At 70.7% G+C, this 57671-nt stretch carries 47 protein-coding genes; 28 read left to right on the forward strand and 19 right to left on the reverse strand.

Annotated features, from left to right (window positions below; genetic code table 11):
• Positions 1 to 287: 287 nt before the first annotated feature.
• Positions 288 to 863 carry a hypothetical protein gene (locus tag ACIBEI_RS42155; protein ID WP_398896163.1) on the forward strand — a complete coding sequence of 192 codons (576 nt, stop codon included), beginning with the start codon at positions 288 to 290 and terminating at the stop codon, positions 861 to 863.
• 55 nt (positions 864 to 918) lie between these two features.
• Here the strand turns inward: ACIBEI_RS42155 and ACIBEI_RS42160 are convergent, their stop codons facing one another.
• Positions 919 to 1218 carry a ferredoxin gene (locus tag ACIBEI_RS42160; protein ID WP_055618382.1) on the reverse strand — a complete coding sequence of 100 codons (300 nt, stop codon included), beginning with the start codon at positions 1216 to 1218 and terminating at the stop codon, positions 919 to 921.
• 259 nt (positions 1219 to 1477) lie between these two features.
• Between ACIBEI_RS42160 and arc the strand changes: the two genes are divergently transcribed.
• The 5 genes from arc (at position 1478) to prcA (ending at position 7169) form a co-directional block, all read left to right on the forward strand.
• Complete coding sequence (arc, locus tag ACIBEI_RS42165; RefSeq protein ID WP_359717384.1) at positions 1478 to 3244, forward strand: proteasome ATPase; 1767 nt, start codon at positions 1478 to 1480, stop codon at positions 3242 to 3244.
• 234 nt (positions 3245 to 3478) lie between these two features.
• Positions 3479 to 4990 (forward strand): depupylase/deamidase Dop, encoded by a 1512-nt coding sequence (gene dop / locus ACIBEI_RS42170; protein WP_369124185.1) that lies wholly within the window; start codon positions 3479 to 3481, stop codon positions 4988 to 4990.
• 165 nt (positions 4991 to 5155) lie between these two features.
• A complete protein-coding gene (locus ACIBEI_RS42175) occupies positions 5156 to 5371 on the forward strand; it encodes a ubiquitin-like protein Pup (RefSeq protein WP_030932625.1) in 216 nt (71 codons plus the stop codon).
• Positions 5372 to 5519: 148 nt separating this feature from the next.
• Positions 5520 to 6365 (forward strand): proteasome subunit beta, encoded by an 846-nt coding sequence (gene prcB / locus ACIBEI_RS42180; RefSeq protein WP_398896166.1) that lies wholly within the window; start codon positions 5520 to 5522, stop codon positions 6363 to 6365.
• 57 nt (positions 6366 to 6422) lie between these two features.
• The gene (prcA, locus tag ACIBEI_RS42185; protein ID WP_143635642.1) at positions 6423 to 7169 is read left to right on the forward strand and encodes a proteasome subunit alpha; all 747 of its coding nucleotides are present in this window, start codon (positions 6423 to 6425) and stop codon (positions 7167 to 7169) included.
• 197 nt (positions 7170 to 7366) lie between these two features.
• Here prcA and ACIBEI_RS42190 read toward each other — a convergent pair whose 3' ends face one another.
• Positions 7367 to 8383: a LacI family DNA-binding transcriptional regulator gene (locus ACIBEI_RS42190; protein WP_398896168.1), complete on the reverse strand. Its 1017-nt coding sequence runs from the start codon at positions 8381 to 8383 to the stop codon at positions 7367 to 7369.
• A 139-nt stretch (positions 8384 to 8522) separates the two neighbouring features.
• Here ACIBEI_RS42190 and ACIBEI_RS42195 point away from each other — a divergent pair, with 139 nt between their 5' ends.
• The 13 genes from ACIBEI_RS42195 to ACIBEI_RS42255 all read left to right on the forward strand — a co-directional run bounded on the left by ACIBEI_RS42195 (position 8523) and on the right by ACIBEI_RS42255 (position 22605).
• Complete coding sequence (locus tag ACIBEI_RS42195) at positions 8523 to 9782, forward strand: MFS transporter (RefSeq protein WP_398896169.1); 1260 nt, start codon at positions 8523 to 8525, stop codon at positions 9780 to 9782.
• Between the two features lie 9 nt (positions 9783 to 9791).
• Entirely contained in the window at positions 9792 to 11153 is a 1362-nt protein-coding gene (gene pafA / locus ACIBEI_RS42200; protein WP_143635636.1) for a Pup--protein ligase, read from the forward strand.
• Between the two features lie 130 nt (positions 11154 to 11283).
• A complete protein-coding gene (locus ACIBEI_RS42205; protein ID WP_398896170.1) occupies positions 11284 to 12291 on the forward strand; it encodes an FKBP-type peptidyl-prolyl cis-trans isomerase in 1008 nt (335 codons plus the stop codon).
• Positions 12292 to 12379: 88 nt separating this feature from the next.
• The gene (locus tag ACIBEI_RS42210) at positions 12380 to 12754 is read left to right on the forward strand and encodes an FKBP-type peptidyl-prolyl cis-trans isomerase (RefSeq protein WP_398896171.1); all 375 of its coding nucleotides are present in this window, start codon (positions 12380 to 12382) and stop codon (positions 12752 to 12754) included.
• 289 nt (positions 12755 to 13043) lie between these two features.
• A complete protein-coding gene (locus ACIBEI_RS42215) occupies positions 13044 to 13997 on the forward strand; it encodes a helix-turn-helix transcriptional regulator (RefSeq protein ID WP_398896173.1) in 954 nt (317 codons plus the stop codon).
• A 16-nt stretch (positions 13998 to 14013) separates the two neighbouring features.
• On the forward strand, positions 14014 to 15162 hold the full coding sequence (locus ACIBEI_RS42220) for a helix-turn-helix transcriptional regulator (protein WP_398896176.1): 1149 nt from the start codon (positions 14014 to 14016) through the stop codon (positions 15160 to 15162).
• 29 nt (positions 15163 to 15191) lie between these two features.
• A complete protein-coding gene (locus tag ACIBEI_RS42225) occupies positions 15192 to 15461 on the forward strand; it encodes a hypothetical protein (RefSeq protein ID WP_323183099.1) in 270 nt (89 codons plus the stop codon).
• Positions 15462 to 15470: 9 nt separating this feature from the next.
• A complete protein-coding gene (locus ACIBEI_RS42230; RefSeq protein WP_398896178.1) occupies positions 15471 to 15665 on the forward strand; it encodes a hypothetical protein in 195 nt (64 codons plus the stop codon).
• A 237-nt stretch (positions 15666 to 15902) separates the two neighbouring features.
• Positions 15903 to 16190 (forward strand): Sec-independent protein translocase subunit TatA, encoded by a 288-nt coding sequence (gene tatA / locus ACIBEI_RS42235; RefSeq protein WP_200399357.1) that lies wholly within the window; start codon positions 15903 to 15905, stop codon positions 16188 to 16190.
• Positions 16191 to 16237: 47 nt separating this feature from the next.
• Positions 16238 to 17194, forward strand: coding sequence for a twin-arginine translocase subunit TatC (gene tatC / locus ACIBEI_RS42240; RefSeq protein ID WP_398896180.1), 957 nt, complete (start codon positions 16238 to 16240; stop codon positions 17192 to 17194).
• Positions 17195 to 17239: 45 nt separating this feature from the next.
• Entirely contained in the window at positions 17240 to 18130 is an 891-nt protein-coding gene (locus ACIBEI_RS42245) for a diacylglycerol kinase (protein WP_398896182.1), read from the forward strand.
• A gap of 70 nt (positions 18131 to 18200) precedes the next feature.
• On the forward strand, positions 18201 to 21062 hold the full coding sequence (locus ACIBEI_RS42250) for a DEAD/DEAH box helicase (protein WP_398896183.1): 2862 nt from the start codon (positions 18201 to 18203) through the stop codon (positions 21060 to 21062).
• A 685-nt stretch (positions 21063 to 21747) separates the two neighbouring features.
• Complete coding sequence (locus ACIBEI_RS42255; RefSeq protein ID WP_398896184.1) at positions 21748 to 22605, forward strand: BTAD domain-containing putative transcriptional regulator; 858 nt, start codon at positions 21748 to 21750, stop codon at positions 22603 to 22605.
• Here the strand turns inward: ACIBEI_RS42255 and ACIBEI_RS42260 are convergent.
• From ACIBEI_RS42260 to ACIBEI_RS42290, 7 genes are all read right to left on the reverse strand, one after another.
• Entirely contained in the window at positions 22490 to 23641 is a 1152-nt protein-coding gene (locus tag ACIBEI_RS42260; RefSeq protein ID WP_398896186.1) for an alpha/beta fold hydrolase, read from the reverse strand. The two genes, ACIBEI_RS42255 and ACIBEI_RS42260, sit on opposite strands and share 116 nt — an antisense overlap.
• A 22-nt stretch (positions 23642 to 23663) precedes the next feature.
• Positions 23664 to 24698 (reverse strand): 3-oxoacyl-ACP synthase III family protein, encoded by a 1035-nt coding sequence (locus tag ACIBEI_RS42265; RefSeq protein ID WP_398896187.1) that lies wholly within the window; start codon positions 24696 to 24698, stop codon positions 23664 to 23666.
• Positions 24695 to 27886 (reverse strand): type I polyketide synthase, encoded by a 3192-nt coding sequence (locus tag ACIBEI_RS42270; RefSeq protein ID WP_398896188.1) that lies wholly within the window; start codon positions 27884 to 27886, stop codon positions 24695 to 24697. The genes ACIBEI_RS42265 and ACIBEI_RS42270 overlap by 4 nt, the downstream gene beginning before the upstream one ends.
• Positions 27883 to 28149 carry an acyl carrier protein gene (locus ACIBEI_RS42275; protein WP_266741536.1) on the reverse strand — a complete coding sequence of 89 codons (267 nt, stop codon included), beginning with the start codon at positions 28147 to 28149 and terminating at the stop codon, positions 27883 to 27885. Before ACIBEI_RS42275 ends, ACIBEI_RS42270 begins: the two co-directional genes overlap by 4 nt.
• Positions 28150 to 28264: 115 nt before the next feature.
• Positions 28265 to 29944, reverse strand: a complete 1680-nt coding sequence (locus tag ACIBEI_RS42280) for an acyl-CoA dehydrogenase (RefSeq protein ID WP_398896190.1) — start codon at positions 29942 to 29944, stop codon at positions 28265 to 28267.
• Positions 29945 to 31690, reverse strand: a complete 1746-nt coding sequence (locus ACIBEI_RS42285) for an acyl-CoA dehydrogenase family protein (RefSeq protein WP_398896192.1) — start codon at positions 31688 to 31690, stop codon at positions 29945 to 29947.
• The gene (locus tag ACIBEI_RS42290; RefSeq protein WP_398896194.1) at positions 31687 to 33594 is read right to left on the reverse strand and encodes a fatty acyl-AMP ligase; all 1908 of its coding nucleotides are present in this window, start codon (positions 33592 to 33594) and stop codon (positions 31687 to 31689) included. The genes ACIBEI_RS42285 and ACIBEI_RS42290 overlap by 4 nt, the downstream gene beginning before the upstream one ends.
• 218 nt (positions 33595 to 33812) lie before the next feature.
• On the opposite strand from ACIBEI_RS42290, the gene ACIBEI_RS42295 reads away from it, so the two are divergent.
• Both ACIBEI_RS42295 and ACIBEI_RS42300 read left to right on the forward strand, forming a co-directional pair.
• The gene (locus ACIBEI_RS42295) at positions 33813 to 35048 is read left to right on the forward strand and encodes an FAD-dependent oxidoreductase (protein ID WP_398896196.1); all 1236 of its coding nucleotides are present in this window, start codon (positions 33813 to 33815) and stop codon (positions 35046 to 35048) included.
• The gene (locus ACIBEI_RS42300; RefSeq protein WP_398896197.1) at positions 35035 to 35724 is read left to right on the forward strand and encodes an MFS transporter; all 690 of its coding nucleotides are present in this window, start codon (positions 35035 to 35037) and stop codon (positions 35722 to 35724) included. The genes ACIBEI_RS42295 and ACIBEI_RS42300 overlap by 14 nt, the downstream gene beginning before the upstream one ends.
• Here the strand turns inward: ACIBEI_RS42300 and ACIBEI_RS42305 are convergent.
• Both ACIBEI_RS42305 and ACIBEI_RS42310 read right to left on the reverse strand, forming a co-directional pair.
• Positions 35706 to 36605, reverse strand: a complete 900-nt coding sequence (locus ACIBEI_RS42305; RefSeq protein ID WP_398896198.1) for a thioesterase II family protein — start codon at positions 36603 to 36605, stop codon at positions 35706 to 35708. The two genes, ACIBEI_RS42300 and ACIBEI_RS42305, sit on opposite strands and share 19 nt — an antisense overlap.
• Positions 36602 to 37483: a BTAD domain-containing putative transcriptional regulator gene (locus ACIBEI_RS42310; RefSeq protein ID WP_398896275.1), complete on the reverse strand. Its 882-nt coding sequence runs from the start codon at positions 37481 to 37483 to the stop codon at positions 36602 to 36604. The genes ACIBEI_RS42305 and ACIBEI_RS42310 overlap by 4 nt, the downstream gene beginning before the upstream one ends.
• A 234-nt stretch (positions 37484 to 37717) precedes the next feature.
• Between ACIBEI_RS42310 and ACIBEI_RS42315 the strand changes: the two genes are divergently transcribed.
• Positions 37718 to 38881, forward strand: a complete 1164-nt coding sequence (locus tag ACIBEI_RS42315; protein WP_398896200.1) for a sensor histidine kinase — start codon at positions 37718 to 37720, stop codon at positions 38879 to 38881.
• A 200-nt stretch (positions 38882 to 39081) separates the two neighbouring features.
• Here the strand turns inward: ACIBEI_RS42315 and ACIBEI_RS42320 are convergent, their stop codons facing one another.
• The 6 genes from ACIBEI_RS42320 to ACIBEI_RS42345 form a co-directional block, all read right to left on the reverse strand.
• The gene (locus ACIBEI_RS42320; protein ID WP_398896202.1) at positions 39082 to 39690 is read right to left on the reverse strand and encodes a DNA-binding response regulator; all 609 of its coding nucleotides are present in this window, start codon (positions 39688 to 39690) and stop codon (positions 39082 to 39084) included.
• Positions 39691 to 39812: 122 nt separating this feature from the next.
• On the reverse strand, positions 39813 to 42095 hold the full coding sequence (locus ACIBEI_RS42325) for an MMPL family transporter (RefSeq protein WP_398896203.1): 2283 nt from the start codon (positions 42093 to 42095) through the stop codon (positions 39813 to 39815).
• Between the two features lie 246 nt (positions 42096 to 42341).
• The gene (gene atzF, locus ACIBEI_RS42330; RefSeq protein ID WP_398896204.1) at positions 42342 to 44003 is read right to left on the reverse strand and encodes an allophanate hydrolase; all 1662 of its coding nucleotides are present in this window, start codon (positions 44001 to 44003) and stop codon (positions 42342 to 42344) included.
• A gap of 256 nt (positions 44004 to 44259) precedes the next feature.
• Positions 44260 to 47862, reverse strand: a complete 3603-nt coding sequence (gene uca / locus ACIBEI_RS42335; RefSeq protein ID WP_398896206.1) for an urea carboxylase — start codon at positions 47860 to 47862, stop codon at positions 44260 to 44262.
• 11 nt (positions 47863 to 47873) lie between these two features.
• Positions 47874 to 48488: an urea amidolyase associated protein UAAP2 gene (locus ACIBEI_RS42340; protein WP_398896207.1), complete on the reverse strand. Its 615-nt coding sequence runs from the start codon at positions 48486 to 48488 to the stop codon at positions 47874 to 47876.
• Positions 48485 to 49309 carry an urea amidolyase associated protein UAAP1 gene (locus ACIBEI_RS42345; protein WP_398896208.1) on the reverse strand — a complete coding sequence of 275 codons (825 nt, stop codon included), beginning with the start codon at positions 49307 to 49309 and terminating at the stop codon, positions 48485 to 48487. The genes ACIBEI_RS42340 and ACIBEI_RS42345 overlap by 4 nt, the downstream gene beginning before the upstream one ends.
• A 179-nt stretch (positions 49310 to 49488) precedes the next feature.
• Between ACIBEI_RS42345 and ACIBEI_RS42350 the strand changes: the two genes are divergently transcribed.
• From ACIBEI_RS42350 to ACIBEI_RS42375, 6 genes are all read left to right on the forward strand, one after another.
• On the forward strand, positions 49489 to 50112 hold the full coding sequence (locus tag ACIBEI_RS42350) for a TetR/AcrR family transcriptional regulator (protein WP_398896210.1): 624 nt from the start codon (positions 49489 to 49491) through the stop codon (positions 50110 to 50112).
• 315 nt (positions 50113 to 50427) lie between these two features.
• Entirely contained in the window at positions 50428 to 52065 is a 1638-nt protein-coding gene (locus ACIBEI_RS42355) for a sensor histidine kinase (RefSeq protein ID WP_398896212.1), read from the forward strand.
• Positions 52062 to 52469: a roadblock/LC7 domain-containing protein gene (locus ACIBEI_RS42360; RefSeq protein ID WP_189839990.1), complete on the forward strand. Its 408-nt coding sequence runs from the start codon at positions 52062 to 52064 to the stop codon at positions 52467 to 52469. The genes ACIBEI_RS42355 and ACIBEI_RS42360 overlap by 4 nt, the downstream gene beginning before the upstream one ends.
• Positions 52466 to 52876: a DUF742 domain-containing protein gene (locus ACIBEI_RS42365; protein WP_398896213.1), complete on the forward strand. Its 411-nt coding sequence runs from the start codon at positions 52466 to 52468 to the stop codon at positions 52874 to 52876. The genes ACIBEI_RS42360 and ACIBEI_RS42365 overlap by 4 nt, the downstream gene beginning before the upstream one ends.
• The gene (locus ACIBEI_RS42370) at positions 52857 to 53477 is read left to right on the forward strand and encodes an ATP/GTP-binding protein (protein WP_307526419.1); all 621 of its coding nucleotides are present in this window, start codon (positions 52857 to 52859) and stop codon (positions 53475 to 53477) included. The genes ACIBEI_RS42365 and ACIBEI_RS42370 overlap by 20 nt, the downstream gene beginning before the upstream one ends.
• A 144-nt stretch (positions 53478 to 53621) precedes the next feature.
• Positions 53622 to 55100, forward strand: a complete 1479-nt coding sequence (locus ACIBEI_RS42375; protein ID WP_398896215.1) for a cytochrome P450 — start codon at positions 53622 to 53624, stop codon at positions 55098 to 55100.
• 18 nt (positions 55101 to 55118) lie between these two features.
• Here ACIBEI_RS42375 and ACIBEI_RS42380 read toward each other — a convergent pair whose 3' ends face one another.
• On the reverse strand, positions 55119 to 56060 hold the full coding sequence (locus ACIBEI_RS42380) for an RluA family pseudouridine synthase (protein ID WP_398896216.1): 942 nt from the start codon (positions 56058 to 56060) through the stop codon (positions 55119 to 55121).
• A 214-nt stretch (positions 56061 to 56274) separates the two neighbouring features.
• Positions 56275 to 57390, reverse strand: a complete 1116-nt coding sequence (locus ACIBEI_RS42385) for a terpene synthase (protein ID WP_398896218.1) — start codon at positions 57388 to 57390, stop codon at positions 56275 to 56277.
• Positions 57391 to 57671: the final 281 nt, after the last annotated feature.

Raw genomic sequence — 57671 nt, forward strand, 5'->3', positions numbered from 1 at the left:
AACCAACGACTTCGCCCCGTCAACCGCATCCGCTGCCCGCCCCAAGGCGTCCCCACCGGCCCGGTACCCGAACAGATCGGCCAACATCCGCACATCCCCCCCCCCCGGGCCCCCCCCCCCGGGGGGGGGCCCCCCCCCCCCCCCCCCCCCCCCCCCCCCCCCCCCCACGACGCTTTTCCCTTGACGTCCCGCCAGTAACTCCGGACCCCGCCGTTCCCTCACGGTGTGACGTGTGGCACCATGCTGGCCACCCCCACCGGCACAGCCCTCACAGGAGACACTTCCTAGTGCAGCAATCCGCCGTTCCGGAACTGGCACACACGCACACCCGTCCGATCCACTGGCTGGCCACGGCGACCGCCCTCGCCGGGGTGGTCGCGGCCTCCGGCTTCCTGCAGCCCGACCGGGCCACCGCCGCCCAGCACGGCCCCGAGTCGAAGACGGCCCCGGCCGCCGTGGCGCCCCCGGACCCGGCCGGCGTCGAATTCCCGATCGAGTGCGGCCCCACCGAGGCCGCTGTCCAGAAACAGGCCTCCGGCGACCTCGACGGCGACGGCCGCCCCGAGACGGTCGCCGTGGTCCGCTGCGAGGCCGGCTCCGGCACACCGCCCAGCGGTGTCTACGTCGTCACGCGGTCCGTGGACGACCCGAAGCCCCGTGTCGTCGCCACGCTGGTCGACCCGAAGGACCGTCTGAGCGTCGAGGAATTCGCCGTCCGCGACGCCACGATCACCGCGACCCTCCTCGGCTACTCGTCGCGCGACGTACCGAGTTGCTGCCCGGACGTGACCGAGCGCGCCAAGTGGCAGTGGAAGAATGGCGCGTTCGTACGCTCGACACCGTCCGGGGCCCACAGCGTGTGAGGGCGGGGCAGGGCGTGAGAAATCAGACAAGCTGTTACGCGGAGTGGATTTCTGGTCACTCCGCGTCGGGGCCGTAGACCTCGACCCTGTCCGAAACCCGACGCACGTGGATGCAGTCGCCCGGGCACTCCTTCGCGGAGTCGGCGACATCGCGCAGAAGCGTCAGTGGTACGGGCGTTGTGGCGCCCGGGGCCTGTAGGAGTTCGTCCTGGGAACTCTTCACGTAGGCCAGGCCGTCGATGTCCAGCTCGAAGACCTCGGGGGCGTACTGGGCGCAGATTCCGTCGCCGGTACAGAGGTCCTGGTCGATCCAGACCTCAAGCCCCTCGCCGTCGACTCCGGCCTCCTGCTGCACGGTCTTTTCTCCTGCCGTTTCCTGCGCCGAGCGGTCCGAAGACTTGGGAATCAGGCCAGCTCTGGCGGGTGTTGAACACTTCGACCCTACCTCCGTCGGCTTCCCAATCATGTTGTGTGGGTATTCCACTGGCGTGAGGGAGAGCGCAAGGGTGAAGATCGGACACACCTCGACCGTCTTTGTGATCTAGGGGTTTCAATCGACACCCACCCAGGTAGGGTCTGGAAGCGTCCAGCTCCCCTTGGAGGAGGTGAGGACCGTGGCAGCCCACGACGACGACATGAACCGCGGCATCCGCCCGGGACGAGGGTCCGACGACCCGTCCGGGCAGATTGCCTACCTTGAGCAGGAGATCGCCGTCCTGCGACGCAAGCTCGCCGACTCTCCGCGACACACGAGGATTCTCGAAGAGCGGATCGTCGAGCTGCAGACAAACCTGGCCGGCGTGTCCGCGCAGAACGAGCGGCTCGCCAACACCCTCCGAGAGGCCCGCGACCAGATCGTGGCACTCAAGGAGGAGGTCGACCGGCTCGCACAGCCGCCGGCCGGCTTCGGTGTCTTCCTCGTGGCGAACGAGGACGGCACGGCCGACATCTTCACCGGGGGCCGCAAGCTCCGGGTGAACGTCAGCCCAAGCGTCGAGCTCGAAGAGCTCCGGCGCGGCCAGGAAGTGATGCTCAACGAAGCTCTCAACGTGGTCGAGGCCATGGTGTACGAGAGCATCGGCGACATCGTCACCCTCAAGGAGATCCTCGAGGACGGCGAGCGCGCCCTCGTGGTGGGGCACACCGACGAGGAGAGGGTGGTGCGGCTCGCGGAGCCGCTGATGGATGTCACCATCCGCCCCGGCGACGCCCTGCTGCTCGAACCCCGCTCCGGCTATGTCTACGAGGTCGTTCCCAAGAGCGAGGTCGAGGAACTCGTCCTCGAAGAGGTCCCGGACATCGGCTACGAGCAGATCGGTGGTCTGGGCGGCCAGATCGAGATGATCCGCGACGCGGTCGAGCTCCCGTACCTCTACCCCGATCTGTTCAAGGAGCACGAACTGCGGCCGCCCAAGGGCGTACTGCTGTACGGGCCCCCCGGATGCGGTAAGACGCTCATCGCCAAGGCCGTCGCCAACTCGTTGGCCAAGAAGGTCGCCGAGGTGACCGGACAGGCCACGGGCAAGAGCTTCTTCCTCAACATCAAGGGTCCCGAGCTCCTCAACAAGTACGTCGGTGAGACCGAGCGGCAGATCCGCCTGGTCTTCCAGCGTGCTCGTGAGAAGGCCAGCGAGGGCACCCCCGTCATCGTCTTCTTCGACGAGATGGAGTCCCTCTTCCGCACCCGTGGATCGGGCGTCAGCTCGGACGTGGAGAACACCATCGTCCCGCAGCTGCTCGCCGAGATCGACGGCGTGGAGGGCCTGCAGAACGTGGTGGTGATCGGCGCCTCGAACCGTGAGGACATGATCGACCCCGCGATCCTGCGTCCCGGCCGTCTCGACGTGAAGATCAAGATCGAGCGTCCGGACGCCGAGGCGGCCAAGGACATCTTCGCCAAGTACCTCACCGAGCGCCTCCCGCTGCACTCCGACGACGTCGGCGAGCACGGCGGCAGCAAGACCACCACGGTCCAGAGCATGATCCAGACCGCCGTCGAGCACATGTACACCGAGTCCGAGGAGAACCGCTTCCTCGAGGTCACGTACGCCAACGGCGACAAGGAAGTCCTGTACTTCAAGGACTTCAACTCCGGCGCCATGATCGAGAACATCGTCGGCCGCGCCAAGAAGATGGCGATCAAGGACTTCCTCGAGCACAACCAGAAGGGTCTGCGGGTCTCCCACCTGCTCCAGGCCTGCGTGGACGAGTTCAAGGAGAACGAGGACCTGCCGAACACCACCAACCCGGACGACTGGGCCCGTATCTCCGGAAAGAAGGGCGAACGGATCGTTTACATCCGGACGCTCATCACCGGAAAGCAGGGCGCGGACACCGGCCGCTCCATCGACACGGTGGCGAACACCGGTCAGTACCTGTAAAAGACAGGGTGGCTGCGGGTGCCCTCACTGGGTACCCGCAGCCGACTGTTTTCCAGGGCACAGCTGGAGCTGAGCAATGACGCAAATGATCTCCCCACCAGCGCAAAGGCGCTCTAGGCTCTTCGGTACCGCCGAGTCGCGCAGTGCGGGGACGGGCACCGCACACGCACCGGAGCGCCAGCGGTACTTGAGCTGCGTCCCCGACCGAGGGCGCAGCCGGGCAAGGAGGGCCGCATGACCGTACGGCGAGTAATGGGCATCGAGACGGAGTACGGGATCTCCGTCCCCGGCCACCCCAACGCCAATGCCATGCTCACCTCGTCCCAGATCGTCAACGCCTACGCGGCGGCGATGCACCGGGCCCGGCGGGCCCGCTGGGACTTCGAGGAGGAGAACCCGCTGCGGGACGCGCGGGGCTTCGACCTCGCCCGCGAGGCCGCCGACTCCAGTCAGCTCACCGACGAGGACATCGGCCTCGCCAATGTGATCCTCACCAACGGGGCGCGGCTGTACGTGGACCACGCACACCCGGAGTACAGCTCTCCGGAGGTGACCAATCCGATGGACGCCGTCCTGTGGGACAAGGCCGGCGAGCGCATCATGGCGGAGGCCGCGGAGCGCGCGGCGCAGCTGCCCGGCGCCCAGCCGATCCACCTCTACAAAAACAACACGGACAACAAGGGCGCCTCGTACGGCACGCACGAGAACTACCTGATGAAGCGGGAGACCCCCTTCTCGGACATCGTGCGCCATCTCACGCCGTTCTTCGTCTCACGCCAGGTCGTCACCGGAGCGGGCCGCGTCGGTATCGGCCAGGACGGGCACGAGCACGGCTTCCAGCTCAGTCAGCGCGCCGACTACTTCGAGGTCGAGGTGGGCCTCGAAACCACTCTGAAGCGCCCGATCATCAACACGCGTGACGAGCCGCACGCGGACGCCGAGAAGTACCGCCGCCTGCATGTGATCATCGGCGACGCGAACCTCTCGGAGATCTCGACCTATCTCAAGCTCGGCACGACCGCCCTCGTCCTGTCGATGATCGAGGACGGCTTCATCGCCGTGGACCTCGCCGTGGACCAGCCGGTGCGCACGCTGCACCAGGTCTCGCACGACCCGACGCTCAAGCGCCTGATCACTCTCCGTAGTGGCCGGACGCTCACCGCGGTCCAGCTGCAGATGGAGTACTTCGAACTGGCACGCAAGTACGTCGAGGAGCGGTTCGGCGCGGACGCGGACGAGCAGACCAAGGACGTGCTCACTCGTTGGGAGGACGTCCTGGGGCGCCTGGAGAGCGATCCCATGAGTCTGGCGGGCGAACTGGACTGGGTGGCCAAGCGGGAGCTCATGGAGGGCTACCGGCGCCGTGACAGCCTCGAATGGGACGCCGCACGGCTGCACCTGGTCGACCTCCAGTACGCCGACGTGCGCTCGGAGAAGGGCCTCTACAACCGTCTCGTGGCGCGCGGCAGGATGAAGCGCCTGCTGGACGAGACGGACGTGGAGCGGGCCGAGACGAAGCCGCCGGAGGACACCCGCGCCTACTTCCGCGGGCGCTGTCTGGAGCAGTACGCGGACGACGTCGCGGCGGCCTCCTGGGACTCGGTGATCTTCGATCTGCCGGGCCGGGACTCGCTCCAGCGGGTCCCAACCCTCGAGCCGCTTCGCGGAACGCGTAATCACGTCAAGGAGCTCCTCGACCGCTGCCGTACGGCGGAAGACCTGGTCAGGGTCCTTTCGGGCGGCTGATCCGGCCGCCGCGGCCCTCGGGCCGATACGGCGGGGCGAGGTGGAAAGAGGCGGCGTCCGGGAATCATCGAGGTGGCCCCCGGACGTTGTAGCAACTGCGGGGCCGATGTCGGACCCTGCTTGTAGGGTCTGATCAAGAACGTCGAACCGAGCGGGGTGAGGGTTATGGCGACCAAGGACACCGGCGGCGGACAGCAGAAGGCGACGCGCAACACCGAAGAGGTCGAGGAGGCGCCCGAGGCGCAGGCATCCGAAGACCTCAAGGAGCGCCAGGAGAAGCTGTCGGACGATGTCGACTCCGTACTGGACGAGATCGACGACGTCCTCGAGGAGAACGCGGAGGACTTCGTGCGTTCCTTCGTTCAAAAGGGCGGAGAGTAACCCCGGTTGTCCGCCCCGGAGTCGGCCCGTTCCATCGGGTCGGCGCCGGGACGGATGACTGGCGTAGGTACGGGTATGGTCCGTGCACAGATTTGATGATCGGCTCGGCCGTCCCCGGCGGGCCGCCGCCTACGTGGAAGGACATCGCGTGGAAGCCAACCCTCGTAGCACCGGGCGTCTGCCGGCTGCCTTCCTGACGCCCGGCTCGTCCTCGTTCATGGACTTCCTGTCCGAACACCAGCCGGCCATTCTCCCGGGCAACCGGCAGTTGCCGCCCATGAAGGGCGTCATCGAGGCACCGCACGGGACCACGATCGTGGCCGCCACGTTCCCCGGCGGTGTCGTGCTCGCGGGTGACCGTCGGGCCACCATGGGCAACATGATCGCCCAGCGCGACATCGAGAAGGTCTTCCCGGCCGACGAGTACTCGGCGGTGGGCATCGCCGGTACGGCCGGTCTGGCCGTGGAGATGGTGAAGCTGTTCCAGCTGGAGCTGGAGCACTTCGAGAAGGTGGAGGGCGCCACGCTCTCCCTGGAGGGCAAGGCGAACCGCCTCTCCACGATGATCCGGTCCAACCTCGGCATGGCCATGCAGGGCCTGGCCGTGGTCCCGCTCTTCGCGGGGTACGACGTGGACCGCGAGAAGGGCCGCATCTTCTCGTACGACGTGACGGGCGGCCGCTCCGAGGAACACGGCTTCGCGGCCACGGGCTCCGGCTCGATCTTCGCCCGCGGCGCCATGAAGAAGCTCTACAGCAAGGACCTGACCGAAGACCAGGCCACGACGCTCGTCGTACAGGCGCTGTACGACGCGGCCGACGACGACTCGGCGACCGGTGGTCCCGATGTCGCCCGCCGGATCTACCCGATCGTCACCGTGATCACCGCAGACGGATTCCGCCGCCTCACCGACGACGAGTCCTCCGAGATCGCCGGCTCGATCCTGGAGCGGCGCCTTGAGCAGCCCGACGGCCCACGGGCCGCGCTGCTCTGACAGCGGACCTCTTGTCAAGGTGATCGAGTGACTTCCACAGAAAGGGACGGATAGCCGGTGTCGACGCCGTTCTATGTATCACCCCAGCAGGCCATGGCCGACCGGGCGGAATACGCCCGCAAGGGCATCGCCCGTGGCCGCAGCCTCGTCGTGCTGCAGTTCGCCGACGGCATCGTGTTCGTCGGCGAGAACCCGTCCCGTGCGCTGCACAAGTTCAGCGAGATCTATGACCGGATCGGTTTCGCTGCCGCAGGCAAATACAACGAATACGAGAACCTCCGGATCGGCGGCGTCCGTTACGCCGACCTCCGGGGCTACACCTACGACCGTGACGACGTGACCGCCCGTGGTCTCGCCAACGTCTACGCCCAGACGCTCGGCACGATCTTCTCCTCCGCGGCGGAGAAGCCGTACGAGGTGGAGCTGGTCGTCGCCGAGGTGGGGGAGACCCCCGAGGGCGACCAGATCTACCGCCTTCCGCACGACGGATCGATCGTGGACGAGCACGGCTCGGTCGCGGTCGGCGGCAACGCCGAGCAGATCAGCACCTACCTGGACCAGCAGCACCAGGAGGGGATGTCGCTCGCCGAGGCGCTCAAGCTGGCCGTTCAGGCGCTGTCGCGCGACACGAACGGCACTGAGCGGGAGATTCCCGCGGAGCGGCTGGAGGTCGCGGTGCTGGACCGGACGCGGCCGCAGCAGCGCAAGTTCAAGCGGATTACCGGCCGGCAGCTCGGTCGGTTGCTGGAGGAGGGTGGGGCTTCCACCGCGGCGGAGGCCGAGGACCCGGAGGACGAGGAGTGACCTCCTCGGCCTAGTTGATCCTTGTGTGCCCCCGGCCTTCGCAGGCCGGGGGCACACGGTGTTTCAGGGCTGCGGGAAGGTGTTCTGTGTGCGGGTCGGTGGGGGCTTGTCGCGCAGTTCCCCGCGCCCCTGGAAAGCGTCCGCCGGTGTTTTGCGTGCGGGTCGTTCTGGGCTGAGCGCGCAGTTCCCCGCGCCCCTCAGGGGGTGGCTGGTGGGGCTGTGGAGGCTCGGATCACCAGGTGTACCGGGATGTCCTCGCCGGTGGGCTCGTGGGCGTTCAGGACGGCCAGGAGGGCTTCCATGCCGCGTTCGCCGAAGAGGTCGGCGTCGAGGCGGACCGTGGTGAGTTCCGGGTCCAGGGCCGTGGCGAGGGCCAGGTCGTCCAGTCCGGTGACGGAGAGGTCGTCGGGGATGCGCAGGCCCAGACGGCGGGCGGCCTTGTAGGCGCCGGCGGCCAGCTTGTCGTCGTCGCAGACCACGGCGGTGGGTCGGGGGCCGGGGGCGGCCAGGGCGGCCTCGGCGGCGGCCAGGGCGCCGTCGATGGAGATCGGGGCGGGTGCCGTGCGGAGTTCAGTGCCAGGAACTGCGGCCAGGCGCTCGGCCAGTTCGCGGGCGCGAATGTCGAAGGTCCAGGATGCGATGTCCGCCGCCAGGTGCAGGAAACGGCGGTGCCCCAGGCCCAGCAGGTGTTCGGCGACCTGCCGTACGCCGTCGCGGATGTCGAGGTTGACCGTTGCCGCCCCCGTGCTGCCCGCCGGATCGCTGTCTAGCATCACAAGCGGCAGTTGGTCGCCGCGGATCGCCGTGAGGGCGTCGGCGGCCATGGAGGAGGCGATGACGCCGTCCAGGGCGGCCTGTGCGGATGCGAAGGGGTCCCGGGCCGGACCGATGCCCTCGGGGGAGGGGTAGAGCACCACTCCGAAGCCGTGCTCGGCCGCCACCCGGGCCGCGCCCGTGTAGACACCGGCGAAGAACTCGGTCGTCAGGGCGGGGACCACCAGCAGGACCGTACGCGTGCTGCCCAGTCGCAGATTGCGGGCCGCCAGGTTCGGCCGGTAGCCGAGTTCCCTCGCGGCCTCCCGTACGCGCTCGGCCGTCCGCTCGGAGACCCGTCCGCGCCACTTGTCGCCGAGCACCAGTGAGACGGCCGCCTGGGACACTCCCGCGGCCTGGGCGACGTCACGGCTCGTGGGGCGGGGGCTGCCTGCTGCCACCGTCGACCTGTCTTTCTGCTGGACTCACGGACAGCGCACATGGTACGTATGACGAGCGAAGTTATACGTAACACTTTCCGTGGCCCCCGGCGGCGCGGTCGGGAGAACTCGGGCATTCTGGAGCCGAAAGGGGCGGGGCATGGCCACCGGTTATCTGGAGATCCTCCGGGCGAAACACGCCATGCGGCTGCTCGTCGGCACCCTGGTGGGCCGGCTGCCGAACGCGACCTCCGCGATCGCCATCGTGCTGTTCATCCGCGCCGAGGGCGGCAGCTACAGCCTCGCCGGAGCGCTCGCCGCGGTCTACGGAGTGGCCAACGCCGTGGGCCAGCCGGTGCTCGGCCGCCTGGTGGACCTCTACGGGCAGCCGCGGATCCAGCTGCCCGCCGCGCTCGTCTCCGCCCTCGCCACCACCGTGTTCGCCCTCACCGGTACGGAGGTGCTGCCGCTCGCGTACGCCCTCATAGTCGTCGCCGGGCTCTTCACGCCGCCCCTGGAGGGCGGGCTGCGGGCGCTGTGGCCGTCCGTCCTCCGTAAGGAGGACCAGGTGCACACGGCGTACGCGATGGACGCGGTGGCGCAGGAAGTCATGTTCACCGTCGGGCCGTTGCTCGTGACGCTGTGCGTGTCCCTGTGGTCCGCGCAGGCCGCGCTGATCATCCTCAACGTCATCGGGGTGCTGGGCGCGCTCTCCGTGGTCGTCTCGCGGCCCTCGCGCGCGTGGCGTTCGGCGCCGCGCGAGGCGCACTGGCTCGGCGCGCTGCGCTCGTCCGGACTCATCGCCCTGCTCGGCGCGTTCCTTTTTGTCGGAATGGCGCTCGGTGCCATCACGGTCGCGAGCGTGTCGTACGCGGACGACCACGGCGGCGACGCGACCTACGGCTGGCTGATGTCCGCCATCGGGCTCGGCGCGCTCGTCGGCGGCACGGTCTACGGGGCGCGGCAGTGGGGCGGCGCGCCGGAGCGGCGACTGCGCGCGCTCGTCGCTCTTCTGGCGGTCTGTTACCTGCCGCTGATGATCATGCCGGGTGCGGTTGCCATGACGGCGCTGATGGCCCTTGCCGGAGTCTTCCTCGCGCCCTGTATCGCCTGCGCGTTCATCCTCGTCGACCGGCACGCGCCGAGGGGCACGGTCACCGAGGCGTTCTCCTGGCTTGTGACGACGTTCACCGTGGGGGCGTCCGTCGGGACGGGCCTCGCGGGACCGGTCATCGAGTGGGGCGGAGCCGTCCGGGGCTTCGCCGTATCGGCCGTCGCCGGAGGCGCCGCGCTGCTCGTTCTGCTGGCCACGGGGCGGGTCCTCGCAGCTACGGGCGGGGGCACGGTGGTCGAGGGTGGTTCGGAAAATGATCGAAACGGTGCCCCCGAACCCCGTTTCAGCACAGGCCATCAGGCGTAATGTTCAGTCATGGACCGCCGCATTTTCGGGCTGGAGAACGAGTACGGCGTCACGTGTACGTTCAGGGGACAGCGACGCCTGTCTCCCGACGAGGTGGCGCGGTACCTCTTCCGCCGTGTCGTGTCATGGGGCCGCAGCAGCAATGTCTTTCTGCGAAACGGCGCCCGCCTCTATCTCGACGTGGGATCACATCCGGAATACGCGACACCCGAATGTGACAACGTGACGGAACTGGTCACCCACGACAAGGCCGGCGAGCGCATTCTGGAAGGACTCCTGGTAGACGCCGAACGACGCCTGCACGAGGAAGGAATCGCGGGCGACGTCTACCTCTTCAAGAACAACACCGACTCGGCGGGCAACTCCTACGGCTGCCACGAGAACTATCTGGTGGCCCGTCACGGGGAGTTCTCCCGGCTCGCGGACATCCTCATTCCGTTCCTCGTCACGAGGCAGCTTCTCTGCGGTGCCGGCAAGGTGCTGCAGACCCCGCGTGGTGCCGTGTACTGCGTCAGCCAGCGGGCCGAGCACATCTGGGAGGGCGTCTCCTCGGCGACGACCCGCTCCCGGCCGATCATCAACACCCGGGACGAACCGCACGCGGACGCCGAGCGCTACCGCCGGCTGCACGTCATCGTCGGCGACTCGAACATGTCCGAGACGACCATGCTCCTCAAGGTCGGTGCCACCGACCTCGTGCTGCGCATGATCGAGGCGGGCACGGTGATGCGTGACCTGACCCTGGAGAACCCGATCCGGGCCATCCGCGAGGTCAGCCACGACATCACGGGCCGGCGCAAGGTGCGCCTGGCCAGCGGCCGCGAGGCCTCGGCCCTCGAGGTGCAGCGCGAGTACTACGAGAAGGCAGTGGACTTCGTCGAGCGCCGCGGTATCCGTACCGGCGTCGTCGACCAGGTCCTGGAGCTGTGGGGCCGCACGCTCGACTCCATCGAGTCCGAGGACCTCGACCGGATCGGTACCGAAATCGACTGGGTGATGAAGTACAAGCTCATCGAGCGGTACCGCGCCAAGCACAACATGACGATGTCGCACCCGCGTGTCGCTCAGATAGACCTCGCCTACCACGACATCCACCGTCGCCGGGGTCTCTACTACCTGCTGGAGAAGCGGGGCCAAGCCGCCCGGATCTGCAACGACTTGAAGATCTTCGAGGGCAAGTCCGTACCGCCGCAGACCACTCGGGCCCGGCTGCGCGGCGACTTCATCCGGCGCGCCCAGGAACAGCGTCGTGATTTCACCGTCGACTGGGTCCATCTGAAGCTCAACGACCAGGCACAGCGCACCGTGTTGTGCAAGGACCCGTTCCGTTCCGTCGACGACCGGGTGGAGAAGCTCATCGCCGGAATGTGAGTCAGGACGCGTCCGGAGAGATTCCGGAACGCAACGCGGGGCGCCGTACGTTTTCCGTACGGCGCCCTTCTCACGTCGTAGAGTTGCGCGCACGCCATCAACCAAGATCGACCGATACGAGGCCCCCACCGTGCGCCGACGCTCACTTCTTCTCGCCGTTCCCGCTGGACTGGTCACTCTCGCCGGATGCGGTGACGACGACAAGTCGGACAAGGCCAAGTCCAGTGACAGCCCGTCCCCATCGGCTTCGCCCTCGGCCTCGGCGCCTCCGCCGCCGAAGATCGTCGACGGACCGCTGCCGGGCATCACCGCCGGTGAGAAGTTCGGTGAGAAGCCCACCGTCGCCAAGGGCAGCGGTGACCCCTCCAAGGACCTCGCGGTCGAGACGGTCATCGTGGGCACCGGCCGGACGGTCGCGGAGAACGACTTCGTCCAGGCCCACTACCTGGGCCAGATCTGGTCCTCGGCGAAGGTCTTCGACAACTCCTTCGACCGCAAGACGCCGCTCGTCATCCAGCTCGCCCAGGGCCAGATCATCGACGGCTGGCGCTACGCCCTCGCGGGCAAGAAGGTCGGCAGCCGCGTCGAGATGGCCGTGCCCCCGACCTGGGGCTACGGCACGTCGGGCAACGCCCAGGCGGGCATCAAGGGCACCGACACGCTGGTCTTCGTGGTCGACATCCAGCAGGCGTTCAACGGCAAGAGCTCCGCCAAGGGGACGGCCGTCGCGCAGGACAACATCGACCTGCCGAAGGTCGGTACCAACACCGACGGCAAGGCCCCCTCCATCGAGGTGCCGAAGAAGGCCGCGCCGAAGAAGCTCGTCGCCAACTACATCCTGGAGGGTGACGGGGACGAGGTCGCCGAGAGCGACAGCCTCCTCGTGCAGTACAAGGGCGTGCTGTGGGCGGACGGCAAGGAGTTCGACTCCTCGTACAGTCGCGGGCAGCTCACGTCGTTCCCGCTCGCACAGGTCGTGAAGGGCTGGGCGCAGGGCCTTACCGGCAAGAAGGTCGGCAGCCGGGTCCTCATCGTGATTCCGCCGGCGCTCGGCTACGGAGACAGCCCGCCGCAGGGCAGCAGCATCAAGAAGGACTCGGTGCTCGTCTTCTCCGTCGACATCCTCGCGAAGATGTAGTCCCTTCGGGAATGCAAGACTGTCCGCGTTGCCTTGTCACACCGAGGCGTCGCAAACACGTGCCGCAAACCAAGCAGGAGCCAGAAACGTGAGCATCGACAAGCCCGAGATCGACTTCCCGGGCGGCGAGCCCCCGGCGGACCTCGAGATCAAGGACATCTGGGAGGGCGACGGCCCGGTTGCCAAGGCGGGCGACACCGTCTCCGTCCACTACGTGGGCGTGGCCTTCTCCACCGGCGAGGAGTTCGACGCGTCCTGGAACCGCGGTACGCCGCTCCAGTTCCAGCTGGGCGTCGGCCAGGTCATCGCGGGCTGGGACCAGGGCGTACAGGGCATGAAGGTCGGCGGCCGCCGTCAGCTGACCATCCCCTCGCACCTCGCCTACGGCGAGCGGGGCGCCGGTGGCGGCCGTATCGCGCCCGGCGAGGCACTGATCTTCGTCTGCGACCTGGTCGCCGTCTGAGCCCTCGCGGAGGACCGGCCGGGGCCAGACCCGAGGCCCGGTCGCCACGAGAGCCCGAACACGACCCGAGCACGACCCGAGCACGGTCCGATCACCACGAGGGCCGGACGACGGCCCGGTGATCACGGAGTTCTGATCATGGTCCGATCTTCGTACGCCGTGTGATCGTGGTCCGACCGGACCTGATCACTTGGGGCCCATGCCAGTCCGGGCATGGGCCCTCGGCTTTTGCCACGACACCCCGGGGCGGTACGGTCATCGGTCGGAAGCACCATAGGGAAGGGCATCGATGGCCATTGCCAAGGCAGAGCGGCTGATGAATCTGGCGCTGTGTCTGCTCGGGACCCGGCGGCCGCTCAGCAAGCGCGAGCTCCGCGAGTCCATCGAGGCCTATCTGGAAGCGAGTTCTGACGACTCCTTCAACCGGATGTTCGAGCGCGACAAGGACGATCTGCGCGAACTCGGCCTGGTCATCGAGACGGTGGAGAACCTCGACGGCGAAGTCGGCTATCTGGCCCGCCGCGACAGCAACCGGCTGCCTCCCATCACCCTCGACGCCGAGGAGGCCGCGGCCCTCGGCCTCGCCGCCAAGGTCTGGCAGCAGGCCCGCCTCGCGGGCGCGGCGAGCGGCGCCCTGCAGAAACTGCGCGCCGCGGGCCTCCCCGAGGACGTAGATCCGTACGAGGCCCATGGCGCCCTCGAACCCCGCATCCCCGTGCACGAGGCCGCCTTCGAGCCCCTGATGCTCGCCTGCCGCGACCGGCGGCCCGTCGCCTTCGACTACCGCAAGGCCACCGCCGCCCGCCCCGAGCCCCGTCTCGTCGAGCCGTGGGCCCTGGAGTGCTGGCGCGGCCACTGGTACCTGGCCGGCTGGGACCGCGACCGGGGCGCCGAGCGGGTCTTCCGGCTGTCCCGGATCACCGGCAAGGTCCGTACGCGCGGCGGAAAGTACACGGCCCAGGTGCCCGACGTCGTCACCGTGCGTGAGACCGTCGCGAGCTGGGCGGGGGACATCGCCGACCGCTCCGCGCTGATCCGGCTGCGGACGGGCTCGGGCTACCCCCTGCGGGCGAAGGCCGCCTCCGTACGGGAACTCGGTGACGGGTGGGACGAGTTGGAGATTCCGTACGGGCACGGCCTGGACGCCTGGCTCGTCGAGTTCGGGCCCGACGTGGTCGTCCTGGAACCGGCCGAGCTGCGGGCCGACGTCGTCGACCGGCTGCGCGCCGTGGCCAAGGGCTGAGGGGGAACGTAGGAAAGTGGCAGGAAAACCGGCCAAGCCCACGAACGCGCTCGACCAGACCCGGCGGATGCTCTCGCTGGTGACGTATCTGCGTGAGCGCCCCGGCGCCCGGGTCGAGGATGTCGCGCGGGCCTTCGGGATCACCGAGGACGAGCTGATCTCCGACCTCGACGTGCTGCCGCTGTGCGGGACCAGTTTCCGCGGGGGCGATCTGCTCGACATCGACACCGACGGCGACCGGATCTGGTGGCACAACCCCGACGACGTCGCCGAGCCGCTGCGGATCGCCGCCGACGAGGCCACCGCGCTGCTGGTGGCCGCACGGGCCGTGTCGACCCTGCCCGGACTGCGCGAGGGCGACCGGCAGGCGCTGCTGCGGGCCACCGCGAAGGTGGAGGCCGCCTCGGGCGAGGCGGCGGGGGCCAGCGCCCGGCTGTCGGTCACCTTCGAGTCCGAGGGCGGGGTCTTCGCCGACGTCGACCGGGCGATCTCCGAGCGGCGCAGGCTGTGGATCCGCTACTACTCGCCCTCGCGGGACGAGCTCACCGAGCGGGAGATCGACCCGATCCGCCTGGTCAGCGTCGGGCACACGTACGTGGAGGCGTGGTGCCGCCGCTCCGAGGCACGGCGCACCTTCCGGCTCGACCGGGTCGCCGAGATCAAGATCCTCGACGAGGCCTCCGCGCCGCCCGAGGTCGAGCTGCGGGACCTCTCCGAGGGTCTCGTGCAGCCGGCCGCGGAGGATCCCGAGGTGGTCGTGGAGGTCGGCCCCGGCGGGCGCTGGGTCGCCGAGTACTACCCGCACGACAGCGCCGAGGAGCTCCCCGACGGCGGCCTGCGCATCACCCTGCGCGCCCCCGACCCGGCTTCGCTGCGCCGTCTCGCGCTGCGGCTCGGCCGGGAGGGCCGGATCGTGTCGCCGGCGGAGGTCGCCGACAGCGCGCGGCAGGCGGCCCGTGAGGCACTCGCGGCGTACGACGGACCGCTGGGCGCCGGTGACACCGAGGGCCGGCCGCAGGACGTTCCCGGTGCGCCTCGCGACGGTGGCCCTGGTGCCCCTCGCGACGGTGCTCCGCTCGACGGCGGCGGGGGAGCGCAGCGCCCGGACGACGGGCCGCACGGAGTTCATGACGGGCTGTACGGCAGGCAGGAGCAAGGGCTTTGAGCGGGTCGGCGATGTCTGGTATCAGTGAAATGTCCGTTGCGTCCGCGTTCTCGGGGATGACAAGGGTGGATCCCGTGGTGTTCAAGGCCGCGTGCCCCGACTGCCGGGGCGGCTTCGAACTCTCCGCGAACGCCCTGCGCCTGGTCATCGGCGCCACACATCGGACCACTTTCTACTCCTTCACCTGCCCGGAGTGCGGCGCCGCCGTACGCAAGCCGGCCGGGGAGCGCATCGTCGAACTCCTCACCGGCGGAGGGGTCCGGGCCCTGCGGCTCCATGCGACGGTTCAGGGGGCTTAGGGTCGAGCCATGTTCTGGCCGATGTTCGCGATCGCTGTGGGTTTCCTGGGAATCTCCGTCCTCGGCGTGCTCGCCGTCCGTGTCTTCCTTGAGGCGGAGCGTCTGGGCAGGCAGGTCGCCGAGTCCGCACGCAGGATCAGTCGCGCGGCCGAGGACCTGGAGCACGCGTCCGCAGGTGCGGCCCGCGCCGCGGACGCCCTCTGAGCCTTGCTGTGCGTGCGCTTTGAGTCACTCCGACCTGTCAGCTTCGCGGGATCGGCAGGTACGCTGCTGGTCGCGGCCCGGAGAGCGAGGCGCGGACCGCGAACTGGGAGTACGCACAGGGATTGCCCCCCGTTTACCCCTGAGCGTTACGATCGCTGCCAGCACGACTGTCGGACAGACGTCCGACCGGTCGGGCAGCAACCCAACCACGCCGCCTCGGTGAGAAGGTAAAAGCTTATGTTCGGAAGGCTCGGCGCTCCCGAGATCATTCTCATCCTCGTCGTCATCATCCTGCTGTTCGGCGCGAAGAAGCTTCCGGACATGGCCCGCTCGCTGGGCAAGTCCGCCCGCATCCTCAAGAGCGAGGCCAAGGCGATGAAGACCGAGGGCAAGGACGACAGCGCCGCCCCGGCAGCCCCGCCGCACGACGACCAGTCCCAGGTCCAGCGCACCATCCAGGCCGCACCCGGCGACGTGACCAGTTCGCGCCCGGTGACCGAGCCGACGGACACGACCAAGCGCTGACGCAGGGCCGGTGACCGCCGGCCCCCTGCACGAGATGGGAACGTGGGTTGCTCAAGTCTGCCCGCAAGACCGAGGAGAAGGATCCGGAGGGGCGGATGCCCCTCGCGGAGCACCTTCGTGAGCTCCGCAACCGGCTCGCGAAGGCGATGCTGGCCATCGTCGTCGTCACGATCGTCGCCGCCTTCTTCTACAACGACATCATCAACTTCTTCACCGAACCGATCCTCGACTCGGTCGGTTGTGCGAAGTCCTTCCAGGAGTTGGCGAGTCAGCCCAAGGACACCACCTGCGCGCAGATCACGATCAACGGTCTGCTCACGCCGTTCACCCTGGCGCTGAAGGTGTCCCTGATGGCGGGCGTCGTCTTCGCCTCGCCGATCTGGCTCTACCAGCTCTGGGCGTTCGTCGCGCCCGGCCTGCACAAGAGCGAGAAGAAGTACGCCTACGCCTTCGTCGCGACGGGCGTTCCGCTCTTCCTCGGCGGCGGGTTCTTCGCGTACAAGGTGCTGCCCACCACCGCGAAGGTGCTGATCGAGTTCACGCCGTTCGGTGTGGACAACCTGCTGCCCCTGGACGACCTGCTCGATCTCGTCACGCGCATGGTGATCGTCTTCGGCCTCTCCTTCGAACTGCCCCTGCTCCTGGTGATGCTCAACATGACCGGGATCATCTCCGGCAGGCGCATGGCCGGCTGGTGGCGCGGCATGATCATGGGCATCACGGTCTTCGCCGCAGTCGCCACGCCCAGCACCGACCCGCTGACGATGATGGCGCTCGCCGGGCCGATCTGGATCCTCTACTTCGCGGCCACCGGCTTCTCGCTGCTGAACGACCGCCGCAGGGTCCGTCGCGAGGCCGAGGGACCGGACGACGACGAGGCCTCCGAACTCGATCTCACGCCCGAGGACATCGGCGAGATCGAGTCCGTGTCGGCGAGCCGCGCGCTCCCTGCGCAGGCGGACTCCGAGCACGACCGGATCAACGGCTACGACGACGTGACCTGACGCCGCCGGACGACCTTACTGGACGACGTTGTAGGGTCCGTGGCCGTGACCAGCGAGATCACCCTCTTCGTCAATCCCACCGCGGGACGCGGCCGGGGCGCCCGAGCGGCGCAGCCGGCCGCTTCCGCGTTGCGGGCGGCAGGCTTCTCCGTACGCACGGTCCTCGGGGAGAACGCCGAGGACGCCCTCACGCGCGCGCGTGCCGCCGTCGAGGCAGGCACGGGCGCCCTGGTGGCCGTCGGCGGTGACGGCATGGCGAACCTCGCACTCCAGGCCGTCGCCGGGACCCGTACACCGCTGGGCCTGGTCGCCGTCGGCACCGGGAACGACTTCGCGCGGGCCCTCGGACTGCCGGTGCGCGACCCCGCCGCCGCAGGACGGGTGGTCGCCGAGGCACTCAAGGGGGCACAGCTGCGCGACATCGACCTGGGGCGCGTCGGCGGCACCTGGTTCGGCACCGTCCTTGCCTCCGGCTTCGACTCGCGGGTCAACGACCGCGGCAACCGCATGAGATGGCCCACCGGCCGCTTCAAGTACGACCTCGCGATGCTCGCCGAACTCGCCGCCTTCAAGCCCTTCCCGTTCCGGATCACCCTGGACGACGGCGGGGTCCACGAGATCGAGGCGACGCTGGTGGCCGTCGGCAACGGGTCCTCGTACGGGGGCGGGATGAAGATCTGCGCGGGCGCCGATCTCACGGACGGGCTCTTCGACGTCACGGTGGTCGGGGACTGCAGCCGCAGGTCGCTGCTCCGGGTCTTTCCGCAGGTCTACAAGGGGACGCATCTCGGCCATCCCAAGATCACCGTGCACCGGGCCGCGAAGATCGAACTGGCTGCCGAAGGGATCACCGGATACGCCGACGGGGAGCCGCTCGGACCGCTGCCGCTGACCGCGGAGTGCGTACGCGGCGCGGTGCGGGTCGCGGGCCCCTGAGCAGCGGAACGCCGCCCTGGGGGACTTCCCGAGCAGGTCGGACGCCGGATCCACAGGCTCCGATCGGATAATGATCGTCCTGTTGTCAGTGGTGGCCGGTAGTCTCGAATGCACGATGACAGAGGATCTCTCACCGGCCGAGCGGTACGCGGCAGCCCGTAAGCGTGCTGTCGAGCAGGCCACCGCGCTCGCGGGCTTCCGCGAGATGTACGACTTCGGCCTCGACCCCTTCCAGATCGAGGCCTGTCAGGCCCTCGAAGCGGGCAAGGGTGTTCTCGTGGCCGCGCCCACCGGCTCGGGCAAGACGATCGTCGGCGAGTTCGCCGTCCATCTCGCCCTCCAGCAGGGCAAGAAATGCTTCTACACCACGCCCATCAAGGCACTGTCGAACCAGAAGTACGCCGACCTGTGCCGTCGTTACGGCGCGGACAAGGTCGGCCTGCTCACCGGCGACAACAGCGTCAACTCCGAGGCACCGGTGGTCGTGATGACCACCGAGGTCCTCCGGAACATGCTGTACGCGGGCTCGCAGACGCTCCTCGGCCTCGGTTACGTGGTCATGGACGAGGTGCACTACCTCTCGGACCGCTTCCGCGGCGCCGTCTGGGAGGAAGTGATCATCCACCTCCCCGAATCGGTGACCCTGGTGTCACTGTCGGCCACGGTGTCGAACGCGGAGGAGTTCGGCGACTGGCTCGACACCGTGCGCGGCGACACCGAGGTGATCGTCTCCGAGCACCGGCCCGTGCCGCTCTTCCAGCACGTGCTCGCCGGGCGCCGGATGTACGACCTCTTCGAGGAGGGCGAGGGGCACAAGAAGGCCGTCAACCCCGACCTCACACGCCTGGCGCGCATGGAGGCCAGCCGTCCGTCGTACCAGGACCGCAAGCGGGGCCGCGCCATGCGCGAGGCCGACCGGGAGCGCGAGCGGCGGCAGCGGTCCCGGGTGTGGACGCCGGGGCGGCCCGAGGTCATCGAGCGGCTCGACTCCGAAGGTCTGCTGCCCGCCATCACGTTCATCTTCAGCCGCGCCGCCTGCGAGGCCGCCGTCCAGCAGTGCATGTACGCGGGGCTGCGGCTGAACGACGAGGAGGCCCGGGAGAAGGTCCGCGCCCTCGTCGAGGAGCGCACGGCCTCCATCCCGAACGAGGACCTCCACGTCCTCGGCTACTACGAGTGGCTGGAAGGCCTGGAGCGCGGCATCGCGGCCCACCACGCGGGCATGCTGCCGACGTTCAAGGAGGTCGTCGAGGAACTCTTCGTGCGCGGCCTGGTGAAGGCCGTGTTCGCCACCGAGACCCTCGCGCTCGGCATCAACATGCCCGCCCGCTCGGTGGTGTTGGAGAAGCTCGTCAAGTGGAACGGCGAGCAGCACGCCGACATCACCCCCGGCGAGTACACCCAGCTCACCGGCCGGGCCGGCCGCCGAGGCATCGATGTCGAGGGCCACGCCGTCGTGTTGTGGCAGCGCGGTATCAACCCCGACCACCTCGCGGGACTCGCCGGCACGCGCACGTACCCGCTGCGCTCCAGCTTCAAGCCGTCGTACAACATGGCGGTGAACCTCGTCGAGCAGTTCGGGCGGCACCGCTCCCGCGAACTGCTGGAGACGTCCTTCGCACAGTTCCAGGCCGACAAGTCGGTCGTCGGGATCTCCCGCCAGGTGCAGCGCAACGAAGAGGGGCTTGAGGGCTACAAGGAGTCCATGACCTGCCACCTCGGGGACTTCGAGGAGTACGCGCGGCTGCGCCGCGACCTCAAGGACCGCGAGACCGAGCTGGCCAAGCAGGGCGCGTCGCAGCGGCGCGCCGAGGCGGCCGTCTCCCTGGAGAAGCTCAAGCCGGGTGACGTCATCCACGTCCCGACCGGCAAGTTCGCGGGACTGGCACTCGTCCTCGACCCGGGGCTGCCCGCCGGGCGGTCCAACGGACACCGGGGCTTCGAGCACCACGACGGGCCGCGCCCCCTCGTCCTCACCGCCGAGCGGCAGGTCAAGCGGCTCAACACAACCGACTTCCCGGTGCCCGTCGAGGCGCTGGAGCGGATGCGCATCCCGAAGTCGTTCAACGCGCGCTCGCCGCAGTCGCGCCGCGACCTCGCCTCGGCGCTGCGCACCAAGGCCGGACACATCGTGCCCGAGCGGCACCGCAAGCGCCGCGCCGAGGCCGCCGACGACCGCGAGATCGCCCAGCTGCGCACGGCGATCCGGGCCCATCCCTGCCACGGCTGCACCGACCGCGAGGACCACGCCCGCTGGGCCGAGCGCTACCACCGGCTGCGGCGCGACACCGCCCAGCTGGAGAACCGCATCGAGGGCCGGACGAACACCATCGCCCGCACCTTCGACCGCATCGTCGCGCTCCTGACCGAGCTGGACTATCTGCGCGGCGACGAGGTCACCGAGCACGGCAAGCGACTCGCCCGGCTGTACGGCGAGATGGACCTGCTCTCCAGCGAGTGCCTGCGCGAAGGCGTCTGGGAGGGCCTCGGCCCTGCCGAACTGGCCGCGTGCGTCTCGGCGTTGGTGTACGAGTCCAGGGTCGGCGACGACGCGATGGCGCCGAAGCTGCCATCGGGCAGGGCGAAGGCCGCGCTCGGCGAGATGGTCCGCATCTGGGGCCGGCTCGACGCCCTGGAGGAGGACTTCCGCATCACGCAGACCGAGGGCGTCGGCCAGCGCGAGCCCGACCTGGGCTTCGCCTGGGCCGCCTACGAGTGGGCGTCCGGCAAGGGCCTCGACGAGGTGCTGCGCGAGGCGGAGATGCCCGCCGGTGACTTCGTCCGCTGGTGCAAGCAGGTCATCGACGTGCTGGGACAGATCTCCGCGGCGGCGCCGGTCTCGTCCGGGGCGAGCTCGACGGTGGCGAAGAACGCACGCAAGGCGGTTGATCAGTTGCTGCGGGGAGTAGTGGCCTACTCGTCGGTGGGGTGAGCCGGGTGGGGGACCCGTCCGCGGGGTTCGTCGGTGGCGGGGTCAGGCGGTGGGGCCGGCCGACGGGGTCAGTTTGGTGGGGCGGGCCTTGGCTGCGGGTTGGATCGGGGTGGCCCCGGGGCGGTTGACGGCGTTGAGGGGTGGGTTTCGGGGTCGGTCTCCGTTTCGGGGAGGGCGCCGGGGGTGTCGGTCCGCCCCGGAGCGGAGCGGAGTGGAGCGGCGCTTGGCGGGGTGACTGCGGGGTCTCAGCGGTGCCTGGGTGGGGTTTTTGGCGGTGCCTCGGTCGGGAGGAAGGCCCCACAGGGCGGGTGAGGCGGCGGGGAGAGCCTTGTGGGTGCCTCTGCAGGTGTGTCGGGCCTGGCCCGGCCATCCGGCCTGGGTAGGGAGGTGCCCTGGGGCGGCGGGCCGGGTGGCTCGGATGGAGCGCAGGGATCCGCCAGGCCCGCGCAACGGCATCGGGTTCTGTGGGAGTGGGCCGGCCTCGGGTTCTGCCGGAGTGGCCCGGCGCCGGGTTCTGCCGGAGTGGACCGGCGCCGGGTCCTGTCGGAGGGGCGGGGCGCCGGGATCTGTCGGCGTGGCCCGGCGCAGGGGCCTCCCGTGCTTCTCCCGCAGGGCTCCAGTGGATCTCCCGGAGGGCTACCCGGTGTCGGTGCAGGCTTGGCTCAGGAACGGCTGAGGAGTTGCCATGCGCTTCCGAGTACTGGGTCCTGTCTGCCTCGAACCCCGCACACCGTCCGCGCCCAAACAGAGGGTGGTGCTCGCGACCCTGCTGGTGCGTGCCGGAGCCGTCGTGCCCGCCGGCGCCCTCTTCGACGAACTGTGGCCGGAGGGGCCGCCCCGCACAGCCGCGACGACGCTGCAGGTGTACGTGTCCCATCTGCGCAAGGCCCTCACCCAAGGGGGCCACGGCCGGGGCCCGTTGGAGACCCGGCCGCCCGGATATCTGCTGCGGGTCGAGCCCGGCGAACTGGATCTACGACGGTTCGAGGAGTTGTTCTCGCGCGGCCGAGCCGCCTTCGGGGACTGCGACTTCGCGGCTGCCTCAGGAGTGTTGGGGGACGCCCTCGCGCTGTGGAGCGGGCCCGCGCTGTCCGGCGTCCCGCAGGGTGAGGTGCTGACGGCGGCGGCCGTACGCCTCGACGAACTGCGGCTCGAAGCACTGGAGTTGCGGATCGAGGCGGACCTGCGGCTGGGCCGCCACCACGAGGTGACAGGCGAGCTGATGGAGCTGGCCCGCGCCCATCCGCTGCGCGAGCAGCTGCACTGCCAGCTGATGGAGGCGCTGCGCCGGGCGGGCCGGACCACGGACGCGCTGCGCGCCTACCGTGCCGTACACCGGTCGCTGCACGACGAGTTGGGCGTCACGCCCGGGCCCGCCCTGGTGCGGCTGCACGCGCGGGTGCTCAGCGCGCACGCGTCCGAGCCGGTCACGGCCGCCCCTGTCGCCGCCCCTGTCGGCCGGCCCCGCGCAGGTTCCAGGCGAGCCAGCGGCGGACCGCTCCCGGATGTCCGGGCGAGCCGTGCACATCGTCGAGCACTTTGACGCGTACGTCGGGCACGGCGGTGCGCAGGAGGTGCGCGTCGCGGGGCGGGATGATCTCGTCCCGGGCGCTCGTCACGCAACGGACCGCCGCGCCGACCGAACGCAGTTGGCCCTCGGTGAGGGCGAACTCCTGCAGCCTTGAACGGAGTTCTGGCTCGTCCTGGGCCACGGTCAGTCGGTGCAGAGTGTCCTTGGTGATGCGTGGGACCCGCTCCCACCACGTCGCGTCGGTGAAGAAGGCGGCGACCGGAGGGCCGACCGTCAGGATCCGGCGGACGCGCGGATCCTCGGCTGCTGCCCGCAGCGCCATGTGCCCGCCGAAGCTGAGGAAGAGGAGCGTGGCGGCCTCGGTGCGGGCCCTGGGCGACAGATGGTCCAGGAGCCAGGGGATCAGCCGCCAGGAGTCGGCCGTGTAGCGCTGGGTGTTCTCGCCCACGCCGGGGAGTTCGGCGACCACGGCCGCGTAGCCGAGTTTGGTGAGCCGGGGCAGCAGGGGTGCCCACTGCTCCTTGACGCTGACGATGCCGCCCATCATGAGGAGAAGGGGGCGGTGGGAGCGGCGGTGCGTGTCCAGGCCCGCCGCCCATGCGTGCAATGTGCCTTCCGGGTGCGGGAGTTCGAGGCGCTCGATGCCTCCGTGCGTCCGCCGCCAGGTGTCGAAGGTGGCGACGGCCGTCTGCTGTGCGTGGCGTCGGGGATCGTCGTACGGATAGGGGAAGCGGGCCATGGTGTAGTGCCGACAGGCCGCCAACAGGCGTCCACGGTCGGCCAGTTCGTCGCCGCGCAGCCGCCAGACGCGGGTCCAGGAGTCGGCCGCGTCGGGGGCGTCGGTGCCGATGCGGGCGAGGATGCGGGCCGTTCCGCGGGCGCCCATGCCCTGACTGCGGGCGTGGAGGCGGGCGAATTCCTTCAGCTCGCCGAGGCGGTCGAGAGGGGGCCGGCAAACCCCCTGCTGTTCGAGCGGCCGGTCGAGGTGGTTGAGGTGGTCGAAGTGGTCGGCAGGTGTGACGTGGTCCGTGGGGTGGCGGTCGGGCATGCGATGTCCTTCCGGCGAGGGTTCAGAGGTGTTCCAGCGCGAAGCCGGCCTTGATCCACTTGCTCGACTCGACGGCCACGGCCAGGGCCTTCTGACCGCTCGTCATTTCCCGCAGCAGGCGCTCCAGTTGGAGGAAAGGGAGCGCGTTGCCGTTGTTTCCGGTGTCCGCCACGCAGGAGATCTCGCGGGCCTCGGGCACGCCCAGTTGCTCGGTGATCAGCCGGGTCATCCGTCCGGACAGCTGCGGGGGCAGCAGGAAGTCGAGGTCCCCGGCCGCCCAGCCCAGGCTGTCGAGCAGCTCCCAGAGGATCTCGACGGCCATCGTCGGTACGGACTCCTCGATGGCCTTGTAGTCCTCGATGAGCGCCTGACGCGGTTCGTCGCGGTCGGCGAGGCCGAACCAGTCGATGATCTGGCCCGGTTCGCGCCCCAGGCCCGTACAGCGGTTGAGGACCCGGCGAAGCGCCACGGCCTTGTCGCCCGGACGTGAACCGAGGACGGCGGCCCCCGCGCCGTCGCCGAACAGCACGCAGTTCACGAGGTCCCCCGGAGCCGCCTCGGAGAGGTCGCGGCGCAGATCCAGATGCTTGGTGCAGACGTCTCCGCCGATCGCCAGACCGGTCCTGAACTCGCCGCTGCCTATGAGGTACTGGGCGACGGACAGCGCCTGGACCGCTCCCGCGCACCCCGACTGCAGCTGGTAGGTGGGCAGTTGGTCGAGGCCGAGCTGATCGGCCACCTGGTTGACCGTGGCCGGCATCAGATGGTCCGGCGTCGCGGTGCCCAGGACCAGGAACTCCACCTCCGCCGGGTCCGTCCCGGAGTTCTCCAGCGCGTTCGCCGCCGCGTCCGCGCACAGGTCCGCCAGGGTCCACCGGATGTCGCCGCTCGTCAGATCGCGGGCGAAATGCCGGGTGCGGGTGCCGATGAAGACGTCGATCCACTCCTCGTTCACCCCCAGGGCGGCGGCGAGCGCGGTGTTGTCGACGGGCTCGCCGGGCAGCGCCGAACCGGCGGCCATGACGTGGACGGAAGGGGAAGGGCCGGGACTGGTCATGCGGACGTCTCCTGCCGCAGATAGCCGATCAACTCGCCGAGTGAGGTGAGCCGGGGGAGCAGATCCTGGACAGGGAGCGCGCCCACCGCGGGCAGGCGCTCGGTCAGGCGCTCCTTGAGTTCGACCAGGGCGACGGAGTCGAGGCCGAGGTCGTCGTGGAAACGGGCGCCGGCGGAGAGGGCGGTGGGGTCGTAGCCGCCGAGTGCGGCGACGGTTTCGTACACCGCGATGGCTACGGGGTCCTGGGGTGGAGTCGCGGTCGTGGTTGCTGTGGCTGTCGCTGTCGCGGCTTCTGTGGACGGCGCGTCCGCCTCCGGTGCCTGCGGCTCCTCCCTTACGGTGACGGGGGCGCCCGGTGCCGCCGTACGCGTCGGACCTCCCGTGTGCCAGAAGCGGCTGTCCGTGGCGAAGGCGTACGGGGTCAGGCGGGCCGGGGCGCGGTCCTGGCCGGGGTGGGCCGCCGGCCAGTCGATGTCGATGCCTGCCCGGTAGAGCGCGGCCACGGTTTCGGCGAGGGCACGGCCGCCCGACTCGGGAGCCGGGAGCGGGTGCAGGGCGACCGGGTCGGCGGACCTGTCGTCGAGCCGGCGGGTGAGGGCGGTGAGGACCGGTCGGGGGCCGAGTTCCAGGAGGTGCGTCGGCCGTTCGTCCAGGAGCTGGGCCGCGGCGTCGGCGAACAGCACCGGGGCCTCGATGTGTTCGGTCCAGTACGAGGCGTCCAGTTGCTCGGACTCCAGGCGCTTGCCGCGCAGCGTCGAGTAGAACGGCAACCGGGGTGTCCCGCCCGTGACTTGCTCGGCCACCCGGCGGAACGCTTCGAGCGCCGGGCGCATCAGTGGGGAGTGGAAGGCGTGCGAGACATCGAGGCGGCGGAGTCGTACGCCCTCCAGCTCACGTGACTCCGCGATGCGGTCCAGCGCTGACAGGTTGCCCGAAATCACGGTGGAGCGCGGTCCGTTGAGGGCGGCGAAGCCGACCAGTGGCTCGCGCTCGACCAGGTCACGCAGTCGGTCCGCCGAGGCGTGGACAGCCAGCATGCCTCCGCCGTCGGGGAGTTGCTCCATCAGGGCGCCCCGTACGGCGACCAGTCGTGCCGCGTCTTCGAGAGGCAGCGCACCGGCGTGAACGGCGGCCGCGAACTCGCCCACGCTGTGGCCGAGCAGCAGGTCGGGGCGTACGCCGACTTCGGCGAGCGTGGCGCCGAGCGCGTGCCCGACCGCGAACAGGGCGGGCTGGGCCCAGCCGGTCCTGTGCACCGCCGGGTCACCGGTGAGGAGCAGGTCGCGGATGGAGCGGCCGGTGTGCGGGAGGAGCGCGGCGTCGACACCGTCGAGGTGCCGTCGGAACAGGGCGGACTCGCGGTAGAGGCGGGCTCCCATGCCCGGGTATTGCGCGCCTTGGCCGGTGAACAGCCAGGCGGTGAGGGGTGATTCGTTGGTGGGGTTGCTGAGGGTGGTGGTGGGGCTGGTGGGGCTCGCTGACCTAGTCGGATCGGTCGGGGCGGTCGGGGCGACCGGGGCGGCCGAGGTGGCAGGGCGGGCCGAGCTGTTCAAGCCTGTCGGGCCCAGGCCCCTGGCCGCCTCCCGGAGTCGTACCGCCAGTTCGGTGCTGTCCCCGGCCACCACCGCGCCACGTCGGCCGTGCCCTGTCTTCACCCGCTGCGACGCCCGGCACAGCGGGCCGATCGGAGTGCGTCGCCGACCGATGGCGTCGGCCTGCGCCAGCAGATTGCGGCGGAGGGCCCGCTCGGTGGGCGCGCTGAGGACGAACACCTCGGCGCCGAGGCCGCTGCCCGACGGCTCGGGCAGGCTGGTGACGGGGCCCGGACGAGCGGTTCCCGATGGGTTTGACAGGCCGCTGCCCGACGACTCCGGCAGGCTGACGCCGGAGTGGTCCGACGGGGTGGCCGCGCGCCTTGTTCCCGCTGCCGCCCGGCTCGGCGTCGGTGCCGACTCCAGTACCGCGTGTGCGTTCGTACCGCCCATGCCGAAGCTGCTCAGACCCGCCAGCACCGGCTCTCCGGATGGCAACCGCAGGGGAGCCTTCAGGAGCCGCAAGCCCTGCTCGGCGAGGCGTAGTCGAGGGTTCTCGCGGGCCGCGTGCCGGCTCACCGGAACCGTGCGGTGGTGGAGGGACAGGCACGCCTTGATGAGGCCCGCGATGCCGGCGGCGCCCTCCGTGTGCCCGAGGTTGCCCTTGACCGAGCCGAGGGAGAGTGGGCGCGAGCGGGGCCGGTCGGCGTGCAGGTGGCCCAGCGCCCTGGTCTCGATCATGTCGCCGAGGACCGTACCCGTGCCGTGGGCCTCCAGGAACGACACCTCGTGCGGGTCGGCACCCGCCCGGCGGCAGGCTTTGGCCACGACCTCCTGCTGGGACCAGCGGGAGGGCGCGGTGATGCCGTTGCTCCGGCCGTCCTGGTTCACGGCGGTGCCACGGATCACCGCGTACACCGGATCGCCGTCGGCGAGGGCGTCCGCGAGGCGGCGCAGCACCACCGCGCCCACGCCCTCGCCGCGCCCGATCCCGTCCGCGCCCGCGCTGAACGGCTTGCAGCGCCCGTCCGGCGCGGCGAGGCCCGCCTTCTCGTAGAAGAGGCCCAGCGCCGGAGTCAGGGCGAGGTTCACGCCGCCCGCGATCGCCCGGTCGCACTCCTCGGTCAGCAGCGCGTTCACCGCGAGATGCACCGCCACCAGCGAGGACGAGCACGCCGTGTCGACGGCCATGCAGGGTCCGCGCAGGTCCAGGTGGTACGAGATCCGGTTCGCGATCATGCAGTGGCCGTTGCCCGAGCCGATCTGCGGGGTAATGCGCGGCAGGTCCGTGAGCGTGAGCTGTGCCCACTCGCTGCCCATGACCCCGACGAAGACCCCGGTCGGCGATCCGGCGAGCCGCCCGGGCGCCACCCCCGAGTCCTCGAAGGCCCGCCACGCGCACTGGAGCATCAGCCGCTGCTGCGGATCCATGGCGGCGGCGTCGCGGGGCGGGATCCTGAAGAACTCGTGGTCGAAGGCGTCCGCGTCCGCGAGGAACCCGCCCTCCGTCGGGCCGCCCGTGAGCGACGGGTCCCAGCGGGGCGACGGTACGGGTCCCGTACCGTCGCCCGAGCGCATCAGTAACTCCCAGAAGGCGCCGGGGTCTTGGGCGCCCGGGAACCGGCAGTCGACGCCGGTGACGGCCACCGCGTTCACCCTTGGCCCTCCAACTCGGTCAGCAGGTGTCCGGCCAGCGCCCGTACGGTCGGGTAGTCCCAGGCAGCCGTCGGGTCGATGGTCACCTCGTAGTGGTCCTCGACGTCGCCGCACAGGCTCAGCGCGGCCACGGAATCGAGGCCGTATTCGGCGAGCGGGGTCGTCGGGTCGATCTCGGTGGGGGGCCGTCGAAGGTACTCGGCCACGCGGGTGGTGATCCAGGTGGTCAGCGTCTGTTCGGTGTGCGCCGTCGGTACGGGCATGACCGGTGGTCCTTTTCTTTGTGGTGGGGGGTTCGGTGATGTGCTTCGGCTGCGGGTGCGTTGTGGCTGGTCGCGCCCACGCGGCGGAGCCGCATATCGATACAGCCCCGCGCCCCTAAAAGGGGCCGTTGTACAGGTCGAAGGTGCGCAACTCCTCGTAGCGGGAGAGGAGTTCGTGCCGTAGGGGTCTCGCCCACCTGTCCGGCACCGGGCCCGTGCACAGGCCCAGTCGGCACGCCGTGCGGTGCAGGGCCGCGCCCAGCCACGGGGGTTCGGACAGGAAGCCGGAACGTGCGGACCGTGCCACGCCTGTGGCGGCTGCCGCGCCGAGCAGTTCCGCGTATCGCGCGGCCAGGGCGAAGGCCTCCGGGGAGGCGAGTGGCGTGCGGTCGGCCGGGGGCAGGGTGCGGGCCCGGTCGCGTACGGCCGACAGGTCGGCGGCGAGATCGGTCAGGAGGGGACGTACGGAGGCGGGGGCGCCCTCCGGTGTCAGGGCCGCGGTCAGTGGATCGCCCGTCGCGGAGAGGGCGAGGCGGTTGAAAGGGATGCCCGGTGTCGGCACTGTGGTGTCGGATGGGGTGAACAGGGCGTCCAGGGGCTCCAGTTGAGGTGCCGTCGCCAGCCTTCGTAGTTGGGGGATCAGGGTGGCCAGGCATGCCGTGGGGCCGGCGTGGCCGAGGCTCAGCACCGGGAGGTCCCGCACGTGCTTGCCGAACACGGCGTGTTCGCCCTCGCGCAGGTAGAAGCGGGCCCCCAGCACCACCGACAGGGCTCGTACCGTGCGGCTCAGCAGACGCGGCACGAGGTACTTGACGGCGGCGGCGGTCACGCTCGCCTGTTCGGGGCGCAGCTGGACCGTACGGGCGGCGGCGAGCGACAGGCTGTCGCACAGGAGGAGGTCCGCGAACGCGGCGGTCAACACCCCGGCCGCGTGTGGGAGTTCGAAGACCCGGCGGCGGTAGAGGCGCCGGTCCAGGGTGAAGCGGAGTACCGAGCGCAGGCAGGTGTCCACCGTGCCGATCGCCATCCCCGGCAGGGCGCTGCGCGTCACCTGGAAGGAGCGCAGTGCCACCTCGCCGCCCCGGCCCTCCGCGCCGACGACGGCGGAGGCGGGCAACGGGCAGCCGTGGAAGGCCAGTCCGGTGAGCCGGCAGCCACGGACGCCCGCGGTGCGGTAGCGGGCGAGCCGCTGCACACGGTCGGCGGGCACGTCGCCCGGACCTGCGAGCAGCACCGAGTGGCTGCGGCTGCCCGGGCCGCCACCGGTACGCGCGAACAGCACCCACGCACCGGCCCGGTCGGCGTTGTTGATGACCTGCTTCACGCCCTCCAGCAGATAGCCGCCGGCCGCCGGGCGGGCCGTGAACTCGTTGCGCAGGAAGTCATTGCCGTGGGCCAGCTCGTGGTACGCGACCGAGGCCCGGCCGCCGTCCAACAGGAGGTCGGCCAGGTGCCGTTGCTGCTCCGCCGAGCCCGCCGTCCAGACGTTGACGGCCGCCATGAACGACGTGATGCCGTGCCCCAGACCGAGTCCGACGTCCCGCCGGAACACCTCCCGCATCACCCGTACCAGCCCGTCCAGGTGGGTGAGCCGTCCGCCGAGTTCCGCCGGTACGTATTCGGCGGCCAGCCCGAACCGGTCGAGCAGCGCCTCCCCGTCGTTGCTCAGCACGCCCCGCTCGTCCGCGGCGAGGAGCGCGGACGAGCCGAGCGGGTTCGCCTGGTCCCAGAAATCCCCGAAGGACCGGGCGAGTTCGGACGCCCGGTCGGCGGCGGTGAGGGTCGTGTACGGCATCTACGCCACCTCCCGCCGCAGTTGGAGCCGCAGCAGCGAGACCAGCCGCCCGTGCCCGTGCAGTGAGAACGCCTCCTCCAGCAGCACCTCCTGCGCGTCGGACGACGACTGTTCGCCCAGCCGCGCGAGCAGCCGCTCCAGCGCGGCGCGCAGCCACAGCGCGTCCCGCCAGACACCCTCGCCGCCCGGCACCCCGGAGCCCGACTCCACCCACAGCCCCAGGCACGCAGCCCCGGCGAAGCACAGGCAGTACCGGCGCGCCACGGCGAAGGCTTCCTCGGGGACGTCGGTCACCACATCGGCGTAGGCGGCCATCTCCTCGTGCACGCGGTCGGCCATCGCCAGCAGTCGCTCGGCCAGCTCGGCCGCGTCCTTCAACGCGGGCTCCTCGGCGGCCCGTTCACGCAGGACCGCCGTCCAGGCGGGGAGCGCGGCCGGCGGAGAAGCGCCCCGCCTGGCGGCCAGCTCCAGACCCGCCGCGTCGAATTCCGGGAGCGGCGCCGCGAGATCGCAGGCCGTGCGCACGCCGTCCGCGGGTGGCGTCCGGCGCCGCCAGTGACGTACGAGCGAACGGAACTGCAGGATCAGCGAGTTGAGGTTGACGAGGGTGTTTCCGTCGAAGAGGCCCACGATGCGGTGGTCCCGTTCGACCTTCTGGAACATGCCGTACGGGCCCATGCCGGGGCCCGACACCAGGAAGGCGCGGGCGCCCAGCAGTTCCCCGAGAGCTGTCAGGACGTCCTCTGTGCCGGTCGGCAGAAGGTACTTGGTCACGGCCGAGACGACGGAGAGTTCGCCGGTCGTGGTGTGCACCATGCGGGACGCGACCAGGGCGAGTGCCTCATGGGTCACGACGTCCGCCACCGCGCCCGCCAACAAGGCCCGTGCCTGCGGGAGTTCGGCCAGCGGTCGACCGTACAGGCGGCGTTCTCGGGCGAAGTCCAGGGCGATGCGCAGCCCGTGGTCGGCGGCGCCCAGGGACAGTGACGCGCACATCGTGCGGGTCAGCTGGAGGGACTTGAGGACGGTCTCGATGCCGCCGCCCGCCGGACCGATCAGCGCCTCCCGGTCCACATACGCGCCGTCGAGGACGAACCCGGAGATGTCGGCACCACGGATACCGTGCGTCGGCACCTTCGGCAGTGGACGCCAACTCCCGGGCGGCAGCGTCCTCTTGTCGATGAGCAGCACACTGAAGCCGCGTGGGCCGCCCGCGGCGGCGGTGCGAGCCAGGACACAGATGACCGAGCCGCGGGTCGCGTTGTTGATGAGCCACTTCTCGCCGCGCAGGACGAACCCCTCGCCGTCAGCGACGGCTTCGACCTCCCCCGCCAACAGGTCGCTCCCGTGCGCCCGTTCGGTGAGCGCCAGCGACACGGGGACCCCCGCCCGGATGTCGCTCCCGAGCCGTGCCGCCTGCTCCCCGCCGCCCGCGACCCAGACGCACACCCCGCCCAGATACGTCTTCCCGTGCGCGACCGCGACCGTCAGATCGCGCCGCGCCACCGTACGGACCAGATGCAGCGCGTGCTCGTAGTCGCGAAGCCGTCCGCCGTGGCGTACCGGCACGTAGTAGTCGGGCAGGCCCCAGTCGTCCAGGAGCCGGCAGATCCCCGCCGGGAACTCCTCGCGGGTGTCCAGGTCCAGGCAGGCGGCGTACGAGAACGGGGTGCGGGCGTCCGCCGGGTCCCCGAGGGTGTGCTCCAGCTCCTCGGCGAGGCGGTACGGGGAGTGTTCGCCGTTCACGAGGACACCGCCGCGTTCGGCGTGCCATTGGAGGGGGTCGCCGTGTCCGACGTGTCGAGGGCCGCCGTGTCCGTCGCGTCGCTCACGAGGTCCCGTACGGCCGGTTCCAGGACCTCGTACAGCGGGGTCAGCGAACCGTCGAGGAACAGGTCGCGCATGGTGGTGCGGCGGACCTTGCCGCTGGTGGTACGGCGTACGGTGCCGGGCTTGACCAGGACCACGTTCCCCGCGGGCACGGCGAACTCCCGCCCGATCGCGCTCTGCGCGGCCGTCGCCACCGCACGCAGGTCCCCGTCGGGGACCGCGGCGAGCCGCACCTCCTGGACCAGGACGAGATGCTCGCGCTCGGAGCCGCCCCGGCCGCCCGACGCGATGGATTCGGTGGGCTCGGTGGGCTCGGCGGATGTCATGGCTCCGGCGGCGCGGCCGGACCGTACCGCGAACGCTGCCCCCGCTCCCCGAGTGAGCGACGCGGCCGCCGACTGGGCGGCCCGCTCGATGTCGTGCGGATAGAGGTTCCGGCCGGCGAGGACGATGACCTCCTTCAGGCGTCCCGTGACGAAGAGTTCGCCCGCGTCCAGGACTCCCAGGTCGCCCGTACGGAGCCAGCCGTCGGCCCGGAAGCAGTCGGACGTGGCGGTGTCGTTGCCGAAGTAGCCCGCGGTCACGCTCGGTCCGCGCACCCAGATCTCGCCGACCAGGCCGTCCGCGAGAGGCGTACCCGTGCCGGGGGCGACGATCCGCACCTCGCAGTCGCGGGCGCTCCCGCTGCCCGCGAGTGTGCGCCCCTCGCCGACGGCCAGGACGCCCTGTTCGAGGGCGGCCGCGTCGACCGTGCGGACCGTCGGTTCGGTGGCCGGGTCCGCGCCCGTGACCAGGAGCGTGGTCTCGGCGAGGCCGTAGCAGGGTGCGAAGACCTCGCGGCGCAGTCCGGCGGGGGAGAAGCGCTCCACGAAGGCGCGCAGGGTCTCCGCGCGTACCGGTTCGGCGCCGTTGGGCGCGCACCGCCAGCTCGACAGGTCGAGCCGTGCCAACTGCTCGTCCGTGACCCGCCGCAGACACAGGTCGTACGCGAAGTCCGGCGCGCCGGAGCCCTCTACGCGGTAGTCGCCGATCATCTCCAGCCAGCGGCGCGGCCGTTTGAGGAAGGACAGCGGTGACATCTGCACCGACAGGCCGCCCACGTACAGGGAGTGGAGGAGATGACCGATGAGGCCCAGGTCGTGGTAGTGCGGCAGCCAGCCGCCGACCACCATGCCCTCGTGGGTGCCCGCCCAGCGCCCGATCGCCGCTTCGTTGGCGAGCAGGTTGGAGTGCGTGACCATGACGCCCTTGGGCTCGCTCGTGGAGCCCGACGTGTACTGGAGGAACGCCAGGTCGTCGGGGGAGGTGTCCGGCGCCCGCCAAGAGGTGGGGTCGCCGATTTCCTCCCGGTCGGTGGCGAGGCAGCGCACCCGCGGCAGGGCCACCGACTCCAGCCAGGCCTCCAGCAGTGGCACGTACGCGCCCGTGGACAGCACCGCGGACGCGCCCGAGTCCCTCAAGATGCCCGCCACCCGGGCGAGTTGCTGCCCCTGGTCGGTCGGCAGCGGCGCGGGGACCGCCACCGATCCCGCGTACAGACAGCCCACGAAGGCGGCGACGAACGCCGTGCCCGGCGGGTGGAGCAGCAGCACCGGGCGTCCGACGGCCCCGTGCTCGCGCAGCCACGAGGCGATGCCGCGGGCCCGCCGGTCGAGACCGGCGTACGTCAGGTGCTCGGGGACCGACCCCTGCCCGTCGTCCGGCAGGAAGACGAACGCGTCGCGTTCGGCGAGGGCGTCCGTGCGCTCCCGCACGACGTCGGTGAACGTCCGGGGCGTGCCCTGCGCGGGAGTCCGCGGGGTGATGGATGCGGTGGTCATGCCAGGGAGCGTGGGAGAGCGGCCTTAACGCGGCCTTGTGGCAGGGGCGTTCACGCAAGGGGGCTACAAGAACCGTTGCGGAGGGTGGAGTTCAGCGGGGTGGGTCCGGCGAAGCGGCGTACGCCGAAATGGCGTTCGCTGAAGCGGTGTTCGCCGAAACGACGTTCGCTGGAACGGCTCCGGCACACCGACCCCGACGGACTCCCAGGAGGCAGCTGATGGACGTACCGACGCAGGTGTGCGTGGTGGGCGGCGGGCCCGCCGGGCTGACGCTCGCCGTGGAACTCGCCCGGCGTTCCGTGCCCGTGGTGGTCGTGGAGGCGAGCCGGCACTTCAACCGGTCCTTCCGGGGCGAGTCCGTCTCGCCCGACTCCGTGTGGCTGCTCGACCGCCTCGGCCTGCTCGACCGGCTCGACGGCGAGTACGTCCAGATGCACCGCATGCGGATCCAGGACGCCGGGCACACCGTGTTCGCCGCCGACTTCGAGCGCTTCCGCTATCCGCATCCCTTCCCCGTCGAACTCCCGCAGCCCGCCCTGCTGTCGGCGCTCGCCGAGACCGGTGCGGCCCATCCCGGCTTCACCCTCCTCCAGGGCGCGACCGCCACCGGGCTGCTGCGTGACGACGACGGCACGGTCACCGGGGTGCGGGTGCGCACCGCAGAGGGCGAGCGGGAGATCCGGGCGACGCTGACCGTCGCGGCGGACGGACGTTTCAGCAAGGTGCGCGAGATGTCCGGTCTCGCGTACCGGACGACGCCGCTGGAGCGCGACGTGATCTGGCTCAAGTTGCCTTTTCCGTACGGAGACTGGGACGACCGTACGTATCGCGTCCGCATCCGGGGAGACCAGCACGGGCTGTTCATCCCGACCCGGCCCGACAGCGTCCGGGTCGGCTTCAACATTCCCAAGGGGGGCCTCAAGGAGATGCGGGGGCAGGGGCTGCCGCGCCTGTACGAACGGCTCGACGCGCTCGCCCCCGAACTGTCCGGCGCGGTGCGTGAACAGGTTCGGTCCTGGTCGGACACGTCCATGCTGGACATCTTCACGACGGTCGTGCCGCGCTGGTCCGCGCCCGGCATCGTCCTCGTCGGAGACGCCGCCCACACGCTCACACCGATCCTCGGGCAGGGCGTCAACCACGCCATCATCGACGCGGTCACGCTGGCACCCCTGGTGGCGGACGCCCTGGACGGTGGGCCCGAGGCGCTGAACGCCGCGACCGACACCTTCCAGCGCACCCGCGAGGCGTCGGTGGCCCGCTCCCGGGCCCTGCAGCTCCGCCAGGAACGCCTCTTCACGCTGCACGGCCGTGTCGGCGGAGCCTGGCGGCGCACGCTCTACCGGGCCGTGAACCGCAGCGAGTTGCTCACCCGACGGGTGCTGGCGGGGGCGTACTTCCAGCTCCAGGAGCCGGGGGAGCGGGTCGCGAAGGTGCAGGATGCCGGGCGCTGAACGGCCGTCGCTCTGTGGCGGGTTGAGGGGCGGGGGACAGGTCCCGTACGCGGCCTGCGGGCTGAGCCAGTTCCTCGTCGCCGCCGGAGCCTCCGTGGTGACCACCATGGGTTCCGCACTGCGCGAGGCGAACGGGCTGCACGCGAGCCGGCTGCCGTGGACGGTCCTCGTATACGTCCTCGCGCTGGGCGTCCTGGCACTGCCGCTGCGCCTGCTGATCCGGCGTACCCGGCCGCTTCCGGTGCTGATCCTCGGGCTGTGGCTCTTCGTCCAGTCGTCGGTGGCGCTGACGCTGGTGCCCGGCGCGTCGGCCTTCCTCGTCTTCCGGGCGGTCCAGGGAGCGGGCGCGGCGGCGCTCACGGCCACCGTGCTCGCCCTCGCCCTGGTCGGGCACCGCCCGGATCGACTCCTCCTCGTCTGGAGTGCCGTGATCGTCGCCGGTTTCGGTACGGGCCTCGCGGCGGGCGCTGTCGCAGGCACCGAGTGGAGGTGGGCGTTCTGGGCGAACGTGCCGCTCACGGCGGCCGCCGGTATCCCGCTGGTACGGCTCTTGCGTTCGACTCGCCGACGGGACAAGGCAGTTGGCGGGCGTGCAGATGATGACGATGACGGGGTGAGCGATGGGGACGGGGTGGGCATCGGCCAGGAAGGCGGCGCTCAGGACGCCGCCGCGTGAACCGGCCGCCGTTCACCGTAACGGCGGACCAGGGGCGCCACCTCGTCCAGCAGCCGCCCCTCGTGCGTCCGCAGGAAGAAGTGGCCGCCCGGCAGCACCCGCACCTCGCAGCCGCGCGCCGCGTACCGGCGCCAGGCGGTCACCTCCGGCACCCGTACGAGGGAGTCGTCCGCCCCGGCGAACAGATGGAGCGGTACGCGGACGGGCTCGCCGGACGGGCCCGCGCTCGCGCACAGTGCCAGGTCGTCCCGCACCACATGCAGCAGCGCCCGCAGCCACTCCGGGTGCCCGAGCAGGGCCTCGGGCAGCCCGCCGAGTGCGACGAGTGCGCGGACCAGGTCGGAGTCGGCACCGGTCGCGGCACCGAAGCCGGGCTCGGCATCGAAGATGGGCTCGGAACCGAAGCCGGGCTCGGAACCGTCGCCGGAGCCGGCACCAGAGCCGGAGCCGGTACTGAAGCCGGCACCGAAGCCGGCGTCGGAGTCGATGCGTGGCGGCGGCAGATGCGGGGCGCGGTACGCGGCGAGCAGGGCCGCGCGCGGAAGGGGCGCGCCCCGCTGCTGACGCCGCCGGATCAAGGCGTACGCGATGAGGGCGCCCATGCTGTGCCCGTACAGGAGGTGGGGCGAGGCCAGCACCTCGTCGAGTTCCGCGTCCAACTCCTCCACAAGCGCGGCGAGTTCGGTGAAGCGGGGCTCGCCGGGCCGCCCCTCGCGGCCCGGCAGCCGTACCGGCAGGACGTCCACGGAAGCACCCCGCGCATCGAGTTCGCGCTGCCAGCGGGCGTACGCCGAGGCCCCGCCGCCCGCGAAGGGGAAGCACAACAGCCGTACCGCAGGGTGGGGTTGGGGTGCCCGTGCCAGGTACTCCGTCGTCGTCATGGCATCACCACATGGATCCCCGTCGCGGCGCCGCGCCACCCCGATGCCCGGTCGGGGTGCCCCTGCGCGGCGCCGCTCCACCCCCCATCAGAGTGGTCGCGGATGGCGTCCAGCGATGTGTCGCCCCGCAGGATCGCCTCGTGCAACTGCCGTACACGTACGGATGGTTCGAGCCCCAGCTCGTCCGACAGGACGCGGCGCAGACCCCGGAACAGCTCCAGTGACTGCCAGGAGCGACCGCTTCGGTGCAGGGCGAGCATCAACTGAGCGTGGAGGCTCTCGTGCAGGGGGTAGCGGGAGGCCAGGGCGGTGAGTTCACCGAGGAGGGCGCGGTGGCGGCCCAGCCGGAGCTCCGCGCCGAAGCGCTCCTCCAGGGCGGTCAGACGAAGCTCCTCCAGACGCAGAACCTCCGCACGCAGTACGGGTCCTGGCGAGACGTCGGCCAGTGCGGACCCCCGCCACAGCCGCAGCGCGCCCGCCAGGAGCTCCGAACCCTCGGCGTCGGCGCCCGCCTCCAGTGCGGCACGTCCGGCCGCGGCGAGCCGTTCGAAACGGGAGACGTCCATGGCGTCCGGCGGGGCCTCCAGGCGGTAGCCGACGGGCACGCGGCGCAACACGTCCTTCGGGCCGAGCGCATGATCGGGACCGAGCGCCGAGCCGATCATTCTGCGCAGCTGCTTCACGTACGTGTGCAGCGTGGCCTCGGCCGAGCGTGGCGGGCGGTCTCCCCACAACTCGTCGACCAGGGCCGAAACCCCCACCGGATTCCCGCGGTTGAGGGCCAGCAGAGCCAGGACCTGCCGTGGCTTCGGTGCGCTCGGTACCACTGACACCGGCCCCACCCGTGCGTTCAGCGGTCCGAGCACGGCGATCTCGATCACTCGTCCCCCCAGAGAGTGCGGCGTGCAACTGCCCCCCAGACCTTGGCAGTCGGCGCGCGGCGGTCACCAGTGATCTGCCCACGAAAACGTCATGAATCCCTCATGCGTGGCGCTTTCGGGACGCCCCGGCGAATGCGCCCCCTCCGAGGCGCACTGTCCGTGACCAGGTGCTTGCCCTTAGCATCCCCGCATCAGCACAGAGGGCGCTCTGGGGACTCTGAGGGGGAGTCGATGTCCGGTGCGGCTGAGCAGCTGACCAGTACATGGGCGGGGAAGTTCGACGGCAGGACCGCCGGTGTGCCGGTCACTCGGCATGCGTTCAGGACCGCGTTCGCGATCACGGCGGGATTCGTTCCGCTGGGCGCGGCCGCGATCGCCACGACACACCCCGGGCGGGGCGCGGCGGCGGCAGCCGTGGGAGCCCTGCTGGGGACGTACGTCCTGCATCTGGTGACGGGCCGGGTGCGGGAGCGCCGGCGTGCCCTGACGATCGCGGCACAGGGCCTACTGGGCTTCCTGCCCGCCCTGACACCCGTGGCCGTCTGGCCCGGCACGGCGGGGTACTTCGCAGGCGCGCTCCTGGTCAACTTCCCCGGGCCCGGCGGCCGTTCGCTCGCCGCGCTCGCGGTCGCCGCGACCTGCGCCGCGAGGCGAGCGGAGGGAGCGGACTGGGCGGACGCGCTGTACGCGGGGGCCGTCACCGGGGGTACGGCACTCGTCCTCCTCGGCACGGCCCGGTTCGTGGAACTCGTGACGACCGCCCACCACGAGCGCGAGACGCTCGCCTGGCGGGCCGTCGAGCAGGAGCGCCGGCGGTACGCGCGCGATCTGCACGACCTGCTCGGGTACAGCCTCTCCGCCATCACCCTCAAGGGCGATCTCGCGCTGCGGCTGGTGCGGTCGCAGCCCGACCGCACCCGTGAGGAGCTCGACGGGATACTCGGCGTCGCCCGCGAGGCGCTCGCCGACGTACGCGCCGTCGCGCGCGGCTACCGGGAGCTGTCCCTGGCCGTCGAGGCCGAGTCCGCGCGCTCGTTGCTCGCCGCGGCGGGGATCCGGGCCGGCCTCGATGTCCGCTGCGGGTGTGACGGGCCTGTCGGGACCGTCCTTGCGACCGTGCTGCGTGAAGGGGTCACCAATCTCATCAGGCACAGCAAGGCGACGGAGTGCCGGATCGAGATCCGGGAGGTCGAGGGGGCGTTCGTGCGGCTCACTCTGTCCAATGACGGGGTACGGGCCGATGCGGTGGCGCTTCGCGAGTGCGGTGGCGGGGCTCGGGGCGGGCTCGACAATCTGGTGGAGCGGATGGAGGCCGTCGGGGGGCGGTTGACCGCCGGGACGGATGAGAGGGGCTGGTATCGGGTGGTCGCGGAGGCGCCTTGCGGTGGTGTGTGACCTGCGGGCCGGTGGGGGCTGGTCGCGCAGTTCCCCGCGCCCCCAAAAGAACGGGGCTGCGCCCCCAAGGGAACGGGGCCGCGCCCCTGCTCATTGTCCGCCGGGGCTGAGGCTTGCTCTTCAGGAGCGCGGGGCTCGCTTTTCAGGGGCGCGGGGAACTGCGCGAGCAACCCCCACCGACCCGCACACGCGAACGAACCTCACATCAACCACCCCGACTCCGCCGCGATCCGAACCGCATCGACACGATTGCGGGCGTTGAGCTTGGTCACGACCGAGGTCAGATAGTTCCGCACCGTGCCCACGGAGAGGTGGAGCGCCTCGGCGATCTCCGTCGCGTCCGCGCCCTGCGACGCGAGACGGAGGATCTCCGTCTCGCGCTTCGTGAGCGGCGACTCGCCGTCCGAGAAGGCGGAGAGCGCGAGCTGCTGGTCGATGACACGCTCACCGGCCGCCGCCTTACGGACGACCTCCGCGAGGTAGGAGGCCGGTGAGTCCTTGAGGACGAACCCGGCCACCTGCTGGGCCAGCGCCCGCCGCAGTGTCCCCGGCTTGCCGAGGCTGGTGATGATCACCGTGCGGCAACCGGGCAGCCGCTCGTGCAACTGCCCCGCCGCGGTGATCCCGTCCGTGTGCGGAAGGTCGTAGTCGATGACAGCCACATCCGGCCGTACGGCAAGTGCCGCCGAGAGGATCGTGTCGCCCCGGTCGACCTCGGCCACGACCTCCAGGTCGGGTTCGAGATTGAGCAGTGCCACCAGCGCACCGCGCACCATCGAGACGTCCTCGGCCAGCAGAATCCGTATCAACCCGCCCCCAACTCTCCCGCGGACGCGACTCCGCAACCCCCGTGTGCGGAAGTCTAGTTGGGTCATATAGCCGAGTTGTGCAGGACTTGTGCGCAGGGGTCCGTTGTAGGGGCGTACCGGGGTCAGGTTCGGCCACTCACGGGGCGCTCGGTGCGCGTGGGGATGTCCGGATACGTCGTACGCGCCTCCTCCTCGAGCCCCGCCCGCCGCTGCAGCCGCCGCAGGGGTGCCGGGGCCCACCAGGTGGCCCGCCCGGTGAGCCGGAGCACGGCGGGCACCAGCAGGGCCCGTACGACCATCGCGTCCATCAGCACGGCCAGCCCAACGCCCAGGCCCAGCATCTTGATGTTGGTCACACGCGAGGTGCCGATCGCCACCATCACCACGGCGAGGATCAGCGCCGCCGCCGTGATGAGCCCGCCGGTGCGACGGATGCCGAGGACCACCGCCTCACGGTGGTCGCCGCCGATCCCGTACTCCTCCTTGATGCGTGAGACCAGGAAGACCCCGTAGTCCATGGACAGTCCGAACGCCACGCAGAACATCAGCACGGGCAGTGCCGTCTCGATGTCCCCGGTGGGTGTGAAGCCGAGCGGGCCGGACAGGTGCCCGTCCTGGAAGACCCAGACCACGGCTCCGAACATCGCGGTCAGACTGAGCCCGTTGACGAGGACGGTGAGCAGTGGCAGCAGCACGCTTCCGGTGAGCAGGAAGACCAGGATCAGCGTCGTGACGGCGATGACGGCGAGCGCCCACGGCAGCCGCTCGGCCGTCCCGTGCTGGGTGTCGGCGAGCACCGCGGCCGGTCCGGTCACCGAGGTCTCGAAGGAGGCCGGAACCGCACGGATCTTCTTTACGAGACTCACACTCTGCGGTGAAGCGCTTTCCGCCGAGTGCAGTACGGAGAGGTGTCCGGCGGCCGGGGGCGCGTCCGTCACGCGCTTCCCGTCCACGAACCGCCCTGCTGGGCCCGCGACTTGGACGACGTACGGCAGCCGCGACACCTCGCCGCTGTACTCCGCGAGCGCCTTGGCTGCCGGCTTGCCCTCGACGAGTACGGCCAGTGCGCTGCCCGGGCTGCCGGGGAACCCGTCCCTCAACTCCTGCTGCACAGCGCGGGCTTCGGTGCTCGCCGGCAGCTGCCGGTCGTCGGCCGTGCCGAACCGCACGTCCATGAACGGCAGTCCGAGCGCGAGCAGCACGGCGACCGTGCCGACCGCGAACAGCGGGGCGCGCCGCATCACCAGCCGGGCGAGCCGCGCCCAGCCCGCTCCCGGATTCCCGCCGCGCCTGCCGACCGGCAGCCGCAGGGCGTTGACCCGGTGACCGAGCAGCACGAGTGCCGCGGGCAGCGCGACGAGCGAGGCCGCGGCGGAGATGAGGACGACCGCGATTCCGGCGTACGCGAGCGAGCGCAGGAAGTACTGCTCGAAGACCAACATCGAGGCGAGGCAGACAGCGACGGTCAGCGCCGAGTACAGCACCGTGCGTCCGGCGGTCCGCAGTGTCACGGCCACCGCGTCCCGTGGATCGCGGCCGGCCGCCAGTTCCTCGCGATGGCGTCGCACCAGGAACAGCGCGTAGTCGATGGCGAGTCCGAGACCGAGGGCCGTCGTCAGGTTCTGTGCGTACACCGAGACGTCCGTGAACTCGGTGATCACTCGCAGTACGGCGTTCGTGCCGAGCACCGACACGATCCCCACGAGCAGGGGCAGCGCGGCCGCGACCGCGCTGCCGAACACCACGACGAGCAGCACCAACGTGACCGGCAGCGCGATGACTTCGGCCCGTACGAGGTCGTCGGCGATCACCTCCTGGGAGGCGTGCCGTACCGCCGCGGGGCCGCCGATCCGGACATCGACCGCGCCCTGCGCGCCCCGGTAGCGCGGCTCCAGAGCCTCCAGCGCCTCGTCGACCGCGTCCTCGTCCCCCTTGATGCGGGCGGTGATCAGCGCCTCGCCGCCGTCCCGGGCGCGCAGCGCGGCGTCCTCGGTCTGCCAGTACGAGACCACGCCCAACACGGTTTTCTCGTCCGCCAGTTGGCGGGCCAGCTCGCGCGCCGCCGAGGCGACGGCCGGGTCGTCGACGTCCCGCGACCCGTCGCGCGGCGACACGAGCAGCAGCAGATTCGGCTGCGAGGCGGGCCAGCGGCGCTCCAACTCGGCTGTCGCGTACGAGGATTCGGAGCCCGGGATCTGCGAACCGCCGCTGCTCATGCGCTCGGCGACCCCGCCGCCGACCACCACCGCGCCCGCGGTGAGCAGCAGTATCAGCAGGAGCAGCAGACGTGGCCGGGTGGTCACCGCGCGGGCGACCCGCCCCCGCGGTCCGGCCGCGGACTGTGGTGACGAAGAGGTCGGCGAACTCGGCGATGTCTGTGAAGTCGGCGATGTCTGCGGTGTCATCGGCCCTGCCCTCCTGGACGGTCGCTCTCGCGAAAGACGATCGTCCGGTGAGGGGCTAAAGGGTCGGCTGGGCAGGGGGCAGGGGGCAGAGGGCGGGGGCAGGGACAGGGGGCGGTGCGGGCGTTGGCCGGCTGGGCAGTGGGTCGCCCTGCTCGCCGGCCGGTTGGGCGGAGGGAGCGGCTCACGCGGCGGCCGATCGAGCACAGGAGCCGGGTCATGCTGCGGCCGGTCCGGTGCCGGGGCGTGTCACTCGTCGGGGGAGTTCAGATACGCGCGCCATCCTCCGTACTCCGTGATGTCACGCGCACCGTCGATGGCGCCCGGCTCGCACAGGAAGCCGGGTACGTCGTCGCCGTCGGCCAGTTCGACCCGGCCCAGGGTCATCGGCCGGGGCAGCGCGGCGAGGAGGCGGCCGAGGCCCTCGGCGGGCAGCCGCCACACCTCGGCCTCGATCGCGGCGCCGCCCTCGCCCACGTGGACGAGACCGGGCTTGGGCGGTTCGGTCGACAGGGCGTGCAGCCGGTAGACGGGCGCGGTCCTGGTCGTACGCTCCAACCGGGCGCCCAGGGAGAGGAGTTGGCCGTTGAGCGGCTGGTCCGACAGGTGGGCGCCGACCACGGCGATCCGCGTCGTCGGGGCCTCCAGGGTCCGGGCGATCAGCGCCAGGCGTTCGTCGGTGAAGGCCGGGCCGATCAGCATCACGCCGAACGGGAGGCCCGCCACCTCGCCCGCCGGGACGGCCACGGCCGCCAGGTCGAAGAGGTTCGTGGAGTTGGTGAAGCGGCCGAGCCGGGCGTTGGAGCCGAGCGGGTCGGCGGCGACCTCGGCGAGCGTGGGGTGGCCCGGGGCCGTGGGGAGGAGCAGGGCGTCCGCGTCGCCGAGTTCCGCCAGCGCGCGGGTGCGCAGGGCCGCCAGGCGGTCCTGGTCTGCGAAGAGCTGGTGGGCCGGGATGTCGCGGGCGCGGGTGATGATGCCGGCGACCGTCGGGTCGAGGCCCGCTCCGCCCTCGGAGAGCAACTTGTCGACAAAGCTCCCCACGGCGGTGTAGCGCTCGGCCACGAAGGCGCCCTCGTAGAGCATCGCGGCGGCCTCGGTGAAGGGGGCGAGGTCGAGGGGCCGCAACTCGGCGCCCGCCGCGCGGAGTTGGGCTGCGGCTTCCTCGTACGCCTCCGCCCAGCCCTCGTCCAGCTCGCCGAGCTGTTCGCGGGGCGGGACGGCGATGCGCCATGGGCCCGGGGTGCGCTGGGGGAGTGCGGGGAGGTCGCGGGCGGGTGGGGCGGCCATGTGCGCCAGGGCCTGTTCCGCCTCCCGGAGGGTGCGGGCGAAGACCGTCACACAGTCGAGGGTGGCGCAGGCCGGGACCACGCCGTCCGTGGGCACGAGGCCTCGGGTCGGCTTGAGGCCGACGATGCCGTTGAAGGCCGCGGGGATGCGGCCGCTGCCCGCGGTGTCCGTGCCCAGGGCGAGGTCCACGATGCCGAGGGCTACCGCCACCGCGCTTCCTGAGCTGGAGCCGCCGCTGATTCTCTCTGGGGCGATGGCGTTGCGGACGGGGCCGTGGGGGGAGCGGGTGCCAACCAGGCCTGTGGCGAACTGGTCCAGGTTGGTGGTGCCCAGGGGGATCGCGCCTGCCGCGCGGAGGCGGGCGACCACCGGGGCGTCCGCCTCCGGGTGGTAGGTGTAGGCCGGGCAGCCTGCCGTGGTGGGGAGGCCTGCCACGTCGATGTTGCCCTTCGCCGCGAAGAGTTTGCCGGCGAGGGGGAGGTGTTCGCCTGCGGCGAGGCGGGTGTCGATGGCTCGGGCTTCCTCTTCCACCTCTGCCTGGGGGCGCAGGTCGATCCAGACCTCGGGGCGGGCTGTGGCCTCGATACGGGCGTAGGCCCTGCGGGCTCTGGTGAGCGTCGACATCTGTGTTCCTTTGCTGGGGCTTCGTTGTCGGCTGCGGGCCGGTGGTCGTCTGTGCCCACCCGTTCCGCCCTGCGGAACGCCTGCCCACAGACGGACAGGCGGGCGGGCGGGTGGGGTGCCTGTCCACGGACGGGTGGGCGGCGCGTCTGTCCACGGACGGGTGGGCGGGGTGCCTGTCCGCAGGCTGGCGGGTGGGGTGCCTGCCCGCAGACGGCGTGGCGCGGGTGGGTCGGGCTGCCCACGGATTGCGCGGGGCTCAGGTCGGCGGTGGCCCCACCACCGCCAATGCCGTGCCCGCTTCCACCTGGTCGCCCGGTTTGGCCAGGAGGTCCAGGACCACTCCGTTCATGGGGGACGGGACTCGGGACTCCATCTTCATGGCCTCCAGGGCCAGCAGGGGCTGCCCCGTGGTGACCGTGTCGCCCGGTCGGACGTTGAGCTGCCACACCGAGGCGGCGAACTCGGCTTCGACCAGGCGGGCGCCCGGAGGCACTGTCACCTGCACGGGGGCGGCCACCGGAGCCGACACCGCCTCCGCACGGGTGAACTCGCCCGCCGACTCCCAGGCGTCGCGCTCCGCGGAGAACGCCGTGCCCTGCCGGGTGCGGAACTCCTCGATCGCGTCGGCGTTCTCCGCGAGGAAGGCCTCGTACGAGGCGAGGGAGAACGTGCCCTCCTCGATCCTCGGGACGAAGCGGCCCGAGGTGATGTCGGAGCGCAGGTCCAGCAGTTCGTCCGCGTCCACCGGGTACCACTTGATCCGGTCGAAGAAGCGCAGCAGCCAGGGGGAGCCCGGCTCGAACGCGCCCCGTTGCTGCCACCCCGACCACACCTGCGTCGTACGGCCGACGAACTGGTAGCCGCCGGGCCCCTCCATCCCGTAGACGCACAGGTACGCCCCGCCGATGCCCACCGAGTTCTCGGCCGTCCACGTACGCGCCGGGTTGTACTTCGTCGTGACGAGACGGTGCCGGGGATCCAGCGGCGTCGCCACCGGCGCCCCCAGATAGACGTCGCCGAGGCCCAGGACCAGGTACTCGGCGTCGAAGACCGTCCGGTACACGTCCTCGACCGAGTCGAGACCGTTGACGCGGCGGATGAACTCGATGTTCCACGGGCACCAGGGCGCGTCGTCACGCACGCCCGCCATATAGCGGGCGATGGCCTCGCGCGTCGCCGGATCGTCCCAGGAGAGCGGGAGGTGCACGGTGCGCGACGGTACGACGAGCTGGTCGGCGGGCGGCAGGGAGGTGACGATCTCCCTTACCAGGGACAGGAGTTCGGGCTGCGGGAGCTCGTCCGGGTCCGTCTGGATCTGGAGCGAGCGGATGCCGGGCGTGATGTCCGTGATCCCGGGCAGCCCGGCCGCCGACACCGCCTCCATCAGCGCGTGCACCCGCATCCGCAACGCCAGGTCGAGCTGCATGGGCCCGAACTCCACGAGCAGGTTGTCGTCACCGCTGCGCCGGTACGTCACGTCGGCGTCCCGGGCCAGTACGCCGCCGTCGGCGATCTCCGCACGGTCCGCGACCGGCGCGGCAGCCGGGGTACGCCGCAGTCGCGCGGCCTCGGGCACGGTCACCGGGATGAAGCGGACGGTGTCACCCGGACGCAGCTGCCCCAGCTTCCAGCGCTGTCCCTTCGCGATGGTCGCCGGGCAGACGAACCCGCCCAGGGAGGGCCCGTCCGGGCCGAGCAGCACCGGCATGTCTCCCGTGTAGTCGACCGCGCCGACCGAGTAGGGAGTGTCATGGATGTTGGAGGGGTGCAGGCCCGCCTCGCCGCCGTCGGTACGCGCCCAGCGGGGCTTGGGCCCGACCAGCCGTACGCCCGTACGCGCCGAGTTGAAGTGCACTTTCCACTCGGCCGCGTAGAAGTCGTGGATGTCCTCCTCGGTGAAGAACTCCGGTGCGGCGTGCGGCCCTTCGAGCGCACCGACCCTCCACTCGGAACCGAACACCGGCCGCTCGCCGACCGGAACAGGACCACCAGGAAAATCACCGACCGGAGCAGAACCACCAACCGGAACAGCACCCCCGTGCAGCACATCCCCCGTCCGCAACGCCCGCCCGCCGTGCCCGCCGAACCGCCCCAGCGTGAACGTCGAGGCACTCCCCAGGAAGGCCGGCACGTCAAGACCGCCGCCCGCGAGGAGTACATACGTCCGCAGCCCGTGCTCCGAGGGTGCGCCCACCTCCAGCACACCGCCCGCGGGCACCGTCACCGGTTCCCACTGGGGGACGGCTGTTCCGTCGACCGTCACCTGTGCCGGAGCACCCGTGACGCACACGGTCGTCGGATGCGTGAACCTCAACGCCGGTCCCCGCAAGGTGCATTCGAGCCCGGGAGCGCCCTCGTCGTTGCCGAGCGCCCGGTTGCCGAGCCGGAAGGACAGGTCGTCCATCGGCCCGCACGGCGGCACACCCACCTGCCAGTAGCCGGTCCGCCCCGGCCAGTCCTGGACCGTCGTCAGCGTCCCGCCGGAGACGACCTCGATCCGTGGCGTCGGATCGCTCACCGAGGCGAGGGTGGCCGTGGAGTGTGAGGCCGCCCGGAACGCCGGGTCCGACAGCGCGGCCCGCACCAGGCCGAGGTTCGTCTCGATACCAGTCACCCGCGTCCTGGCCAGCGCCTCGTCCAGCCGCTCCAGCGCGTGCGCCCGGTCGGAGCCGTACGCGACGACCTTCGCGAGCATCGGGTCGTACGCGGTGGTGACCTCGGTCCCCGTCTCGATCCAGCCGTCCACGCGCACGCCCCGAGGGAACTCGACCCGGGTCAACAGGCCCGCGCTGGGCCGGTGTTCGCGCGACGGGTCCTCGGCGTACACCCGCGCCTCGACGGCGTGGCCGCGCGGCGCCCCGGGCTCGCGTACGACATCGGAGTCGCCGCGTGCCAGCCGCAGCATCCACGCGACGAGGTCGACGCCGTAGATCTCCTCGGTGACCGGATGTTCCACCTGGAGGCGGGTGTTGACCTCCAGGAAGTAAGCCTCCTCGCGGGCCGCGTCGTAGACGAACTCGACCGTGCCGGCCGAGCGGTAGCCCACACTCGCGCACAAGTCCCGTGCGGAGGAGACCAGTTGATCTCGTACGTGAGAAGGCAGACCAGGCGCCGGGGCCTCCTCCACGACCTTCTGGTTGCGGCGCTGGAGCGAGCAGTCGCGGTCGCCGAAGGTGACGACGCGGCCCTCGCCGTCGCCGAACACCTGCACCTCGACATGGCGGGCGTGCTCGACGAGCCGTTCCAGGAAGACCCCGGCGGAGGAGAAGGAGGCCGCGGCGACGCGCTGCACGCGCTCCCACGCGTCACGGAGGTCCTCCGCCGAGCGGCACGCGGACATGCCGATGCCGCCTCCGCCGCCGGTCGCCTTGAGCATCACCGGGTAGCCGATGGTCTCGGCCCGGTGCAGCGCCTCGTCGACGTCCGCGAGCAGGCCGGTCCCCGGTGCCAGCGGCACCCCGGCCGCCTCGGCGGCCGCCCGGGCCGTGTGCTTCGCCCCGAACAGTTCCAGCTGCTCCGGTGTGGGTCCCACGAACACGATGCCCGCGTCCTGACAGCGGCGCGCGAACGCCGCGTCCTCGGAGAGGAAGCCGTAGCCCGGGTGGATCGCCCCGGCGCCGGTGTCCTTCGCCGCCCGCAGGACGAGATCCGCGTCGAGATACGACTCCTTGGCGGGCGCGGGCCCCAGCCGTACGGCCTCGTCGGCGAGCCGCACATGGGGCGCCGAGCGGTCGGCGTCGGAGTACACCGCGACCGTGCGCAGGCCCAACTCCCTTGCCGTACGGATGATCCGGACCGCGATCTCGCCCCGGTTGGCGACGAGGAGCGTGTCGAAGGCAGCCCCTCCCTCACCGCTCATCCGCCCGCCGCTCATTCAGGAACCCCGATCGTCATCTCCACAGCGGTCGGCTCGAAGCCGTTGCAAGGGTTGTTGATCTGGGGGCAGTTGGAGACCAGTACGAGCACGTCGCGCTCGGCGCGCAGAGTGAGCGAAAGGCCCGGCGCCGAGATGCCGTCGACGATGCCGAGGGTGCCGTCCTTCTCGACCGGCACGTTCATGTACCAGTTGATGTTGGAGACCAGATCGCGCTTGCCGAGGCCGTAACGGGCGCCCTCCGCGAGGAAGTTGTCCACGCAGGCGTGCTGGGACCAGGTGTGGTGCCCGTACCGCAGCGTGTTCGACTCCTTGGAGCAGGCGCCGCCGACCGTGTCGTGCCGGCCGACGTCGTCCGCCACGACCGTCATCAGCGGCGTGTGCTCGTTCGACATGAGCACACTGCCCGTGGTCAGGAAGACGTTCCCCTGCGCCTGGATCGTGTCGGGCGCGCTGTACCGCACGCTCGTGTCCTCGGCGTCGTACACGAGGAAGTCGACCGCCTGGTTGCCGTGCAGGTCGGTGATGGTGAGCGTGGCGCCCGCACGGACGACGGCCGACCATGCGGCCCGGGCCGCGACGGTGGTCTTCTCGACAGCCTGCTCGCTCATGCGATCCCCCTCGCGGCAAGGAACTCGGCGGTGTTGAGGAAGGCGCGGTGGCCCTCGGGCGTGGCGTCCCAGAGTGGATCGCCGGACCTGGTGGCCTCGGCACGCCAGGCCAGTACCTCCAGCGGAGTGCTCGTGTAGGTCTCGCGGGGGTCGGCCGGGTGGGGCACGTTGGCCAGCAGCACCGTGACGTCCTGCTCGGTGCGTAGCGTCACGCTCACGCCCGGACCGGCCGAACCGGTGAAGTCCAGGGAGCCGTTCTCGCGTACCTCCACGCCCTGGAAGAACGACAGCGAGGGCGGCAGATCGCGCGGCGCCAGCCCGTTCTTGGCCGCCGCCAGCTTGAACAGCTCACGCCCGGCGGGCGATTCGGACTGCGGCGCCCCGTCCCCGTACCGCTCCGTGTTCCGTACCAGACCGGAGGTGCCGCACAGCGCGTCGTGCCGCCCGGAGGTGTCGGCGATCACCGTGGCGAGGACACGGCCCTGGTCCGAGAGGAGCAACTGGCCCTCGCCGAGGTAGGCGTTCCACTGCACCTTCACGGTGTCGGCCACGTTCAGCCGCTCCCACGGCCGGTCGGCGGCGAAGAGGAGCAGATGTGCGCAGGCGTCGCCCTTCAGGTCGGTCAGCCGCAGCTCCGTGCCGCGCGCCAGCACCTTGTGCGTGTAGTTGCCGCCCGCCACCGTCTCCGCCCACACGAGGTGGCCCGCCTCGCACGGTGGCGCGGGCCAGGCGCTCGCCGGGACGACGGGCATGGCCTCGGCACGGGTGCCCTCCTGGGCGCGGGCGTGCGCGCGGGCTCCGTAAGTGGTCGCTGTCGCCATCGCGGGACCTCCGGCTCGGCAGTGGTCGGTCATGGGTGCGGTCGAGCGGATGCTCGTATTTCTGTCGCTCGACAGAAATTAGGAGCCGGACGGGTCGCCGCCGTTGCCCGCGGGTTGCGGCCCCGTTACCGATCCCTCACCGAGATCGCCTGGTGGGGCGGTGTGCGAGGATCGAACGCATGGGTTCCAGTGGACGACGAGTGGGCAGGCCACGCGCCGAGCAGCGGCCGGACAGCGGCCTCTCGCCGCGCGACGAGCTGCTCGCCGCCGCCGCGGAGCTGTTCACGACGCGGGGGTACGCGGCCACCACCACCCGGGCCGTCGCCGAGCGGGCGGGGATGCGCCAGGCGTCCATGTACCACTACGTGTCCGGCAAGGAGGAGCTGCTCGCCGCGCTCCTGGAGTCCACGGTCACGCCCTCGCTGGCCTTCGCCCGGCAGCTCCTCGTCGAGGACGACGCCCCCGCCGCGGACCGCCTCTGGGACCTGTGCCGCACGGACGTCGAGCTGCTCTGCGGCGGCTCGCACAACCTCGGCGGGCTCTATCTGCTGCCCGAGGTCCACTCGGAGCGCTTCGCCGGCTTCCATGCCGTACGGGCCGAACTCAAGGACGCCTACCGGCAGTTGCTCGCCGCGACCGAGGCGGGCGGCGCGCTCGCCAAGAGCGAGCTGGACCTGAGGACCGATCTGCTCTTCGGACTCATCGAAGGTGTGATTCTCGTACACCGCTCGGATCCCGAGCGGCCCGTCTCGGCCTTCGCGGAAGCCACCGCGGACGCGGCCCTGCGCATCGCCGGAATCTGAGCGGGCCCCGGCCCGAAACGGTGTCTCACCCCTTCTGATGAGGGGTTTTCGTGCGCCCGTACGCCGTCACGTGTCGTGTTCGAACGATAGCGCAGCGTGTAAATGGGGCAGAGCGTACTCCTGTCGCGAGGGTGGTTTCAGGTGGTTGCTGAATATGACACGGCGATGATCCGGTCGGACTAAGCTCGCCCGCAGCGCACCGAGTTGGGGTGTATTCGTGCGCTTGTTCCAAAAAATACCGAAGATCCAGTTTGATTCGCAGATAAACCCCAGCAAGTTCCCCGACCTTCAGCCGATTTGTCTCAGAGGGCATACATGGTGAGTGTTCAATCGCCTCCCGGTGGCCGTGAACTTCCCTACGCGCGGGTACTGCTGCTGCCGGCGATACTGATGGCCGCGGTCACCGGGACCGGTGTCGCCCTGGTGACGGGGTCGGCCCGGATCGCCGTCGGCTTGTGCGGAGCCGGCGCGACAATCCTGGTGATCGCGGTAGCGGCCGTCGCGGTGCGCCGCGGCCGTATGGTCCGTGACCTGCGTGCCGAGCATGCCCGGAGGACCGCTTACCTCGAGCAGCGGATCGCCGCCCACGACCAGGAGTTCACCCGGCTGGGCAAGGAGATCCTGCCCGCCGCGCTGTACCGCCTGCGCGGCGGAGAATCCCCCGACGAGGTGATTCGCAACGAGATCGACGGTGACGCCGAGTGGGGCGAAATCCCCAAGTCCCAGCGCGACCTGGTGCACATGGTGCTCGAGATCGTCGACCGCGAGGAAGCGCTGCGTGACTCCTCGCAGCGGTCCTTCGTGAACATCGCCCGGCGTGTCCAGGCGATCGTCCACCAGCAGAACAAGGAACTCCGGGAGATGGAGGAGGACCACGGGCGCAACCCCGAGGTCTTCGACGACCTCCTGCGCATCGACCACGGCACCGCGCTGATCGGCCGCCTCGCCGACTCCATCGCCGTCCTCGGCGGCAGCCGCCCCGGACGTGTGTGGCCCAAGCCCGTCCCGCTGTACAGCGTGCTGCGTGGCGCGATGTCCCGCATCCTGGACTACCGGCGCATCGAACTGCACTCGATCGCCAAGGCCAACGTCAACGGCGTCTCCGTCGAACCGGTCATCCACGCCTGCGCCGAACTCCTCGACAACGCGACGCGCTACTCGCCGCCGCACACCAAGGTGCACGTCACCGCCGTCGAGGTACAGACCGGCATCGCCATCGAGATCGAGGACGGCGGCGTCAGCCTCAGCGAGGAGTCCCGCGCCAAGGTCGAGGACATGCTCGCCAAGGCCCAGGCAAGCGTCGACATGCAGGAACTCGGCGACAGCCCGCGTCTCGGCCTCGCCGTCGTCGGCCGTCTGTCGACGATGTACAAGATGCACATCGCGCTCCGGCAGTCCGCGTACGGCGGGGTCCGCGCCGTGATCGTCGTACCGCGCGACATGCTCACCGCCGATCCCGCTCCCGGGCTCGCCCACGGCATCGGCGCAGCCGCCGTACCCACGATGGACACCGATGGTGTCGAGGGCCCCGAGCGCAAGCCCAAACGGCGCCGCCCGACCACCGGGCCGCGGGTCCCCAGCTCCGCGGAGGAGATGGTCCCGGGCATGGACGACGACGTCCCCGTCGTCACCGAGTGGACGCCGAACGGCCTGCCGCAGCGCCGCAGCCGGGTGACGATCCCGCTCAGCCAGCGCATGGCAGAGGCCGCCGCCGCGGAGGCCGCGGCCGAGGCCGCCATGGCCGCCGCGCCCGTGTGGCAGCCCGAGCCCGAACCGGCGAAGGAGCTGCCCCCGCCCGGCATGTGGGTCGAGGCGTTCATGGCCGGACTCAAGCGTGACCCGGACCCGAACGCCTTCACCCGGAACCCGAACGACCCGACGGCGTCCACCGCTTCCACCGTGAACAACGAGCCGGCCCGTACCGACGCCGACGATGAGGGGGATCTCAAGTGATCCAGCAGCGAGCCAACTTCGACTGGATGCTCAAGGATCTGGCCGACGGCGTACCCGGCATCCAGCAGATCGTCGTGCTCTCCGCCGACGGCCTGCGGATCGCCCGCTACGGCGGCGACCCGGACACCGCCGACCGCGTCGCCGCGGCCTGCGCGGGACTGCAGAGCCTGGCCGGGGCCGTCGCCGGCGAGATCCCGCAGAGCGACGGCCAGATGCGGATGGTCATCATCGAGATCAACGGCGGCTACTTCTACCTGATGGCCGCGGGGTCCAACGCCTATCTCGCGGTGCTCGCCAACGAGACCGCGGAACCCGGGCTGATGAGCAACCGCATGCGCGACCTCGTCGACCGGATCGGCTCCCATCTCACCAGTCCGCCGCGGCGGAACGGGCAGACCGTATGACGCCTCCGCAACGCCAGCGGCGCAAACCCAAGCAGGAGCCACCTCCCCCGCCGGCCGTGGCAGGGCCCCAGGACGGAGCGGGGGACCGCCCACCCGAGCGGCTCTACATCCTCACCGGCGAGGACTGCGAGCGGGCCCCCATCGACCTCGTCACGTTAATCGTGGCGCGCGCCGATCCGCCGCGCTCCGCCGCACCGGAGCAGTCGGCGCTGCTCCGGATCTGCCAGGCCCCTCTTTCCGTGGCCGAGATCTCGGCCTATCTCAATCTGCCGATCAGCGTGGTGACCGTCCTGCTCACCGAGCTGCTGACGGCCGAACTGGTACAGGCGCGCGCACCGGTCGTCAGGCAGGCGCGGGCCGACCGTTCCCTCCTCGAAGCGGTGATGCATGGACTTCAAAAACTCTGACACCATCACGGGTCCACGGGCCGAGGACCACCTGCCGCGCACCGCGCAGGCCGCCGTGAAGATCGTGATCGTGGGCGGTTTCGGCGTCGGCAAGACGACCATGGTGGGCTCCGTCAGCGAGATCAAGCCGCTGACGACCGAGGAGACCATGACGCAGGCCGGCATCGGAGTCGACGACAACTTCGGCTCCAAGTCCAAGACGGCCACCACCGTGGCCATGGACTTCGGCCGCATCAGCGTCACGGACGAGCTGGTGCTCTACCTGTTCGGCACCCCCGGCCAGGAGCGCTTCTGGTTCCTGTGGAACGGACTGTTCGAGGGCGCGCTCGGCGCGGTCGTCCTGATCGACACCCGCCGGCTGGAGGTCAGCTTCGACGTCATGGGACGCCTGGAGGAGCGCGGCGTGCCCTTCGTCGTCGCGGTCAACGACTTCCCGGACGCGCCCAGGTACGCCGTCGAGGAGCTGCGCCAGGCGCTCGACCTGGCCGAGGAGATCCCGATCATCCGCTGCGACGTGCGACGCCGGGCCTCCAGCCGCGACGTCCTGATGACCCTCATGCGCTTCCTGCACTCCCTGACGATGACGGGGGCGTCGACATGAGTCCGGTACCAGTTCCGCCAGTCCCCTGAACCGCACGCTGTACGAGTCCCCAGGGCCGGGAGCCGTGTCGTCCCGCACGGAGTCCCCTCCCGGTCTTCACCAACTCCCCAGACATCGGATCCACTTCAGCTCGGAGCGATCATCGTGACGCCTGAACCCCACTCCCTGACCGGTACGGACGACCCCTCGCTCGGTCCGCCCCCCGGTTGCCCCGCCCACGGCAAGGGCCCCGGCGGCCTGCGCCGGCTGTACGGCCCCGAGGCGGAGGACCTGGGAGCCGTGTACGAGAAACTCCGCGCCGAACACGGCGCGGTGGCCCCCGCGTTGCTCCACGAGGACGTGCCGATCTGGGTGGTGCTCGGCCACGGCGAGAACATGCACATGGTGCGGAACCCCTCGCAGTACTGCAAGGACAGCCGGTTGTGGACTCCCATGCAGGATGGCACGGTCAAGCCCGACCACCCCCTCATGCCGCACTTCGCCCGGCAGCCCATCTGTAGCCACACCGAGGGCGACGAGCACCTGCGGCTGCGCGGCGCGGTCACCGGCGCCATGTCGACCATCGACCACCGAGGCATCCGCCGCTACATCAACCGCGCGACCCAGCACCTCGTGAACGAGTTCTGTGAGGAGGGCCGTGCCGACCTGGTCAGCCAGTTCGCCGAGCACCTGCCGATGGCGGTGATGTGCGAGATCCTCGGCATGCCCGAGGAGTACGGCGACCGGATCGTGCAGGCCGCCCGCGACATGCTCAAGGGCACCGAGACTGCGATCGCCAGCAACCAGTACGTCATGGATGCCCTGATGCGGCTCACCGCCCGCCGCCGGGCCGAGCCCAAGGACGACTTCACGAGCCACCTCATCAACCACCCGGCGGGGCTCGACGACGAGGAGATCGGCCAGCACCTGCGCGTCGTCCTGATCGTCGCGTACGAGAGCACCGCCAACCTCCTCGCCAACGTACTGCGGGAGGTGCTCACCAACCCGGGGTTCCGCGCTCAGCTCAACGGCGGCCAGATGACGGTGCCCGAGGCGGTCGAGCAGTCCCTGTGGGACGAGCCGCCGTTCAGCACTGTTTTCGCCTACATCGCCAAGCAGGACACCGAGCTGGGCGGCCAGCGCATCCGCAAGGGTGACGGACTCCTCCTCGGCATGGCACCGGGCAACGTCGACCCGCGGGTCCGGCCCGACCTCAAGGTCAACATGCAGGGCAACCGCTCCCATCTCGCCTTCAGCGGCGGTCCCCACGAATGCCCGGGCCAGGACATCGGCCGCGCCATCGCCGACGTCGGCGTCGACGCGTTGCTGGCCCGCGTTCCGGACATCCAACTCGCCTGCGGGGAGCACGAGCTGCGTTGGCGGTCGTCCGTCGCGAACCGGCACTTGGCGGAGCTGCCGGTGAAGTTCGAGCCGAAGTCCCCGCAGGAGATCTTGGAGCGGCCCACCGTCAGGCGGGTGCCGCCGCAGCGCCCGAACAACTGGCAGGTCAGCACGGAGCAACCACAGGCCACGGCTCCGGAACCCGCCGTCCCGGCCGGCGAGCCCACGCCGACGTCGGTGCCCGAACCGGCCCGCCGACCGGGCGTGTTCCGGCGTTTCCTGCGTTGGTGGGGCGGCAACTGAGCCGACCGGGCACCGGGGCTACCCTGCCCACTCCTCGTACGACGACCAGGCCCACAACTCCCGTGGGCTGACGAACCGGTGCTCGTGTCCCGTGACCGGATCGGTGAACTCCAGTACCCGCGCCAGCAGTTGGAGCGGACGCCGGAAGTCACCGGTCGGCACGGGGCCGGTGACCACCGGATAGAGGGGATCGCCGAGGATCGGGGCCCCCAACGCGCTCATATGCAGCCTCAGTTGGTGCGTCTGCCCGGTACGTGGTGTCAGCCGGTACCGGGCACGCCCGTTCCGGTGCTCCAGCAACTCGACTCGGCTGACGGCGTTCGGCTCGCCCTCGACCTCGCGGGCCGCCATGGCCCCGCGCTCCTTGACGATCCGGCTGCGCACGGTGCGGGGCAGGACCAGCGCGGGGTCGTACGGCGCCACGGCCTCGTACTCCTTCGCCACCCGCCTGTCCCGGAACAGCGACTGGTACGCGCCGCGCTCCTCGGGCCGCACGGTGAACAGCACCACCCCGGCCGTCAGACGGTCCAGTCGGTGCGCCGCGCCCAGCGTCGGGATGCCCAGCTGCCTCCGCAGTCGCGCCAGGGCCGTCTCGGCGACATGGCTGCCGCGCGGCGTGGTAGCCAGGAAGTGCGGCTTGTCAGCCACCACCACGTGCTCGTCCCGGTACAGGACGCCGACCTCGAACGGCACGTGCTCCTCGTCGGGCAGCTCCCGGTGGAACCACACGAACATCCCCGGCACGTACGCCATGTCCCGCGGCACCGGACGCCCGGTGACGTCCACGATCCGCCCCGCGTCGAGCATTCCGTCGATCACCCCGGCCCCGGCCGCGAGCCGCGCCACCAGATGATCCCGCACGGTCGCCCACGCATCCCCGGTCGGCAACCGCACCCGCACCGGATCCACCCCGTCGCGCTGCGGCAGGGGAGAGGGCGGGGGCGGGGTACGGCGTCTCATCACGATCAAGCATACGAGGGGCGTGGAGTGCCAGGCGTGCTCTCCATCGCCCGGCCGTTCTTGTGCCGCAGGTCAGAGAGCTGCCCCTCGATCAGGCCGACGAACAACTCCCGCGGCTCCGGTCGCGAGAACACCGCCTGCTGGGAGTGCTGGACCGGGAGCCGCCGGGCAAAACCGTGCGCGCCGAGGTCGACGTGACCTCCTTCGGGTTGGTTTACGCAACCGCTGTGGCTGCGTTGTGGCGGTCCCCGCAGTGTGGGCAGACACCGGCGGCGGCCGAGTAGGGCACATCGGCCTTTATTCGGTTATGGGCGGGGCCATGAGGTCCTGTCTTGGGGGTAGGGCGTCCCGCGCGATGGTTGTGTCGTCCGGTGAGGGTGTGCCATTCGAGATTTCCCCGCATCCAGTGCCGCAGTCCGGCCAGGTAGCGGGCGAGTTCGGGCGAGGCGTGGCGCGCGACGTCGGGTTCCAGACGCAGGTACGCACGCATGAGGCTGTCGTGGAGCTCGCCGGTCGCGCACATGCTCCGCTCGAGAGACCATCCGTGGCGTGCGGAGAGCACGGTGGGCAGGCTGTGGCTGCCGATGTCAGCGCTTTCTTTGGCGACCGAATACAAGTCGTTCACCAGCATGATCATCAATGAGGCGGCGAGCGACAGAGATCGAACACCAGGCTCTTCCCAGTCACGGGCGGGCAGTTCGTAGCCGCCGACGACATCGATCAGTGCCTGGCAGGCCATGGCCCCGTTGTACTTGCGATGAGCCAGGTACTCCGCGGGATCGGGAACGTGGCCGGCGATACGCCAGGCGTTTTCCGCCGCCATCGCCAAGAACGTGGCGGTCGTCTCGTGGCGCAGACGGCCTACTTGCGTCGGCGTGCCCAAGCGTGTGATGTGTTCTGCGGTCTCGCGGAGCGCACGCGCCACTGGGTCACTGCCGACAAAGCCCTCGATCGAGGGGCAGTCGGGCAGCCGGGAGCCGTTCTCCTGCGCGGTCAACGACCCCGCGAGCCGTGAAGCGCTCGCGGCGAGGTGGACGCCTTCGATTCCCTCGTCGCAATAGTGATCGTCCGCGGCGAACAGGGCGGTCATGTTGCGGGCCGCGAGCATCAGGTGATCGTGGTCGACCGCATCAGGGTGCGTGAACGCCGCGAACGTGCCGAACCGGTATCCGTTCAGCTCAGTCCGCTGCCCCGGGAAGAGATCAAGGCTCAGCGCCCAAGAGACGATCTCTTCGTCCGCCCTGCGAGCCGCCGCCGCGTCGTAGGTGACGGGAAAGGGGCACAACACGCTCGGCACTGACAAATCCTGTATGGAGGTGTTGCTCTTCATGCCTCTTATGGTGCGTTGTGTGGGCGCCTCAGGGGAATGGCTGGTTCTGGCCACAATGGCAGCGGTTCCCAAGCCCTTTCCCCTCGCAGGAGCACCGACCGTACCTGCCGCATCGGAATTCGTGCTGGATTCAGGCAGGGGGGCCGGTCTTGAGCGAACCGCGGGTTCGACGGTTCGGCGGACCTGGCAACGGGCCGCCACGCTGGACGGGTCATCGCCGGCCACGTGGGAGGCGCCGTAAGAAGCGCCTGACTGAAACTGGACGGGTCGGTCCAGCCGGG

This window comes from Streptomyces sp. NPDC050988 (assembly GCF_044456225.1).
In the GTDB taxonomy this organism is placed as follows: Bacteria; Actinomycetota; Actinomycetes; order Streptomycetales; family Streptomycetaceae; genus Streptomyces.

Excerpts from the sequence above, each read along its gene's own strand:
- dop (WP_369124185.1), top strand. The coding sequence starts at position 3,479 with ATGACCGTACGGCGAGTAATGGGCATCGAGACGGAGTACGGGATCTCC.
- ACIBEI_RS42175 (WP_030932625.1), top strand. The coding sequence starts at position 5,156 with ATGGCGACCAAGGACACCGGCGGCGGACAGCAGAAGGCGACGCGCAAC.
- ACIBEI_RS42195 (WP_398896169.1), top strand. The coding sequence starts at position 8,523 with ATGGCCACCGGTTATCTGGAGATCCTCCGGGCGAAACACGCCATGCGG.
- pafA (WP_143635636.1), top strand. The coding sequence starts at position 9,792 with ATGGACCGCCGCATTTTCGGGCTGGAGAACGAGTACGGCGTCACGTGT.
- ACIBEI_RS42215 (WP_398896173.1), top strand. The coding sequence starts at position 13,044 with ATGGCCATTGCCAAGGCAGAGCGGCTGATGAATCTGGCGCTGTGTCTG.
- ACIBEI_RS42225 (WP_323183099.1), top strand. The coding sequence starts at position 15,192 with ATGTCCGTTGCGTCCGCGTTCTCGGGGATGACAAGGGTGGATCCCGTG.
- ACIBEI_RS42230 (WP_398896178.1), top strand. The coding sequence starts at position 15,471 with ATGTTCTGGCCGATGTTCGCGATCGCTGTGGGTTTCCTGGGAATCTCC.
- tatA (WP_200399357.1), top strand. The coding sequence starts at position 15,903 with ATGTTCGGAAGGCTCGGCGCTCCCGAGATCATTCTCATCCTCGTCGTC.
- ACIBEI_RS42250 (WP_398896183.1), top strand. The coding sequence starts at position 18,201 with ATGATCGTCCTGTTGTCAGTGGTGGCCGGTAGTCTCGAATGCACGATG.
- ACIBEI_RS42255 (WP_398896184.1), top strand. The coding sequence starts at position 21,748 with ATGCGCTTCCGAGTACTGGGTCCTGTCTGCCTCGAACCCCGCACACCG.
- ACIBEI_RS42260 (WP_398896186.1), bottom strand. The coding sequence starts at position 23,641 with ATGCCCGACCGCCACCCCACGGACCACGTCACACCTGCCGACCACTTC.
- ACIBEI_RS42265 (WP_398896187.1), bottom strand. The coding sequence starts at position 24,698 with ATGACCAGTCCCGGCCCTTCCCCTTCCGTCCACGTCATGGCCGCCGGT.
- ACIBEI_RS42275 (WP_266741536.1), bottom strand. The coding sequence starts at position 28,149 with ATGCCCGTACCGACGGCGCACACCGAACAGACGCTGACCACCTGGATC.
- ACIBEI_RS42280 (WP_398896190.1), bottom strand. The coding sequence starts at position 29,944 with ATGCCGTACACGACCCTCACCGCCGCCGACCGGGCGTCCGAACTCGCC.
- ACIBEI_RS42290 (WP_398896194.1), bottom strand. The coding sequence starts at position 33,594 with ATGACCACCGCATCCATCACCCCGCGGACTCCCGCGCAGGGCACGCCC.
- ACIBEI_RS42295 (WP_398896196.1), top strand. The coding sequence starts at position 33,813 with ATGGACGTACCGACGCAGGTGTGCGTGGTGGGCGGCGGGCCCGCCGGG.
- ACIBEI_RS42300 (WP_398896197.1), top strand. The coding sequence starts at position 35,035 with ATGCCGGGCGCTGAACGGCCGTCGCTCTGTGGCGGGTTGAGGGGCGGG.
- ACIBEI_RS42305 (WP_398896198.1), bottom strand. The coding sequence starts at position 36,605 with ATGACGACGACGGAGTACCTGGCACGGGCACCCCAACCCCACCCTGCG.
- ACIBEI_RS42315 (WP_398896200.1), top strand. The coding sequence starts at position 37,718 with ATGTCCGGTGCGGCTGAGCAGCTGACCAGTACATGGGCGGGGAAGTTC.
- ACIBEI_RS42325 (WP_398896203.1), bottom strand. The coding sequence starts at position 42,095 with ATGACACCGCAGACATCGCCGACTTCACAGACATCGCCGAGTTCGCCG.
- atzF (WP_398896204.1), bottom strand. The coding sequence starts at position 44,003 with ATGTCGACGCTCACCAGAGCCCGCAGGGCCTACGCCCGTATCGAGGCC.
- uca (WP_398896206.1), bottom strand. The coding sequence starts at position 47,862 with ATGAGCGGTGAGGGAGGGGCTGCCTTCGACACGCTCCTCGTCGCCAAC.
- ACIBEI_RS42340 (WP_398896207.1), bottom strand. The coding sequence starts at position 48,488 with ATGAGCGAGCAGGCTGTCGAGAAGACCACCGTCGCGGCCCGGGCCGCA.
- ACIBEI_RS42345 (WP_398896208.1), bottom strand. The coding sequence starts at position 49,309 with ATGGCGACAGCGACCACTTACGGAGCCCGCGCGCACGCCCGCGCCCAG.
- ACIBEI_RS42350 (WP_398896210.1), top strand. The coding sequence starts at position 49,489 with ATGGGTTCCAGTGGACGACGAGTGGGCAGGCCACGCGCCGAGCAGCGG.
- ACIBEI_RS42355 (WP_398896212.1), top strand. The coding sequence starts at position 50,428 with ATGGTGAGTGTTCAATCGCCTCCCGGTGGCCGTGAACTTCCCTACGCG.
- ACIBEI_RS42365 (WP_398896213.1), top strand. The coding sequence starts at position 52,466 with ATGACGCCTCCGCAACGCCAGCGGCGCAAACCCAAGCAGGAGCCACCT.
- ACIBEI_RS42370 (WP_307526419.1), top strand. The coding sequence starts at position 52,857 with ATGGACTTCAAAAACTCTGACACCATCACGGGTCCACGGGCCGAGGAC.
- ACIBEI_RS42380 (WP_398896216.1), bottom strand. The coding sequence starts at position 56,060 with ATGAGACGCCGTACCCCGCCCCCGCCCTCTCCCCTGCCGCAGCGCGAC.
- ACIBEI_RS42385 (WP_398896218.1), bottom strand. The coding sequence starts at position 57,390 with ATGAAGAGCAACACCTCCATACAGGATTTGTCAGTGCCGAGCGTGTTG.